This window comes from Kribbella sp. VKM Ac-2568 (genome assembly GCF_004345365.1).
In the GTDB taxonomy this organism is placed as follows: domain Bacteria; phylum Actinomycetota; class Actinomycetes; order Propionibacteriales; family Kribbellaceae; genus Kribbella; species Kribbella orskensis.
In genome coordinates this window covers 457,842-513,773 of record NZ_SLVF01000002.1, presented here as the reverse complement: position 1 = coordinate 513,773, position 55,932 = coordinate 457,842, and the positions used below count along the sequence as shown (strand labels likewise).

The 55,932-nt window shown below is 69.2% G+C and carries 55 protein-coding genes (2 of these 55 running past the window's edge); 28 read left to right on the top strand and 27 right to left on the bottom strand.

Annotated elements, in window-relative coordinates:
- Both EV648_RS06230 and EV648_RS06225 read left to right on the top strand, forming a co-directional pair.
- Positions 1-352, top strand: the 3' end of a protein-coding gene (locus tag EV648_RS06230) for a class II 3-deoxy-7-phosphoheptulonate synthase (protein ID WP_132285988.1). 1,022 nt of this gene lie to the left of the window's left edge; 352 of the gene's 1,374 nt are visible here — the last part of the coding sequence; the start codon falls outside the window, past its left edge; the stop codon is at positions 350-352.
- Positions 349-1,371 carry a low specificity L-threonine aldolase gene (locus EV648_RS06225; protein WP_132285985.1) on the top strand — a complete coding sequence of 341 codons (1,023 nt, stop codon included), beginning with the start codon at positions 349-351 and terminating at the stop codon, positions 1,369-1,371. Before EV648_RS06230 ends, EV648_RS06225 begins: the two co-directional genes overlap by 4 nt.
- A gap of 25 nt (positions 1,372-1,396) precedes the next feature.
- Here EV648_RS06225 and EV648_RS06220 read toward each other — a convergent pair whose 3' ends face one another.
- Positions 1,397-1,990, bottom strand: coding sequence for a class I SAM-dependent methyltransferase (locus tag EV648_RS06220; protein ID WP_132286720.1), 594 nt, complete (start codon positions 1,988-1,990; stop codon positions 1,397-1,399).
- A gap of 265 nt (positions 1,991-2,255) precedes the next feature.
- Positions 2,256-2,654: a nuclear transport factor 2 family protein gene (locus EV648_RS06215; RefSeq protein ID WP_132285982.1), complete on the bottom strand. Its 399-nt coding sequence runs from the start codon at positions 2,652-2,654 to the stop codon at positions 2,256-2,258.
- Positions 2,655-2,738: 84 nt separating this feature from the next.
- Between EV648_RS06215 and EV648_RS06210 the strand changes: the two genes are divergently transcribed.
- Positions 2,739-3,302 carry a TetR/AcrR family transcriptional regulator gene (locus EV648_RS06210; protein WP_132285979.1) on the top strand — a complete coding sequence of 188 codons (564 nt, stop codon included), beginning with the start codon at positions 2,739-2,741 and terminating at the stop codon, positions 3,300-3,302.
- A gap of 685 nt (positions 3,303-3,987) precedes the next feature.
- Complete coding sequence (locus EV648_RS06205; RefSeq protein WP_132285976.1) at positions 3,988-4,965, top strand: ribose-phosphate pyrophosphokinase; 978 nt, start codon at positions 3,988-3,990, stop codon at positions 4,963-4,965.
- Between the two features lie 11 nt (positions 4,966-4,976).
- On the opposite strand, the gene EV648_RS06200 is transcribed toward EV648_RS06205, so the two are convergent.
- On the bottom strand, positions 4,977-5,597 hold the full coding sequence (locus EV648_RS06200) for a GNAT family N-acetyltransferase (RefSeq protein WP_132285973.1): 621 nt from the start codon (positions 5,595-5,597) through the stop codon (positions 4,977-4,979).
- Positions 5,594-5,683, bottom strand: a complete 90-nt coding sequence (locus EV648_RS06195; protein ID WP_241994928.1) for a DUF664 domain-containing protein — start codon at positions 5,681-5,683, stop codon at positions 5,594-5,596. The genes EV648_RS06200 and EV648_RS06195 overlap by 4 nt, the downstream gene beginning before the upstream one ends.
- A 107-nt stretch (positions 5,684-5,790) precedes the next feature.
- On the opposite strand from EV648_RS06195, the gene EV648_RS06190 reads away from it, so the two are divergent.
- On the top strand, positions 5,791-6,753 hold the full coding sequence (locus EV648_RS06190) for a YafY family protein (RefSeq protein WP_132285967.1): 963 nt from the start codon (positions 5,791-5,793) through the stop codon (positions 6,751-6,753).
- Here the strand turns inward: EV648_RS06190 and EV648_RS06185 are convergent.
- Both EV648_RS06185 and EV648_RS06180 read right to left on the bottom strand, forming a co-directional pair.
- Positions 6,750-7,586, bottom strand: a complete 837-nt coding sequence (locus EV648_RS06185; protein ID WP_132285964.1) for a GNAT family N-acetyltransferase — start codon at positions 7,584-7,586, stop codon at positions 6,750-6,752. The two genes, EV648_RS06190 and EV648_RS06185, sit on opposite strands and share 4 nt — an antisense overlap.
- Before the next feature lie 17 nt (positions 7,587-7,603).
- Complete coding sequence (locus EV648_RS06180) at positions 7,604-10,762, bottom strand: amidohydrolase family protein (protein WP_132285961.1); 3,159 nt, start codon at positions 10,760-10,762, stop codon at positions 7,604-7,606.
- A gap of 137 nt (positions 10,763-10,899) precedes the next feature.
- Here EV648_RS06180 and EV648_RS06175 point away from each other — a divergent pair, with 137 nt between their 5' ends.
- Together EV648_RS06175 and EV648_RS06170 are read left to right on the top strand one after the other, a co-directional pair.
- Entirely contained in the window at positions 10,900-11,427 is a 528-nt protein-coding gene (locus EV648_RS06175; protein WP_132285958.1) for a hypothetical protein, read from the top strand.
- A 107-nt stretch (positions 11,428-11,534) separates the two neighbouring features.
- Positions 11,535-12,608 (top strand): glycoside hydrolase family 172 protein, encoded by a 1,074-nt coding sequence (locus EV648_RS06170; RefSeq protein WP_132285955.1) that lies wholly within the window; start codon positions 11,535-11,537, stop codon positions 12,606-12,608.
- 4 nt (positions 12,609-12,612) lie between these two features.
- On the opposite strand, the gene EV648_RS06165 is transcribed toward EV648_RS06170, so the two are convergent.
- The 8 genes from EV648_RS06165 to thiO all read right to left on the bottom strand — a co-directional run bounded on the left by EV648_RS06165 (position 12,613) and on the right by thiO (position 20,605).
- Entirely contained in the window at positions 12,613-13,815 is a 1,203-nt protein-coding gene (locus tag EV648_RS06165; RefSeq protein ID WP_132285952.1) for a glucoamylase, read from the bottom strand.
- A gap of 16 nt (positions 13,816-13,831) precedes the next feature.
- Positions 13,832-14,713, bottom strand: a complete 882-nt coding sequence (locus tag EV648_RS06160; protein WP_132285949.1) for a DMT family transporter — start codon at positions 14,711-14,713, stop codon at positions 13,832-13,834.
- Between the two features lie 29 nt (positions 14,714-14,742).
- Positions 14,743-14,931, bottom strand: coding sequence for a DUF1918 domain-containing protein (locus tag EV648_RS06155; RefSeq protein ID WP_132187969.1), 189 nt, complete (start codon positions 14,929-14,931; stop codon positions 14,743-14,745).
- A gap of 81 nt (positions 14,932-15,012) precedes the next feature.
- Positions 15,013-16,980: a Stk1 family PASTA domain-containing Ser/Thr kinase gene (gene pknB / locus EV648_RS06150; RefSeq protein WP_132285946.1), complete on the bottom strand. Its 1,968-nt coding sequence runs from the start codon at positions 16,978-16,980 to the stop codon at positions 15,013-15,015.
- Between the two features lie 111 nt (positions 16,981-17,091).
- Positions 17,092-18,150: a LysM peptidoglycan-binding domain-containing protein gene (locus EV648_RS06145; RefSeq protein WP_132285943.1), complete on the bottom strand. Its 1,059-nt coding sequence runs from the start codon at positions 18,148-18,150 to the stop codon at positions 17,092-17,094.
- A 254-nt stretch (positions 18,151-18,404) separates the two neighbouring features.
- Positions 18,405-19,181: a thiazole synthase gene (locus EV648_RS06140; protein WP_132285940.1), complete on the bottom strand. Its 777-nt coding sequence runs from the start codon at positions 19,179-19,181 to the stop codon at positions 18,405-18,407.
- Between the two features lie 9 nt (positions 19,182-19,190).
- A complete protein-coding gene (gene thiS / locus EV648_RS06135) occupies positions 19,191-19,409 on the bottom strand; it encodes a sulfur carrier protein ThiS (RefSeq protein WP_241994927.1) in 219 nt (72 codons plus the stop codon).
- Positions 19,406-20,605, bottom strand: coding sequence for a glycine oxidase ThiO (gene thiO / locus EV648_RS06130; protein WP_132285937.1), 1,200 nt, complete (start codon positions 20,603-20,605; stop codon positions 19,406-19,408). The genes thiS and thiO overlap by 4 nt, the downstream gene beginning before the upstream one ends.
- 42 nt (positions 20,606-20,647) lie before the next feature.
- Here thiO and thiE point away from each other — a divergent pair, with 42 nt between their 5' ends.
- The 3 genes from thiE to EV648_RS06115 are packed head-to-tail and all read left to right on the top strand — an operon-like array spanning position 20,648 to position 21,738.
- A complete protein-coding gene (gene thiE / locus EV648_RS06125) occupies positions 20,648-21,313 on the top strand; it encodes a thiamine phosphate synthase (protein ID WP_132285934.1) in 666 nt (221 codons plus the stop codon).
- Positions 21,313-21,495, top strand: a complete 183-nt coding sequence (locus EV648_RS06120) for a hypothetical protein (protein ID WP_199234442.1) — start codon at positions 21,313-21,315, stop codon at positions 21,493-21,495. Before thiE ends, EV648_RS06120 begins: the two co-directional genes overlap by 1 nt.
- Before the next feature lie 9 nt (positions 21,496-21,504).
- The gene (locus EV648_RS06115) at positions 21,505-21,738 is read left to right on the top strand and encodes a barstar family protein (protein ID WP_241994926.1); all 234 of its coding nucleotides are present in this window, start codon (positions 21,505-21,507) and stop codon (positions 21,736-21,738) included.
- On the opposite strand, the gene EV648_RS06110 is transcribed toward EV648_RS06115, so the two are convergent.
- Both EV648_RS06110 and EV648_RS06105 read right to left on the bottom strand, forming a co-directional pair.
- Complete coding sequence (locus EV648_RS06110; protein WP_132285931.1) at positions 21,716-22,471, bottom strand: YqjF family protein; 756 nt, start codon at positions 22,469-22,471, stop codon at positions 21,716-21,718. The genes EV648_RS06115 and EV648_RS06110 overlap by 23 nt on opposite strands.
- A complete protein-coding gene (locus tag EV648_RS06105) occupies positions 22,440-22,814 on the bottom strand; it encodes a DUF4180 domain-containing protein (RefSeq protein ID WP_132285928.1) in 375 nt (124 codons plus the stop codon). The genes EV648_RS06110 and EV648_RS06105 overlap by 32 nt, the downstream gene beginning before the upstream one ends.
- Positions 22,815-22,885: 71 nt before the next feature.
- Here EV648_RS06105 and EV648_RS06100 point away from each other — a divergent pair, with 71 nt between their 5' ends.
- Positions 22,886-23,308, top strand: coding sequence for a helix-turn-helix domain-containing protein (locus EV648_RS06100; protein ID WP_132285925.1), 423 nt, complete (start codon positions 22,886-22,888; stop codon positions 23,306-23,308).
- A gap of 10 nt (positions 23,309-23,318) precedes the next feature.
- Here the strand turns inward: EV648_RS06100 and EV648_RS06095 are convergent, their stop codons facing one another.
- The gene (locus EV648_RS06095) at positions 23,319-24,389 is read right to left on the bottom strand and encodes a polyprenyl synthetase family protein (protein WP_132285922.1); all 1,071 of its coding nucleotides are present in this window, start codon (positions 24,387-24,389) and stop codon (positions 23,319-23,321) included.
- Positions 24,390-24,445: 56 nt separating this feature from the next.
- Here EV648_RS06095 and metF point away from each other — a divergent pair, with 56 nt between their 5' ends.
- Together metF and EV648_RS06085 are read left to right on the top strand one after the other, a co-directional pair.
- Positions 24,446-25,360 (top strand): methylenetetrahydrofolate reductase [NAD(P)H], encoded by a 915-nt coding sequence (gene metF / locus EV648_RS06090; protein ID WP_132285920.1) that lies wholly within the window; start codon positions 24,446-24,448, stop codon positions 25,358-25,360.
- A 45-nt stretch (positions 25,361-25,405) separates the two neighbouring features.
- A complete protein-coding gene (locus tag EV648_RS06085; RefSeq protein ID WP_132285918.1) occupies positions 25,406-25,936 on the top strand; it encodes a histidine phosphatase family protein in 531 nt (176 codons plus the stop codon).
- Positions 25,937-25,942: 6 nt separating this feature from the next.
- Here EV648_RS06085 and EV648_RS06080 read toward each other — a convergent pair whose 3' ends face one another.
- The 3 genes from EV648_RS06080 to EV648_RS06070 all read right to left on the bottom strand — a co-directional run bounded on the left by EV648_RS06080 (position 25,943) and on the right by EV648_RS06070 (position 29,771).
- Positions 25,943-28,153 carry a UvrD-helicase domain-containing protein gene (locus EV648_RS06080; RefSeq protein WP_132285916.1) on the bottom strand — a complete coding sequence of 737 codons (2,211 nt, stop codon included), beginning with the start codon at positions 28,151-28,153 and terminating at the stop codon, positions 25,943-25,945.
- Positions 28,154-28,257: 104 nt separating this feature from the next.
- Entirely contained in the window at positions 28,258-29,565 is a 1,308-nt protein-coding gene (locus tag EV648_RS06075; protein WP_132285914.1) for an NAD(P)/FAD-dependent oxidoreductase, read from the bottom strand.
- A complete protein-coding gene (locus EV648_RS06070; RefSeq protein WP_241994925.1) occupies positions 29,565-29,771 on the bottom strand; it encodes a DUF4126 domain-containing protein in 207 nt (68 codons plus the stop codon). The genes EV648_RS06075 and EV648_RS06070 overlap by 1 nt, the downstream gene beginning before the upstream one ends.
- Before the next feature lie 174 nt (positions 29,772-29,945).
- Between EV648_RS06070 and EV648_RS06065 the strand changes: the two genes are divergently transcribed.
- Both EV648_RS06065 and EV648_RS06060 read left to right on the top strand, forming a co-directional pair.
- Positions 29,946-31,862, top strand: a complete 1,917-nt coding sequence (locus EV648_RS06065) for an N-acetylmuramoyl-L-alanine amidase (protein ID WP_132285912.1) — start codon at positions 29,946-29,948, stop codon at positions 31,860-31,862.
- A 10-nt stretch (positions 31,863-31,872) separates the two neighbouring features.
- Positions 31,873-32,781 (top strand): nucleotidyltransferase domain-containing protein, encoded by a 909-nt coding sequence (locus tag EV648_RS06060; protein ID WP_158293907.1) that lies wholly within the window; start codon positions 31,873-31,875, stop codon positions 32,779-32,781.
- Between the two features lie 472 nt (positions 32,782-33,253).
- Here the strand turns inward: EV648_RS06060 and EV648_RS06055 are convergent, their stop codons facing one another.
- From EV648_RS06055 to EV648_RS06040, 4 genes are all read right to left on the bottom strand, one after another.
- Complete coding sequence (locus tag EV648_RS06055; RefSeq protein WP_132285903.1) at positions 33,254-33,544, bottom strand: DUF1905 domain-containing protein; 291 nt, start codon at positions 33,542-33,544, stop codon at positions 33,254-33,256.
- Between the two features lie 102 nt (positions 33,545-33,646).
- Positions 33,647-34,117 carry a YbaK/EbsC family protein gene (locus tag EV648_RS06050; protein ID WP_132285900.1) on the bottom strand — a complete coding sequence of 157 codons (471 nt, stop codon included), beginning with the start codon at positions 34,115-34,117 and terminating at the stop codon, positions 33,647-33,649.
- 9 nt (positions 34,118-34,126) lie between these two features.
- The gene (locus EV648_RS06045) at positions 34,127-35,167 is read right to left on the bottom strand and encodes a DUF4037 domain-containing protein (RefSeq protein ID WP_132285897.1); all 1,041 of its coding nucleotides are present in this window, start codon (positions 35,165-35,167) and stop codon (positions 34,127-34,129) included.
- A gap of 68 nt (positions 35,168-35,235) precedes the next feature.
- Entirely contained in the window at positions 35,236-35,841 is a 606-nt protein-coding gene (locus tag EV648_RS06040; RefSeq protein WP_132285894.1) for a DM13 domain-containing protein, read from the bottom strand.
- Positions 35,842-36,178: 337 nt separating this feature from the next.
- Between EV648_RS06040 and EV648_RS43825 the strand changes: the two genes are divergently transcribed.
- The 4 genes from EV648_RS43825 to EV648_RS06020 all read left to right on the top strand — a co-directional run bounded on the left by EV648_RS43825 (position 36,179) and on the right by EV648_RS06020 (position 38,916).
- A complete protein-coding gene (locus tag EV648_RS43825) occupies positions 36,179-36,550 on the top strand; it encodes a DUF6504 family protein (RefSeq protein ID WP_132285891.1) in 372 nt (123 codons plus the stop codon).
- Positions 36,547-37,020 carry an SAV_6107 family HEPN domain-containing protein gene (locus tag EV648_RS06030; protein WP_132285888.1) on the top strand — a complete coding sequence of 158 codons (474 nt, stop codon included), beginning with the start codon at positions 36,547-36,549 and terminating at the stop codon, positions 37,018-37,020. The genes EV648_RS43825 and EV648_RS06030 overlap by 4 nt, the downstream gene beginning before the upstream one ends.
- Before the next feature lie 149 nt (positions 37,021-37,169).
- The gene (locus EV648_RS06025; protein WP_132285885.1) at positions 37,170-37,916 is read left to right on the top strand and encodes a methyltransferase domain-containing protein; all 747 of its coding nucleotides are present in this window, start codon (positions 37,170-37,172) and stop codon (positions 37,914-37,916) included.
- 535 nt (positions 37,917-38,451) lie between these two features.
- Positions 38,452-38,916, top strand: coding sequence for a DUF3040 domain-containing protein (locus EV648_RS06020; RefSeq protein WP_241994954.1), 465 nt, complete (start codon positions 38,452-38,454; stop codon positions 38,914-38,916).
- Positions 38,917-39,356: 440 nt separating this feature from the next.
- On the opposite strand, the gene EV648_RS06015 is transcribed toward EV648_RS06020, so the two are convergent.
- The 3 genes from EV648_RS06015 to EV648_RS06005 are packed head-to-tail and all read right to left on the bottom strand — an operon-like array spanning position 39,357 to position 43,945.
- The gene (locus EV648_RS06015; protein ID WP_132285879.1) at positions 39,357-41,705 is read right to left on the bottom strand and encodes a DUF3488 and transglutaminase-like domain-containing protein; all 2,349 of its coding nucleotides are present in this window, start codon (positions 41,703-41,705) and stop codon (positions 39,357-39,359) included.
- A complete protein-coding gene (locus EV648_RS06010; protein ID WP_132285876.1) occupies positions 41,702-42,988 on the bottom strand; it encodes a DUF58 domain-containing protein in 1,287 nt (428 codons plus the stop codon). The genes EV648_RS06015 and EV648_RS06010 overlap by 4 nt, the downstream gene beginning before the upstream one ends.
- Positions 42,989-42,991: 3 nt before the next feature.
- Positions 42,992-43,945 (bottom strand): MoxR family ATPase, encoded by a 954-nt coding sequence (locus EV648_RS06005; protein ID WP_132286717.1) that lies wholly within the window; start codon positions 43,943-43,945, stop codon positions 42,992-42,994.
- A gap of 304 nt (positions 43,946-44,249) precedes the next feature.
- Between EV648_RS06005 and mraZ the strand changes: the two genes are divergently transcribed.
- The 9 genes from mraZ to ftsW all read left to right on the top strand — a co-directional run.
- Positions 44,250-44,681 (top strand): division/cell wall cluster transcriptional repressor MraZ, encoded by a 432-nt coding sequence (mraZ, locus tag EV648_RS06000; protein ID WP_132188004.1) that lies wholly within the window; start codon positions 44,250-44,252, stop codon positions 44,679-44,681.
- Between the two features lie 381 nt (positions 44,682-45,062).
- Positions 45,063-46,037, top strand: coding sequence for a 16S rRNA (cytosine(1402)-N(4))-methyltransferase RsmH (gene rsmH / locus EV648_RS05995; protein ID WP_132285873.1), 975 nt, complete (start codon positions 45,063-45,065; stop codon positions 46,035-46,037).
- Complete coding sequence (locus tag EV648_RS05990) at positions 46,037-46,756, top strand: hypothetical protein (protein WP_132285870.1); 720 nt, start codon at positions 46,037-46,039, stop codon at positions 46,754-46,756. The genes rsmH and EV648_RS05990 overlap by 1 nt, the downstream gene beginning before the upstream one ends.
- A gap of 769 nt (positions 46,757-47,525) precedes the next feature.
- Entirely contained in the window at positions 47,526-49,256 is a 1,731-nt protein-coding gene (locus tag EV648_RS05985; protein ID WP_241994924.1) for a penicillin-binding protein 2, read from the top strand.
- A 50-nt stretch (positions 49,257-49,306) separates the two neighbouring features.
- Positions 49,307-50,848, top strand: coding sequence for a UDP-N-acetylmuramoyl-L-alanyl-D-glutamate--2,6-diaminopimelate ligase (locus EV648_RS05980; protein WP_241994923.1), 1,542 nt, complete (start codon positions 49,307-49,309; stop codon positions 50,846-50,848).
- Positions 50,845-52,239, top strand: a complete 1,395-nt coding sequence (gene murF, locus EV648_RS05975; protein WP_132285865.1) for a UDP-N-acetylmuramoyl-tripeptide--D-alanyl-D-alanine ligase — start codon at positions 50,845-50,847, stop codon at positions 52,237-52,239. The genes EV648_RS05980 and murF overlap by 4 nt, the downstream gene beginning before the upstream one ends.
- On the top strand, positions 52,236-53,312 hold the full coding sequence (gene mraY, locus EV648_RS05970) for a phospho-N-acetylmuramoyl-pentapeptide-transferase (protein WP_132285862.1): 1,077 nt from the start codon (positions 52,236-52,238) through the stop codon (positions 53,310-53,312). Before murF ends, mraY begins: the two co-directional genes overlap by 4 nt.
- On the top strand, positions 53,309-54,751 hold the full coding sequence (murD, locus tag EV648_RS05965; protein ID WP_132285859.1) for a UDP-N-acetylmuramoyl-L-alanine--D-glutamate ligase: 1,443 nt from the start codon (positions 53,309-53,311) through the stop codon (positions 54,749-54,751). Before mraY ends, murD begins: the two co-directional genes overlap by 4 nt.
- 15 nt (positions 54,752-54,766) lie before the next feature.
- Positions 54,767-55,932, top strand: partial view of a putative lipid II flippase FtsW gene (ftsW, locus tag EV648_RS05960; protein WP_132285856.1) — the 5' portion only. It continues 130 nt past the right edge of the window; the window shows 1,166 of its 1,296 coding nt (coding positions 1-1,166); it begins with the start codon at positions 54,767-54,769; the stop codon falls past the right edge of the window.

Here is a 55,932-nt window from a genome sequence, read left to right as displayed (position 1 = left end):
GCTGCTGGAGGCCGTCCGCGACCACGGCTCGCCGATCGCCTGGGTCTGCGACCCGATGCACGGCAACACCTACGAGACCCCGAACGGCTACAAGACCCGCAACTTCGACGACGTGATCAACGAGGTGGAGGGCTTCTTCGACGTGCACGGGCAGGTCGGCACCTGGCCGGGCGGCATGCACATCGAGCTCACCGGCGACGATGTCACCGAGTGCCTCGGCGGCGGCGAGGCACTGGTCGCGGAAGATCTGGTGAACCGGTACGAGACGGCCTGCGACCCACGGCTGAACCGGCACCAGTCGCTCGAGCTCGCCTTCCTGGTGGCCGAGCGCCTCCGGAGCGCCCGGGCATGATCGACCTCCGCTCGGACACCGTCACCAAGCCCTCGGCGGGGATGCTGGCCGCGATGACCAGCGCCCCGGTCGGCGACGACGTGTACGGCGAGGACCCCACCGTCACCGAGCTCGAGAACGAGATCGCCGCGCTGCTCGGGCACGAGGCCGGGCTGTTCACGGTGACCGGCTCGCTGGCCAACATCCTCGGCGTCCGCGCCCTGGCGGCTCCGGGCACCGAGGTGCTCTGCGAGGCAAGCGCGCACATCGCCCGCGCCGAGCTGGGCGCCCACGCCGCGATCAGCGGCATCACCACCCGCACCTGGAGCGCGCCGGGCGGCCAGATCGACCTGGACCAGATCCGCGGCCTGATCGCCCCCGACCTCGGCCCGTACTTCGTGACGACGTCCGCTGTGTCCGTCGAGAACACGCACAACTTCGGCGGTGGCACGATCCAGACCTCGTACGACGCATTGGCCGACGAGCTCGACACGATCGGGCTGCCGCTCCACCTGGACGGTGCTCGGCTGTGGAACGCGTCGGTGGCGTCCGGAGTACCGCTTTCTGCCTATGCGTCTCGCGCGGCGGCTGCGAGTGTTTGCTTGTCTAAGGGGCTGGGGGCTCCTGTCGGGTCGGTGCTGGTCGGCTCTGCGGAGCTGATCAAGGAGGCCCGGGTCTGGCGGAAGCGCCTCGGGGCAGGGTGGCGGCAGGCCGGCGTACTGGCGGCCGCGGGTCTCTACGCAGTACGGAACAACGTGGAGCGCCTCGCCGAGGACCACGCCCACGCCCAGCAGATCGCCGAGCTGCTGGCAGACGCCGCGCCGGGCTCGGTCAAGCCGGACCAGGTGGAGACGAATATCGTCGTCGCCGACATCGTAACCACCGGCAAGTCAGTCGCCGAGGTCATCGAAACCGCCAAAACCCAGGGAGTCCTGATCGGCGGAGTAGACGCCACCCAACTCCGCCTGGTCACCCACCTGGACGCCTCAGCGAGCGACTGCCGCAAGGCGGCGGAAACCATCGCCCGCCTTCTCCAGTAGTCCGCCCCGGCAAGTTCCGCTGTGTCTAGATCCGGTTGATTGTCGCGAGCCAGGCTGGTGCGCCGTTGTCGTCGTGGAATCTGGTCTGGACTCGGGCTGGTTCGATGGCGGCGACATTCCAGCCAGTGCTGGGGTTGAAGGCCGTTGTCAGGTCTTCCTGGGTGACGGGGTGCGGGCCGGTGTCGAGACCTTCGTCGCTGAAGCACAGCACGTACAGGCTTCCATCGTGCTCGGTCACTGACGCGAGACTCGTTACGTATGCAGGGCGCTCGTCGCTGTTGAAGGCGTGGAACAGGCCGCAGTCCAGCACCGTCTCGAACCGGCGTCCCAAACGCTCCAAGTGGAGCGCGTCGGCCGCGGCGAACTCAGTCTCGATCCCACGGTCGTGGGCCTTCGCTCGGGCCATCGTCAATGCCGTCTCAGCGACGTCAACGCCCAGAACCGAGAATCCCAGCGAGGCGACGTGAAGGGCGTTCTCGCCGGTCCCGCAGCCCGCATCGAGCACCGTTCCGGCGAATACGCCTTGGGCTGCCAACCGCACTATTGCGGGCTGCGGCCGGTCAACATCCCAAGGTGCAGGGCCGTCCTGGTACGACGCATCCCAGGGCAGTCCCGTCATGCGTTCGTGACTGGTCGGCTGCCGACCGCCGAACGGATCGTCAGCGAGGTTTCCTGATCGCTCGGACAACCTCGCCTCCTTCCTCCAGTTGACGTCGCCTCCCCATCGTGGCACGCAGGCCGCGAGCTGAGCAGAGACGGAAGCCGACGGAGAACCGGCGTCACGTCCTGTCGAGCAAGGACCGCACGTCGGCGATGTCGTACTCGGCCACCGAAGCCAAGACCATGGCGGCGCGTATTCGTTCCGGTGTGCTCAGACCGCGCCCTCACTCCGGGAGTGGGAGCCCGCCGGGCACTTTGGTGTAGCCGAGTTGCTCGATGACGCGTCCGCCGCTCACGCGGGTTACGTTTACGCCGAGCACTGATTCTGCGTCCGTGGGTCCGAAGCGGTAGCGCCACCGGACCGTTGCCCAGGCGCCGTCGGAGAACACGTGGTCGACCTCGAAGGTGCTGGTCTCGTCGGCCATCAGCTCCGCCCAGAAGTTCACGCACGCCTCCTTTCCGACATACGCGGTGCCGTCCGGTGCCGGTTGCGCAGACACCATCAGGCACTCGTCGTGGACCAGTGCGGCCACCGCCTCGGTGTCGCGGCGCCGGAAAGCGTCGTTGAACAGGCGGATGGTTTCGGCGGTCTCAGTGGTCGAAGGAGCGTCCGGTGCAGTCATTTCGAGGATCCTCCAGGAGTAGACTGATTGGTCTACCCGGTACCATATAGACCGATCGATCTACTGGCAAGGAGAGAGCCGAGTATGAATGCGAAGGCCGAGACCGCGGGGCCTCGGGAGCGACTGCTCCTCGCTGCCGAGAATCTCCTGTACTCGCGTGGCGGCTCGGTCGGCGTGAGCGCCCTGCTGGAGGAGGCGAACGTCGCCCGTAGGTCGCTCTACGAGCACTTCGGCGGCAAGGACGGCCTGGTGGCCGCTGTTCTACGTCGTACCGCCGATGAGGATCTGGCGTGGTACGAGAGCGCTCTGGGCGACGGTGATTCGCCCCGAGGCCGGCTCCTGGCACTGTTCGACCGGCTGGACGAGCTTGTGTCGAACGCGGACTTCCGCGGCTGCCGGTACCTTGCGATCGACCTTGCCTTCGCGGATCAGGACCATCCGGCTCATGCCGAGACGGATGCGTACCGGGGGCGGATCCGTGCCCTGCTGGTCCGGGAGCTCGAGGCCCTCGGTCATGCCCGGCCCGAGCACGCTGCGGAGCAACTGCACCTGCTGATCGAGGGAACACTGGTCATGGGCGCCACCCAGAATCATCAGCACCCCGCCCGGGTCGCACGAGAACTCGCCGCGGTCGTGCTGGACGGTTGAACGTCGCGCGGTTGATGTGGATGCTTCTGAGTCGGCGTGTTGGGTGGCAATGCGCCGATTTTCAGCGTGACCGGTCGCTTGCCGACTGAACTTGCCGAAGCGCCTCCAACCAGGTCGCGAGGCCTCTCAGCTCCTTGACCTGATGGCTTCCCACGAAGATCTGTCGTTTCCTGGGTTTCGCGATCGGGACAATCGTGAAGCCGCCAAACCAGTCGACGGACGCGTCTACCGGCCGACGTGGATCGGAGGGACGCCGACGCCGCACGCCCAGACCTCCGGTCGCTTCGATAGATTGGATCTCCTGCCAGCCGAGGTGCTTCCGGCCGAGTGACACACCGGCGCCGTCGACGACCAGGACCGGTCGACCGAACAAAGTGACCCAGGCAGTGGCGCAGACGAACGAAAGCAAGAGCGGAGCGGATACCGCAGTCTCGACCGCCACCCCCATACCCCCAACCGCCGTCTGAGGCTGGGTGTTCCAGGCTCGTGTGCGGGTCATGCTAACCCCCGCATTGGCCCCCTGAAACGCACCTTCCACGGATGGCCGTGTTGCCGGCGGCGCCCTGGACGCGGCGTTCTCGACACGTCCCCTCGCGGTGCGGAGACCCGGGCCCACCTGCCGATCAGCCCACCGACTGCCGCGAGATAGGCTGCGGTTGTCGGGTCGGAGCGTTCGGGGAGAGCCGTGCGAGAGATCGTCGTGTTCAGCGGAAGTGCCCATTCCAGTCTTGCCGAGCAGATCTGTCGCGATCTCGGCGTGCGGCTGTCACCGGTGGAGATCCATCGGTTCAGCAATGACTGCTTACAGGTTCAGTTGCAGGTGAATTGCCGCCAGCGTGACGTGTACATCGTCCAGCCGCTGGTTCCGCCGACGCAGGAGCACCTGATGGAGCTGCTCCTGATGATCGATGCGGCGCGCGGTGCGTCGGCCGCACAGATCACCGCGGTGATGCCGCATTACGCCTACGCGAGATCCGACAAGAAGGACGCCTCGCGGATCTCGATCGGCGGCCGGCTCGTCGCGGATCTGCTGGTCGCGGCCGGGGTCGACCGGGTGCTGACGATGACGTTGCACGCGCCGCAGGTGCATGGGTTCTTCTCGGTGCCGGTGGACCACCTGACGGCGATCGGCGTACTGGCTGAGCACTTCCGCGGTACGGACCTCACGAACACGGTCGTGGTCAGCCCTGACCTGGGCAACGCCAAGACCGCGACCCAGTTCGCGCGGCTGCTCGGGCTGCCGGTGGCGGCAGGTAGCAAGCAGCGGTTGTCCGACGACCGGGTCGTGATCGATGCGATCGTCGGCGACGTGGCCGGCAAGCGGGCGATCATCCTGGACGACGAGATCGCCACCGGTGGGTCGATCATCGAGCTGCTCGACCGGCTGAAGGATATCGGCTGCACGCAGGCGGCGGTGGCGACCACGCACGGCCTGTTCGCGGGCAAGGCGGTCGAGCGGCTGCGGTCGCACCCGTCGATCACCGAGGTGATCAGCACCGACACCGTGCCGCGGCCGGACGGTTTCCCCGAGCTGCAGGTCAGCTCGGTCTCGGGCCTGTTCGCCGAGGCGATCAAGCGCATTCACGAGGGCGAGTCCGTCAGCGGCCTCTTCGATGGCGTCGACCCGACCCACGCGCCGCCGCAACCCAAGCTGCCCTTCTAGCCAACGCCCTTCTAGAAGTCGATCCGCATCACATGCCGTCTGAGCGTCGGATGGCTGACCTCGGTAAAGCCGGCCTCCTCGAAGACGCTGTAGCTGCCGACGTGCAGCTCGCCCCAGGTCACGTCCTTGCCCGCCTGCGGCATCATCGGGTACGCCTCCAGCGCCTTGGCGCCGCGGTCACGGGCGAAGTCGATGGTGGCCCGGGCCAGGCCGTAGGTGACTCCGCGGCGGCGGTAGCCCACCCGGGTGACGAGACACGAGACGACCCATACGGTGTCGTCCTCCTTGTCCTCGTTCCGGCCGGCCCACGGAACGCGGGTCCGCCCGAAGTACTTCGGGTACGCCGTCCGTGGCTCGACCGCGCACCAGCCGACTGGTTCGTCGTCGAGATAGGCGAGGATGCCGCTCGTCGTCCGGGCGTCGGGGTTGTCGCAGTTGGTCTGTTCGCGCAGCGAGGCGGCGCGTTCCGCGTCGGTGGTCGTCTGCCACATCCAGCCGGGCGCCTTGAACCGCTGGCAGTGGCACTGCCCGGCATCACTGGTGCCGAAGACAGCCTGCAGTTCCTCCCAGGTCGCCTCGTTCGCCGGCCTGAACGTGAGCTTGTCGTCGATCAGCTCCTGGCTGGTGGTCATCGTGGCGGTTCCTCTCCGGTCAGCCCGTCCACCGCCTCGCGGATCAGATCGGCATGGCCCGCGTGGCGCCCGTACTCCTCGATCATGTCGATCAGGAATGCGACGCAGACTCGGCGACTCGCCGGTCCACAGCGTCCTGCCTAGTATCGAACGCGGACGATTGCCTTCCGGGAATGCGGGTTTACTAGTGATCGTGGACGAGACGAGCCCCACCGCCAAGGCGTTGCTGGCGCTCGAGTTGATCCAGAACAACCCGGGCGTCACCGGCGAGCGGTTGGGCCGGCGGCTCGGGGTCACCGACAGAGCGGCCCGCCGGTACGTCGGGATCCTGCGCGAGGCGGGTATCCCGATCGAGTCCACCCCCGGCCGGTACGGCGGGTATCGTGTCGGCCGGGGGTTCCGGCTGCCGCCGCTGATGTTCTCCACGGCCGAGGCGCTCGGGTTGATGATGGCGGCGCTCGAGGGACACCACCGGGCGTCGGATCCGGCCGATCCGGCGGGGAGCGCGCTCGACAAGATCATCCGGGTCCTGCCGACCGCCGTCGCCGAATCGGCCGAGGCGATCCGTCAGTTGATCGCGAGGCCCAGAGCCGACGAGACCCCTTATCCCGACCCGGAGACCACGGCTGCGCTCGTCCAGGCGTGCGTCAACCGGCACCGGCTGCGACTCGGCTACCGGCGCGGAGACGACGACCTGACGATGGAGGTCGACCCTTGGGCCGTGTCGATCCGCCACGGCCGCTGGTATCTCCTCTGCTGGTCCCACCCGAAGAACGCCCGTCGCGTCCTACGGGTCGACCGCGTCAGCACGATCGACGTCCTGCCGGACACGTTCACCCCACCGGCAGACCTCGACCCGTTCCGGGCGATCCTGGAGCACTTCTCAGAGGGCTGGAAGTACCAGGTCGACGTCCTCATCGACGCGCCGATCACCGACGTCGAGCGATGGGTGGGCCGCAACCTCGGCCGCCTGGAGGAGGTGGACGCCACCCACACCCGCCTCCTCGGCAGCACCGACGAGCCAGACTGGTACGCCTACCGAATTGCGGGAATCCCAGTCCGCTTCCAGGTGGTCAACCCACCCGAACTCCGCGACGCCATGCACACCCTCGCGCAGAATCTCCTCCGCGCAGCCGGAACAGCGGCCGGAGGCTAGCCAAGCTCGAACGTCGTGGTCCCGAAGATGCCGTCCTGGTCGACAACCGGAGCCGGTCCCGCGTACATCCGGGCGCACTCGAAGACCGGTTCGAACCTGAGCCCCTCGACCAGCTTGATCGCCTTCCGATTGACGTCAGGAACATCGATCGCCACCTCGACACCCGAGGCGAGACCGCTCACCAGCGCCAGCGCGACCTCATCCGAAGCCGCGTAGAGCGGGCCGATCCGCATCCCCGACTCAGCCGCCCGGAGCACCCCGAAGCCCACCACGTGGCCGTCGCGCAAAGCCGCGAGCGACGTATGACCGGGCAGGCCCACCCACAGCGACAGGAACGTGTCCCGCTCAGCAGGAAAGAACCGCCGATCGTAGGCGGCCAACTCCCGGAACGGCACCGACCGCCCGTCGACTAACTCGACGTCACTGGAGCCAGCCTCGGCTGCGGGCACCCCGGCATACCGGACATGCGTCAAGGCTCGCCGGAACCCCGACTTCCGGTAGTTGTCCTGCTGGTCGACGACGCCGTCGAGGCCGACGGTCCGCCCGGCGAGCAGTTCCATCACCGCCTGCCACAGGCGGAGGCCGAAGCCCAGCCCACGCCGGTCCGGCCGGACGAGGTAGAACCCGAGGAAGCCGTAGTCCGTGCCGTACCGAACGCCAGAGCATGAGGCAACCAATTCACCGTCCAACCGGCCGACGAGGTACCCGGCGGGATCGGCCGCCGCGAAGGCCAGGACGTCGGTCTGCCCTGGGTTCCATCCCTCGTCGGCGGCCCACTGCCGCAGGGTCAAGAGGTCGGCTGTGCTCGCCGTCGAAATCCGGAGATCGCCCACTCTCTCGACCCTAGCGGTCACCCCTCACAGCAGAGTCGGTGCAGCCACTCCGGCTCGTGCCACCAGTACTCCGAATCGTGTGCGTGTGCTTGGTCGCGAGTGAGTGGAACGGGTGCTTTCGCGGCCAGGACCGCGGGAGCGGACGTGGTCTTTCCGGCGAACGGGGCAAGGAGCTCTTCGACGGTGTGGAGTCTGCCGGCGACCATCACCTGCTGTACCGCGGCCGCGTTGCGGATGTCCGCCAGCGGGTTGCCCCGCACGAACGACAGATCCGCCTGCGCCCCGGGCCGGACGACGCCGAGTTGGTCCTCGACGTTCAGCCACTTCGCCGGATTGCGAGTAGCCGTGGTGAGCGCTTCGTACGGGGTGAAGCCGCCACCCACCATCGCGCGGAGGTTGGCGTGCAGCGAGACGGCGACGTTGTCCAAGGGGGCGTCCGTGCCGGCGATCACCAGCCCACCACCTCGGTGGATCCGCAGCACCATGTCGACGTTGCCCGCGAGTTGGGTTCGGGTGGTCGCGCCGGCCGGTCCCGCGGCCGTGTCCACCTCCGTCTTGAGGGCGGTGTACTCCCACGACGGGTAGAGCGTCGTGGTCCGCGGGTCGTTGAGCAGGGACGGGTCGTCCACGTGCACCATCGTCGAGGTGAACAGCGTGGGCGTGACGGACAGTCCGGCCTTCGTGAAGAGCGTGATCACGTCGGCATAGGCCCGGCCGAGTCTGCTGACGGTGTGCGAGTAGCCGAGGCGGTTGGTGGCGCCGGTGTGCTCCATGCCATCCATGCCGAGATGCTCGGCCGGGTAGAGGTAGTGCGACGACAACTGCAGGCCGAGGCGATGCACCGCCGCGATCGCCCGGCGCTGGTACTCGATCGGCAGCCGGACGTAGGTCTTCACCAGGTCGTAGGCGAGCCCTTCGACCCGGTCGAGCTCGAGCGCGAGTTGCTCGAGGGACAGCGTCGGCCGCATGAAGTTGTAGTAGACCCGCGACCCGTCGATCGCCTCGCCGGTGGCGAAGTACCGCGGGCCGAGCAGAGACCCGTGCGAGAGCGCTTCCCGCGTCTCCTGCATCTGGTAGACGGGATCGCCGGGAGAGCGCGTACTCGTGATCCCGTAGGACAGCCAGAGGTTGCCCTGTCGGGCACCCCACGCGCGGCCCCGCAGGTGCCAGTGGTTGTGCGCGTCGATCAGCCCGGGCATCACCGTCAGCCCGGACGCATCGATGTCCGCCTTGCCGCTGTGCGGCCGGACCGCCGCGATCCTGCCTCCATCGAGTACGACGTCGACGTCCTCGCGCAGGTCCTTCGCCCGTCCATCCCAGAGTGCTCCGGCGTGAATGGTCACGTGCTGGTTCACCGACGCCCGCTGCCACTGCAGGTCGACCTTCACGGTCTTCGGCCGTGCTCCGTGCAGGTCGATACGGCGCACCTGCCCGTTGTGCAGGTAGAGCAGCGTCCGTTCGTCTTGCCAGACCGGCGAGTCCGTCACCTCGGACGTGACCGCCCTGGGCTTCCCGGTGAACCGGCCGCGCCGATCCACCGGAGCGACGTACAGGAGGCTTTCGACGACGAAGGCGAGCCACTTGCCGTCGGGGGAGAACACAGGCCCGTCGTCGCCCCGGGTGGCCAGCGACCTGAACGGCATCGGCTCGACGTACTCGAAGGCGGTGCTCGCGACGTCGACATACAGCAGTTGGCTGGTGCCTTCGCGGAAGCGCTTCGAGAACGGCTTCACCGCGGCGAGCACGATCGTGCGGCCGTCGGCCGACCAGCTCACCCGGCCCGGCTGGAACAGCGTCGGGGTGAGTTGGCGGACCTCACCCGAGCCGAGGTCGAGCACCCAGGCGATGCCGTCCTGGTCCTGGTACGCGACCTGCCGGCCGTCCGGTGAGAACCGCGGCGCGGTCTGTGCCCCGGGCAACGAGGAGAGCTTGGTATCGGCGCCGGTGGCGCGGTCGTGCAGCCACAGGTCGGCGGTACCGTCCCTATCGCTTGCGTAGAGCAACTTCTTGCCGTCCGGCGAGAAGTCCGGATCCGAGTTGAAGTAGCCGTCGGCAACGAGCTTGCGTGGTTGCCCCCGTCCACTCGTTGCCGCGAGCCACAGCGCGTTGAGCGCGCGGAACGCGAGCCACCGGCCGTCCGGCGAGACCGTCGGACTCGCGATGCCGTACACCGGGCGGCGCTTCGTCGAGTCGAGATCCCGCGGCTTCGGCCGCGGTCGTCGCGAAGTCACTGGTACTACGGCGGTGAACGCGACGACGGTGTGTGCGCCGCCGACGTGATGTTTCAGCACCTTGCCGTCCGCGGTGTAGAAGATCTCCTCGGCCGAGGACCACGAAGGCGGCACGGCGAAGACATCCTTGCCGCTGGTCACCGCGGTGCCGCCGATCACCAGATCGACAGTCGGACCGCCGAGCCGGACGTAGGCCAGTTGACCGCTGGGGGAGTAGGCCGGTCCGAAGACGGTGGTCCCAGCCTTGGCCGCAACCGCGGTACGCCGCTGGCCGGTGGTCAGGTCGAGCTCGATGATCGCGGTGGTGTCGGTGGTGAACGCGATCTTCCTGCCGTCTGGGGACACTGCCGGCTCCGCCTCCTCGGTCGGGTCGTCAGTGAGTGCGACGATCGCGCCGGTGCCGAGGTCCAGCCGGTGGATCCCGTAGCTGCCGTTGCCGCCGCGATCCGAGGAGAAGACCAGGGATCGTCCGTCCGGCGTGAAGTGCGGCTCGCGGTGGTCGTAGCGCCCGGTGGTCAGCTGGCGCAGCCCGGTGCCGTCCGGGTGGATCGACCAGAGGTGGAAGTTGCCGTCGCGGTAGGACTGGAACACGAGCTGCTGTCCGTCCGGCGACCATCGCGGCCGGGTGGCGTCCTGCAGATCGTCGGTGAGGCGCTTGGACGAGCCGCCCGCGGCGGGCGTCACCCAGATCGCGGTCACCAGGTCGAAGGCGAGCCACTTGCCGTCCGGGGAGACGGCGACCATGAGGTTGGTCCCCTCGGTCAAGGTGGCCTGCGCGGCGTTCGCAGTACCGGCTTCAGTACTGGCTTCGGTACTGCGAGGGCCGGCGGTGGCTGAGGTGACGGGCAGGGTTCCGGCGGCGGCCAGGCCGCCGGTGAGTTGGAGGGCGCGGCGTCGGGAAACGCTCCACGAATTGGGGCGCTCGATGTCGTCGTGGTGGTTCACAGTGGATCCAATCCCTAGGGGCGGTGGGACGGAGCCGAATCTGCCAGTAGCGTCGAGGCCTGTTGAGACTGTCGCGTCGGTTGGTCGGCGAACGGCTGGTTCGCTGCGACGAACGGCCGCGCTCTAAGGTCAGCGCCATGAAATCTGTGTCGCCCGGCCTCCGCGCGGGCATCGCGGGCGTGGCCTGCGTGGTGATCGCGATCGCCGCCGCACTCGCAGTCGACAGCCGACTTGACCGGCACTGGGTCCTGCGAGGGATCACCTTGCTGCTGGCGTTGGGCTGCGTCGCGGTGCTAGCTGACCGAAGTGGGCGGAAGGCCCGGCCGATCATCGGGTTCGTCGGCGTGCTGATGTTCGGCCTGGTGTTCCCGGTGACGTCGACGACCTGGTCGAGCCCGCCGGAGATCGACTTCGCGCTGTTGGTCGCCGATGACGCGACCGCCGCGGCGACCAAGGACGCCCGGAGCGTGGTGTCGGTGGAGGATGTGCGGGCCGCGGCCGAGGCGCGGGGCGGCGCGGTCGGCTCGCTCAAGACCGAGCGGACGCCCGAGGTCCGTGGCGCCGCCGCCTATCCGCTGATCGTCCGCCCGAAGAAGGACCAGGGCCGCCCGTGGGCCTGCCTCTCCTTCAGCAACGGCACCCAGGCCAAGATCCGCTCCTGCTAGCCGCTTTACTCCTTGCGTCGGAATTGCAGCCTGCGAGTTTGACCACCAGGTGAGAAATCGATTTCCAATCCACCAATCCGGCCGTCGTGGAACCTAGGCTCTCCCGCATGACTCTTGGGAACCTGTCCGGAATCAGCGCGGTCGTCGACGTCCAGACCCGCTCCATCAGCGCCGAGAACCCGACCGGGGAGCCCGGTCAGGGCGGCCGACGGACCGAGGGGACCGGTGCCCGCGCGGCGCGTGATCTCGGCCTCGGCTGGAAAGTGTCGCCTTCCATCGAGATCGCCGCGGGCGACACCGTGACCCTGGCCGACATCGCCGGCCCGGGCTGCATCAGCCACATCTGGCTGACCACCCACACCGACCACTGGCGCCGCCTGGTGCTGCGCGGCCACTGGGACGGGGACGAGGCGCCCGCGATCGAGGCACCGGTGGGCGACTTCTTCTGCTCCGGCTGGGGCCGCTTCGCGCAGGTGAACGCGCTGCCGGTCGCCGTGAACCCGAACGGCGGCTTCAACTGCTACTGGGAGATGCCGTTCCGCTCGCAGGCCCAGTTGACGCTGGAGAACACCCACGACGAGGCGGTGATCGTCTACTTCCAGGTCGACTACTGGCTCGGCGAGGTGCCCGAGGGATCGGCGTACCTGCACACGCAGTGGCGGCGGAGCAACCCGCTGCCCGCCAAGACCGTGCACACGTTGCTCGACGGTGTGGAGGGTCCCGGGCACTACGTCGGGACGTACCTCGCGTGGGGAGTGAACAGCACCGGCTGGTGGGGCGAGGGCGAGGTGAAGTTCTACCTTGATGACGACGAGGAGTTCCCGACGATCTGCGGCACCGGCACCGAGGACTACTTCGGCGGCGCCTGGAACTTCGACCTCGGCCCGGACCGCGGCGGCTACACCGAGTTCAGTACGCCGTACCTCGGCCTGCCGCAGGTGATCCGCCCGGACGGGCTGTACCAGAGCCAGCAGCGGTTCGGGATGTACCGGTTCCACCTGCCCGACCCGATCCGCTTCCGGACCAAGCTGCGGGTGGACGTCCAGGCGCTCGGCTGGCGGTCGGGTGGTCGCTACCTGCCGTTGCAGGACGACATCGCCTCGACCGCGTTCTTCTACTCCACGGCGACGAGCACGACCAGGCCGGAAGCGCCGACCCACGACGTGATGGAGATCTGCTGATTCGCTAAGGGATGGGCAGCGGGTGGTTCAAAGCGGAGGCGGTGAGGATCACCAGCGAGGTGGTCCAAGCCAGCGGGGCCTCGCCGGCGGGTGAGAGGTCGCGGTTCACCTTCTCCGGCAGGGCTCCGATGGGAGTCCGGTGCTCGTCCAGCCAGGCAAGCAACGCTTGCGCGGTACTGCGGTCGCCCCGGGCCGCCGCGCTCAACGCGAACAGCGCAGTCTGGGGCGTCCAGGCCACGCCGTCCGTGCGCCACTGCTCGCCCGGGGTGACACCGCCGTTGGGCTGGGTCAGCACCCGATGAGCGTGCTCGATCGCCGCCGTCACCGATTCACGTGGCGGCGCGAACGGTGGGCCGAGGACGGTCACGATCGCGTCTGCTCCACCTTCGAGGCCGATCGGCTCGACGCCGGGCTCGACGAAGCTCACGGCCTCGGCCGGAGTCCGCGGGTAGTCCGGCCCGAAGCGCCGATCGGTCGCCGCTGACAACCTGTCCAGCGCGTTCTGCCAGATGCTGACCTCGTTCGGGTGGCCCAGCTTGCCGGCGATCGCCACGCCGGAGCGAAGGCCGGTCAGCAGGGGAGCGATGGTGCCCAAGGTCACCTTGGACTCGGGCCGCTCCCAGTAGTCCGGCGATGCCGCCGGCAGGTCGTCCGGACCGAGCTCGGCGACGATCTGGTCGCCGGACTCCTTCACCATCGGCCAGTACTTCGTCAGATCCAGCCCGTCGGCACAGAACCACGTTGCCCAGAGCACCCATCCGGATCCGTCGAGCTGGGGTTCCCGCCCGTCCTGGAGCTCGCCGCCCTCCGGTGCGGAGTACCGGGCGCCCCACCGGCCGGCGGTCGGCCTGATCCGGTCGAGGAATCCCAGCACCCGGCCGGCCTCGGAGTACTGCTTGACCGAGCAGCGGGCGGCGGCGACGAACGACGCGTCCCGCGGCCAGACGTACCGCCAGGGTCCGTCCCAGCCGGCCAGGGTCGCGCCGTCCGGCAGAGTCAGCGCGTCCAGATCAGCCAGCGCATGCCGCACCAGGTCGTACGGCACACCGGTGGCCGGCATCTGACGCCCGGGGACGCCTTCGGCGACGAGCTGCGGTTGCGGGTTGCGCTCGAGGTTCGAGAGCGTGCCGACCGCCAGGAAGGCGAGCAGGACGGCGATCACGGCGCGCGGGAACCACTTCACCCGCCGTGCGCTGTCGTCCCGCATGTCCGGCCCTCTCCTGCTACTGGACGAGGTGCTGGACCTCGGCCTCGATCTTGCGGCGTGGGGCCAGTTCGACCAGGTACATCGCCGACATCACCAGTGCGCCGCCGATCAGCATCCTCGCGGTCACACTCTCCGATCCGAACAGTACGGCGAACCCGGAGGCGAAGACGGGTTCCATCGTCATCGCGATCGCGGCCCGGGTCGGGGTCAGGTGCGCCTGGGCCCAGGTCTGCACGATCAGCGCGAGTGCTCCGGCGATCAGCGCCATGTAGATCACCCGGAGCCAGTCGCCACCACCGCTGGGCAGGGTGAAGCCGCCCGGGAGCGCGCCGATCGCACAGACGACCGTGATCACCACCATCTGCAGGGCGGACAGGCCGAAGGCGTTCGAGGGAGTCGACCAGGCACCGAGACCGATGATGTGCAGCGCGTAGAGACCCGCGGAGGCGAGGGTGAGGAGCTCACCCGTGCCCATGCTGAAGCCGTTCAAGGACAAGACGCCCAGGCCTACCGTCGCGAGGGCCACCGCCACCCAGGCCCAGCGTCCGATCCTGTGCCTCAGAATCACCGCTGCCAGGAGCGGGGTGAACACGACGTACATGCCGGTGACGAAGCCGGAGACGCTGGCCGAGGTGTGCCGCAGGCCCTCGGTCTGGACCAGTTGCGCGATGCCGTAGGTGACGCCGAGGGCGACGCCCCGGCCGCGATCCAACCGGCTCAGCCGGGAGATCGCGGGCGGATGGATGACGATCAGGGCGATCGACGCGATCGCGAACCGCAGCGCCAGGTAGTCGGCGACGTCCATCCGCGTGAGCAGATCCTTGGTCAGGAAGAACGTCGAACCCCAAGCCGCGGCCACCGCGAGCAGGGCCAGTACGGCGATGCGGGGGTGAGTCACCCGCAAAGCTTCTCAGACACCTGACAGGATCAGGTCGTCTGGTGCTCCACCACACAGTCGGGGCCCGGGAACACCAGCGATTCATGGCCGTCCTCGAACCGGATCAGGTAGGGCGGGGCGCCGTTCTCGCCGCGGACTTCGAGTACCTCGCCGAGCCGGTCGTGGTCGCCGACCTTCCGGCCCCGGACGTGCAAGCGGTCACCGATCTCGGCATGCATCTCCGATCACCTCCAGGTCGTTCAGCCTAGGCCCGAAGTCCTCCGGCCGGTAGACACCGGGAGCCCGATCAGGAGGTCGGATCAGACGATGGTGACGATCACCGTGCTGCCGGGCTTCGCCTTCTTGCCCGCGCCCGGGTTCTGACCGGCCACCAGGTTCAGCCCTAGATGGTACGGCGCCTGCTCGACCTTCACCTGGAACCCCGCCTCGGTGAGGATCTTCTGCGCCTCCGCGAGCCCCTTGCTCCGCACGTTCGGTACCTCGCGCTCCGCCGGGCCCTTCGAGACGACCAGCCGCACCTTGTCCCTGGCGAACAACGTGCCGCTGCTCGGGGTCTGGCTGATCACCTGGCCCTCGGGGATCTTCTCGTCGGTCTGATCCGTGCGGACCACCACGAACCCGGCCTTCCTCAGCGCCCGGCTGGCTTCCTTGGCCTGATTGCCGACCGTGTTCGGCACGTCGATCGGCCGCTTGCCCAGGCTGACCCAGAGGTTGACCGCGGCACCGGGCTTCACCACCGTGTCGAACTTCGGCGTGAAGGTGACCACCCGCCCGGCCGGCACGGTCTCGTTGTAGTTCTCGGTGATCTGCCCGGTGACGAGCTTGATCGACCCGAGCGCACGCTTGGCCGCCTCCTGGTCGAGCCCCGCGAGCTGCGGCACGCGGTACCGCTCGGGGCCCTTGGAGACGGTGAGCCCGATCTCGCCTTCCTTGCGGATCCTGGCTCCTGGCTCCGGGTCGGTGCCCATCACCTGGCCCCTCGGCACGTCCTCCGAGAAGTCCTGGTTCGACAGGGTCGTGGTCAGCCCGACCTCGGCCGCCTTGGCGTTCGCCTGCGTGGCGGTCAGCCTCAGCAGTTCAGGGGTAGACGTGTAGCGGTGGACGCCGTAGTACCAGGCGGCCGAGCCGACGCCGATTGCGAGCGCCAGCACGGCGATCAGCGCGATCAGCCCGCGGCCCTTCCGCCGTCGCTGCGGCTGCGGTCGCTGCGGCGGCCCCTGGTTCAGCCGCGTCGCCGGCTGTGGCTGCTGGGGCGGCTCGAACGGTACGACGATGGTGTCGTTGCGCGGTGGATCGAAGTACCCGTTGTCGCGGGAGTAGCCGTCGTCGTACCCGTTGTCCTGGCGCATCTGCTGGATCGGCACGGTCAGGTCGCCGGTGAGCTCCGGGTCGTCCGGCAGCCCTTCCTCGAGCGCGCTGCGGACCCGGTGCACCTGGCGGCTGAACACCCGGGCGTCCGCCGGCCGCAGATCCCGGTCCCGTGCGGTAGCCCGCTGCACCAGCGCGTCGACGTACGGCGGGATGCCCGGGCAGAGCTGCGAGGGCGGCGGCACATCGGCGTGGACGTGCGCGTACGCGACCTGGATCGGGGTGTCGCCGGTGTGCGGCTTGCTGCCGGTGAGGAGCTCGTAGAGCAGGATGCCGGCCGAGTACACGTCGGAGCGGGCGTCCGCGCTGCCGTCCGTGACGAGCTCGGGCGCCAGGTAGGACACCGTGCCCATCAGGAGTCCCTGGGTGGCCGTGTTGCCGGTCGTGGTGACGGCCCGGGCGAGCCCGAAGTCGGCGACCTTCACGGTGCCGTCGTTCGAGATCAGCACGTTCTCCGGCTTGATGTCGCGGTGCACGATGCCCGCGTCGTGCGCGGCCGACAGCGCCGACAACACCGGCGCGAGCAGGGCCAGCGCCCGGGCGGGCGACAGCGGAGCCTGCTGGCGGATGACGTCACGCAGGGTGCGACCGGGCACGTACTCCATCGCGAGGAACAGCGTCCCGTTGTCGTCACCCTGGTCGAACACGGCGACGACGTTCGGGTGCGACAGCCGCGCGGCCGCCCGGGCCTCGGCCACGAACCGGCGGCCGAACTCGGCGTCGTCACCGAGGCCGAGGTGCATCACCTTGAGCGCGACGAGGCGGTCCAGCCGCATGTCCAGCGCCTCGTAAACGGTCGCCATGCCGCCCTTGGCGACGCGCGCACCCACGCGGTAGCGTCCGTCGAGCACTCGCCCGACAAGGCGGTCGCCGACCTGGGTGTCTACGTCATCCGTCACGTGCGGTGAGCCGCCTCTCGAAGCCTGTCTGCTCTGAGAGTGTAAATAAGGGGTCAGGCGGTGGCTTCGTCGCCGCGCCGGGACCACCCTCGGTCACGGTGCATCACACGCTCAGGCGGCCGGATTCCAGCCCTTCTCGAGCTGCGCCTTGAGCCGCAGCACGTTCGTCACGTAGAGCTTCGTGTCCGGGTACATTCCGTTACGGCGGACCCCGCCGAGTCCCTGGTAGTAGCCGGCCACGGCGATGTCGAGCTTGGCCGCGGCGGTCAGCCGGCTGAGCAGCACGACCCCGGCGGTCACGTTGTCCTGCGGTTTCAGCAGGTCGAGGCTGCGCCCGACGATGCTGGACGCGAACTGGCCGGTGGACGGGATCACCTGCATCGCTCCGACGGCATTGGCGGGGGAGACCACCCGCTGCTTCCAGCCGGACTCCTGCCACGAGATGGCCAACGCGAGCTCCGGGTCGACGCCGTACCGCTTCGAGGTGGAGATGATCAGCGTCCGCATCTGCCCGCGGGTCGGCAGCTTCCGCTTCTTCAGCGTGGCCCGGTTCCGGTTCGCCGCGGCGACCACGTGGTCGGCGTACGTGCGGCCCGCGAAGGTGTTGTCCTTTGACTTCTTCTTGGCCACCGGCCTCTTCGTGACCGGCTTCGGCTTGAGCTTGACCGGCACCTGCAAGGGCTTGCCCGCATAGATGTGATCGGTCGCCTTCAGCCCGTTGGCCGCCAGTAGGTTGGCTTGGGAGCACTTGTACCGCTTGGCGACCTTGCTGATCGTGTCACCCGGCTTGACCACGTAGGTGACCCGGCCGAGCTGCGAGCGCTTGGCCGTCGTCGGCTTCGCCTTGCCCTTCGATGCCTTGCCCGGAAGCCTCAGCGTCTCACCGGCAAAGATGGCGTTGCCGTTGCCGGGCAGGCTGTTCAGCGCGACCAGCGCCTTGACGGTCGTGCCGTACCGCGCGGCGATGTGGCTGAGCGTGTCACCGTTCTTCACCTTGTAGTGGCCGAAGCCCGGCGAGCCGGCGGTGATCACTCCGGCGGCGATGACCGGGACCGCGATCCCGGTCAGCACCTGGACGACGGTGCGGCGCCTACTGCGAGGTCGGCTGGGCGGTTGGTGGTCCTGGACGTCGTGCTCGGGTTCGGGCGGTCGGGCGTCCGTGTAGCTCATCATCCATCTCCCCGTGTGAACGTCCCCTGACGGTAAGTGGTGGTACAGATGTGACAACAGGGGCGCGGGGGTCAGTTGTTACGGCTGTGATCCAATGTTTACAATTCAACGCTGAACTACACGGTTGTGGTTCACAATCTCAGCGCGCTGGACGTTCGGCTGCGCGCGGAAACCGTTGAGCTGCGAGCCTTCCGGCCCAGTCATTTGCTCCCGGCAACTGGTGCCCTGGGCAACTGAGGCCGGGATGGACCGGGTCAGAACGAGGCGCGGCCCTCCAGTGGGGACGAGGCCTGGGCGGTGTGGTGACGCCGGGGGATCCGGCCGGCCAGACGAGCGTTCCGGCCGGCGGTGACGGCGTCCCGCATCGCGGCGGCCATCAGCGCGGGGCGCTCGGCCCGGGTGACAGCGCTGGCGAGGAGGACGGCGTCACAGCCGAGCTCCATCGCCAGCGCGGCATCGCTGGCGGTCCCGATCCCGGCGTCGAGCACGATCGGCACCTTGGCGGCGTCGACGATCATGCTGATGTTGTGCGGGTTGCGTATGCCCAGGCCCGAACCGATCGGCGAGCCGAGCGGCATCACCGCGACACAGCCCGCCTGCTCCAGCCGGCGGGCGAGGATCGGGTCGTCGTTCGTGTAGGCGAGGACCGAGAAGCCGTCCGCGACCAGGGTCTCCGCCGCGTCCAGGAGTTCGACCGGGTCGGGCAGCAGGGTGTGGTCGTCGGCAACGACCTCCAGCTTGATCAGGTCCGTCTCCAGGGCTTCACGGGCCAGGCGAGCCGTCAGGACGGCCTCGCCGGCGGTGAAACACCCGGCGGTGTTCGGCAGCACCGCGATGCCGTGCTTGCGCAGTACGTCGAGGACGGAACCCTGCTGGCTCGGGTCGAGCCGTCGCAGCGCCACGGTGGTGAGCTGTGTCCCGGATGCGATCAGCGCTTCCTCCAGTACTTCGAGGCTCGGCGCGCCGCCAGTTCCCATCACCAGCCGGGAGGTCAGTTCGCGTCCCGCGATCACCAGGGTGTCGTCACTCATCGAATCTCCTCAACCGCCCTGGACCGCGGTGAGGATCTCCACCCGGTCGCCTTCGCCCAGCGTGGTCCCGGTCCAGTCGGCACGGGTCACCACCGCCTCGTTCACCGCGACAGCCACACCGATCGGGCTGCGGGCCCAGCGGTCGACCACCTCGGCAACAGTGGTACCTGCCGCGATCTGCTCGCTGTTGCCGTTCACGAGCACGTTCACACCGCTGTCCTCACTCACTTGGCTACCTTAGGCATCTCGTCGCCGGTGTCCGCACGCCGGGCATCCGCATGCTGGGCAGGACCGAATCTGGCGGCCAGGAACGGCTGTGCCAACTCTGGAAGTGCCCCGGTTCGAATGGTTTCGGCTATCAACTGGGCGGTGATCGGAGTCAGCAGTACTCCGTTGCGATAGTGCCCGGTGGCCCACAGAAGACCGTCGAGCCCGGAGTCGCCCAGGATCGGCGCGTTGTCCGGTGTGGCCGGGCGAAGGCCCGCCACCGCCTCCACGAGTTCCAGCTCGTCCGTGATGGGCAGGACCATCCGCGCATCACGCAGCAGGGCGAACACCCCGCCGGCCAGGACGCGGGTGTCGTAGCCGAGCTCGGACGTGGTGGCGCCGACCACGAGCTCGCCACCCGGCCGGGGTACCAGGTAGACGGAGAACCCTCGGGCGGTCGCCCGCACTGTGTGGTGCAGGGCAGGACGGTATGCCTCGGGTACTCGCAGGCGCAGGATCTCGCCCTTGAGCGGCCGGACCGGCACGCGGAGCTCTTGCGGGATCCCTTCCAGCTGCGACGACCAGGGACCAGCCGCTGCAACGATCTGGTCCGCCATCAGCGATTGGCCGTCTTCCAACTGCACCCCGACGGCCGCAGTACCGGAGGTGAGGACGCGGGCGACTCGCTGGCGGATGAAGTTGACGCCTACTAGCTCAGTCGCGCGCAGGAGGGTGGCCACGGCCTGGCGGTTGTCCACCGAGTGGTCGCCGGGCACCCAGACGCCACCGGAGACACCTGCGGCCAGTAGCGGTTCCCGCTTGCGCGCTTCGCGGCCGGAGAGCTCCTCGACGTCGAGTCCGAGCCGGCGCTGGTAGTCCGCGAGCCGATGGAGTGCCGCCGCGTCGTCGACGTCGTACGCGACTGAGAGGGTGCCGGTGCGGTTGAGCCCGGCGGACTGGCCGGTCAGGGCTTCGAGCTCCTCCGCGAAGGAGGGCCAAGCCGCGACGCCGGCCAGATTCAGCGCCAGCAGGGCGTCCTCGCCGTACTCGACCTCGGTGACGGGAGCGAGCATGCCGGCCGCGACCGAGGAGGTCTGACTGCCGGGTGTCGGGTCGCATACCGTCACCTGGATACCGTCTGCCGCGAGTCGCCAGGCGGTGGCCAGACCGATCAGTCCGGCGCCGATGATCACGACATCGGAGGATTTCTCAGCCATGCGCCAACAGTACGGCCGGTCTTCCATGGCAGGCTGGGCGGTGTGACTGAGCACACCGCCGACGCAGGATTGCGTGACCGACTGGCCGACGCCCGGCTCTACCTGTGCACTGACGCACGGGAGAAGCAGGCCGACCTCGAGCAGTTCCTCGATGCCGCTTTGAGCGGTGGCGTCGACATCGTGCAACTCCGCCAGAAGGACCTCGAGGCAGCGGACGAACTGGCCGCGCTCGAGGTGTTCGCCGACGCTTGCAAGCGCCACGGCAAGCTCCTGGCCGTCAACGACCGCGCCGACATCGCCTTCACCGTAGGAGCCGATGTGCTGCACCTCGGTCAGCGCGACCTCCCGGTCCAGGCCGCCCGTGCGATCACCGGGCACGAGCCGGTGATCGGCCGCTCGACCCACACCTTCAGCCAGGTGAACGCCGCTGTCGCCGAGCAGGGCTCGGACTACTTCTGTGTCGGCCCGACCTGGGAGACCCCGACCAAGCCCGGCCGGAGCGCCGCAGGCCTGGAACTCGTCTCGTACGCCGCCAGCCGGCAGCCGGTGAAGCCCTGGTTCGCCATCGGCGGGATCGACCTCGGCCGGCTCGACCAGGTGATCGAGGCCGGCGCGGAGCGGGTGGTTGTCGTACGGGCCATCACCGAGGCGGACGACCCGGCAGCGGCGGCCGGGGAGTTCAGCAGGCGGCTGCGAGGTGCCGGATGATGAACAACCCGAAGGTGGCGCGGATCATCGCCGCCGTGGTGATCGCGATGCTGGTGATCACCCTCGCCGCGGCACTGTTCGGCTGCAGTGCCAGTAAGCCGGCCACCAGCGCGCCAAGCACCGACCCGGACAGCGGCCTCGTCGTGGTGGCCGTGGCCGGTCTTCCCAACGAAGCGCAGTAGACGCTGAGCTTGATCGACCGGAACTGGGACGCTCTGGCCGACTCGCTGAGCGACAGGTCCACCGGCGAGCCAGAGGTGGTGCTGTGGGACGGCTTGCGCGAATTGCTCGGCCACGACCACGAGACGGTCGACGTGGCCTTCCAGATCTTCGCCGAGGACGCCAGCGAGTCAGGCCAGCTCCGAGTCTTCCTCCGCGAAGCCAACGACGTTCCGGACCTCGTCAGCGCAGTACCGGTGGTCTAGGCGTCGAGGCGAGGGTTGGGCGGCCGAAGCGGGCCGGTACGCCGTCGCTGAAGGCCAGGTGATCGGGTGGGCGCTTGCTGAGCTCGCCCAGTCCGACAGAGGCGAGCAGGCCGTTGTCCTCGAACCGCTCCAGCGCGGCCTCACGCAGTACCCAGGCGGGGTGTTCGTTCGGCAGGTACCAGGTGCGGCGTGCCCGGGCCACGTGCAGGCCCCAGCGGGCGGTCAGGAAGTGCTCGAGCGGCCCTGGTTCCAGCCTGCGGCCTATCCGCGTGACGACGGTGCTGCTGGCGGTCGTACCGGGCCAGCGCAGCGTCGACGTGTAGGTGTGAAGGTCGCCTCGCTGCTCGTGGCGCATCCGGGCCCAGCGGTAGGGGAGCCCGAAGGTACTGCGGGCTGCCGCCACCACCGCCGCGCGATCGGCGTCCAGGCTGAGGAACACCACGCCCCGGCGACCAGTGGTGTCGACCGAGTAGAGCCGGATGTTTGTCTCCAGGAACGTGCCGAGCCAGGGGACCGGCGGTCCTTGCAGGAGTCCACTGTCGACCATCCTGAACGGCACCAGACCGACGTAGGTCAGTCCGTCGAAAGTGTCCGGCCCTGTGCCGGGCGGGAAGAACCGGGCGATCTCCTGGGGATCGACAGCCCAGTGCAGGAAGGAAAGATCGCGCCAGTCCTGCCTGATGACGTGGGGCCGGGCCAGCTCAGGCGCCTGCGCCGACACTTCCTCCGCCATACCGAGAATCTAGCCGCTCGTCGAAGGTCGCCAGATCAGGCACGAACCAGAGGTTGCGGCCGTCGTTCGCCTCCCGGACCCAGTCGCGGAACGCCTCGCTGACGTCCTCGTGGGCCGACACGTCTCCGACGATCGCGAGGTGCATCCGGTAGTTGACGAACTTCTGCGCGATCGCGCCGGCCACACCGGTCTGGAGCCGGAAGAAGTCGGGTGGCAACAGGTCGACCGGCAGCAGCACCCATTCGGCCTGGTGCTCGTAGTGCGCCTCGGCGATCAGGTCGACGGCGGCCCGGTCGTCGCGCACGACTTTGCCGGCGGTGTAGGCGACAGGCAGCGTAGTCATGGCTGTAAAGTACCTTAAACATCCCTATCGAGTCATTTATAGGGAATTCTAAGGAAGGCGAGCGGGATCTAGTGGCACAGGAGTTGTACTCGGTCGAGCAGGTGGCGGAGCGGCTCGGTCTGCACGTGCGGACGATCCGGAACTACGTCCGCGCCGGGCGCCTGAAGGCGGTGCGGATCGGCAAGCAGTACCGGATCTCCCGCGAGGATCTGGAGGCCTTCACCGGCGTCAGCGCGGCGGTGTCCGGCGCCGACTCCCGGGAACGGCACGTCGAGGTGTCGAGCATCGTCCAGGTGGACGCGATCGACCGGGCAGGCGCGGACCGGATCACCACCCATGTGATGGCGTCCCTCAACCAGGGCGGCATCGGCCACCTGCGGGTCGAGGCGGCGTACGACGAGGACCGCGCCACGCTCAAGCTGATCGTGCTCGGCGAGCCGGAGGTGTCCGCGGATCTCCTCCGGCTGATCGCCCTGATGGCGAAGGCCTCCTAGCGACGGCCTCTTAGACGTGCCTGGAGGTCGCGGCGATGGCGAGGTCGGCCAGCGCCTTGCGCGAGGTCTCGTCGTCGATCGGTGACCGCTCGAGCGCGTCCAGGGCGTCCTCGGTGCGCTCGGTGATCAGGTTCTCGCAGGCCTGGACCGCGCGGCTGTCCTGCAGGATCTCGCGCAGCAACTGGATCTCGTCGTCGTCGAGGTCCGCCCGGCCGAAGAGCCGGTCGAACTCGGTCAACTGGACCTCGGAGGCGTGCTCGACGGCGTACGCGGTGAGCACGGTGCGCTTGCCTTCGCGTAGGTCGTCGCCGGCGGGCTTGCCCGTCACGGTGGGATCGCCGAAGACCCCGAGCAGGTCGTCGCGCAACTGGAACGCCTCTCCCAGCGGCAGCCCGTACGCCGACAGCGAGTCGACCAGGTGCTGCCCGCCACCACCGAGCGCGGCACCGATGTGCAGCGGGCGCTCGACCGTGTAGGTGGCCGACTTGTACCGGAGCACCCGCAGCGCCCGGTCCATGTCCGCCTCGCCGGATGCCTGGGCGACCAGGTCGAGGTACTGCCCGGCCGTCACCTCGACCCGCACCGCGTCGAAGAACTTGGAGGCACTCGCGAGCGCGGCCGCGTCGAACCCGGAGGTGTGCATCATCTCGTCGGCCCAGATCAGGCAGAGGTCACCCAGCAGGATGGCCGCGCCGATCCCGAACCCGACGGGATCCCCGCCCTTGCCGCTGGCCTCGGACCAGGCCCGCTGCAGCGCTTCGAACCGCCGGTGCGCCGCGGGCGCCCCGCGGCGTACGTCCGAGGAGTCCATCACGTCGTCGTGCACCAGGGCGCTGACGTGCAGCATCTCCAGGCTGGCGGCGGCCTTCAGGATCGGCAGGTCGGGATCGCCGCCGGCGGCCCGGAAACCCCAGTAGCAGAAGGACGGCCGCAGCCGCTTGCCGCCACTGGTCGCGTCGCGCGCGGCCTGGACCTGCTCGGTCAGCTCAGGCCCGATGGCCGCGAGCCGTTCCTGCTGGATGTCCAGGAAGCTGGTCAGGGCGCGCTGGATCTCGGTCGGGATGTCCGCGTCGGCATACACGTCTCGGAGGGTAGTCGGTCGGAGCGCGCAGGCCCACGCCCCGGTAGTCTTGGCGAATGGCAACCGGTCTCCCGTCCACGCGTCCCGGCAGCAGGCCGACGATCCGTGAGCTGCTCTCGACCGGGCAACCTTCCTTCTCCTTCGAGTTCTTCCCACCGAAGACGCCCGAGGCCGAGGAGGTGCTGTGGCGGTCGATCCGCGAGATCGAGCAGCTCCGGCCCACCTTCGTCTCGATCACGTACGGCGCGGGCGGGACCACGCGCGACGGCACCATCCGGGTCACCGAGCGGGTCGCGCAGGACACCTCGCTCACCCCGCTCGGGCATCTCACCTGCGTCTCGCACTCGCGCGACGAGCTGAGGTCCGTGATCGGCGCCTACGCCGGATCGGGCGTCCGCAACATCCTGGCGCTGCGCGGTGATCCCAAGGGCGGGCCTTCGCAGCCCTGGGTAGCGCATCCCGAAGGCCTGAACCACGCGGTGGAACTGGTCGAGCTGGTCCGGTCGCTCGGCGACTTCTGTGTCGGCGTGGCGGCGTTCCCCGACAAGCATCCCGAGGCGGCCGACCTCGAGGCCGACGCCCAGGTGCTCGCGGCCAAGGCCGCGGCCGGCGCGGACTACGCGATCACCCAGATGTTCTTCGGCGCGGACGACTACTTCCGGCTGATCGACCGGGCGGCCACGCTCGGCTGCGACATGCCGGTCCTGCCGGGTGTCATGCCGGTCACGAACATCAAGCAGATCGAGCGGATGGCCGAGCTGACCGGCATGGCGCTGCCGAAGCCGGTGACCGACCGGCTGAACGCGGTCGCCGAGGACCCCGCGGCGGTCCGTGCCGTCGGCATCGAGATCGCCACCGAGCTGTCCGACAAGCTGCTCGCCGGCGGCGCGCCGGGCATCCACTTCATCACGCTGAACCGGTCGACGGCGACGCGCCAGGTCTTCCGCAACCTCCAGTCCGCCGTGGTCTGACCTTCACCGCACCCATCGGGGCGTTCGACGCTCTATCCTGAGCCGATGGCTGACCCGTCGGACCTGCTGATCGACCGCACCCTGGTGCTGCTCCGGCACGCCAAGGCGGTGCCGCCCGAGACGATGCCCGACCTGGACCGGCCGCTCGCGGACCGCGGCCGCGCCGACGCCGCCGCGGCCGGCCGCTATCTCGTTGCCCAGGGCATCGAGCCGGACCTGGTGCTCTGCTCGCCGTCGACCCGCACCCGCGAGACCTGGGAATACGCCGCCGCGGCCGGCGTGACCGCGACGGACGTCTGGTACGACCGGCGCATCTACAGCGCGGACACCGACGAACTCCTCGACGTCCTCCACGACGTGCCGGCCGAGGTCCGCACCGTGATCCTGGTCGGCCACGGGCCGGGCGTCCCCTGGCTGGCCGACGAGCTCACGCTGGACGGCACGAGCCCCCAGCGGGTCGAGCTCACCCGGAAGTACCCGACCAGCGGCCTGGCCGTACTGCACCACACCACCCGCTGGTCGGACCTGGCCGCCGACGACGCCGACCTCGTCGACTACGTCATCCCGCGCGGCTAGCGCCCCTTACTGGGGAAGCCAGTGGGTGGTGCTGTTGACGGTGATCATCCGCTGGGTGGCGCGGGTCAGGACGACGTAGAGGGCGCGGACGCCACCGAGCGTGTCGCTGACGATCCGGTCGGGCTCGACCACCACGACAGCGTCGTACTCGAGGCCCTTGGACTCGAGGGGGCTCAGGGCAACCACCCGCGGGTCACCGAGGTCGGCGAGCGCCGGGTCGATCGCCGGCCGGAGTTTCGGCGGCACGATCACCCCGACGGTTCCCTCCACCAGTTGCAGCAGCTCGCCCGCCGCGTCGGCCGCGGCCTCGGCCACCTTGCCCGCGTCGAAGATCCGGTGCTCCGGCTCCACCCCGGTACGCCGTACCGCGTCCGGCAGGTCCGCGTCCGGGATCTGGCGGCGGATCACCTCACCGGCGAAGGAGTAGATCTCGGCCGAGTTCCGGTAGTTCGTCGACAGCCGGAACGTGTGCCGCTGCAGGTGCGACAGCATCGAGTCCATCGCCGCGCGGGCCTCGTCCGGGTCGGGCCAGGAGCTCTGCGCCGGGTCGCCCACGATCGTCCAGCTCGCCTGCGGCCCCCGCCGGGTCACCATTCGCCACTGCATGGGGGAGAGGTCCTGCGCCTCGTCGACGAGCACGTGCGCGTACTCGTCGGGCTCGTCGGCCTCCGCGGCTGCAGTCGCCCGCGCGCGGCGCTCCGAGGTGGTCAGCACCTCGTTCACGCCGTCCGACAGGCCCTCGAGCCAGTCGAACTCCTCGTCCTTGCCGGCTTCCTGGACGGGCGGCCGCCCGAGCACGTTGGCCAGCTCGTCCAGCAGTGCTACGTCCGCGATGGTGAACTCGTCCGTACCGCGAACAGCCGTCGCCAGCTGGTCGATCTCGGCCGGGGTGAAGTCGCCCCGGGACCACCGCTGCGCGCGCCTGGGGTCGCCCAGCCAGCGCAGTACGGCGCCGGGGGTGAGGACGGGCCACCAGGACGCGAAGAACGTCTTGAAGGCCGGCAGGTCCGTGACGATGTCCCCGAACGACTCGCGGTCGCCGTACACGCCGTTGCGCAGGTCGTCGGGGAAGCGGGTCCACAGTGCGGCGACGAGCGCCTTGCGAGCCTCCGAGCCGGCCTTGTTGCGCGGAGTACGGCGCAGCGCGTTGCGGCGGACGTTGTCGAGCTGGTTCGCGTCCAGCTCGATGGTGGAGCCGCCGACGAAGACTCGCAGGGTGGTCGGAGCGCTGGGCACCCGGTCGCGTGCGGCTCGGGAGAGGAGGCCGCGCATCCGCAGGGAGCCTTTGATCGCCGCGACCTCCGCCTCGTCCACAGCGGTGGCCCGGACGCCGTCGACGAGCTCGCCGACGGCCCGGAGGGAGACGGTGTTCTCGCCGAGGCTGGGGAGCACCCGCTCGATGTAGGCCATGAAGGCCGCCGACGGACCGACCACGAGCACGCCGCCGCGCTCGAACCGCCTGCGGTCGGAGTACAGCAGGTAGGCCGCGCGGTGCAGCGCGACCACGGTCTTGCCGGTGCCCGGGCCACCACCGATGACGGTGACGCCGCGGGCAGGTGCGCGGATCGCCTTGTCCTGCTCGGCCTGGATGGTGGCGACGATGTCGCGCATCGTGTGGCCACGCGCGCGGGACAGTGAGGCCATCAGCGCGCCCTCACCCATCACCGGCAGGTCCTCGGGAGCCCGCTCCGGCGCCAGCAAGTCGTCCTCGATGCCGACGATCCGGGGACCCTTGTTGCGCAGCACCCGGCGCCGTACGACGCCGAGCCGGTCGGTCGAGGTGGCCCGGTAGAACGGCTCGGCGGCCGGGGCACGCCAGTCGATCACCAGCGGCTCGTACTCCGCGTCGCGGACGCCGATCCGCCCCACGTACAGCTTCTCCAGGTCCTCGGCGGTCGCGGCGGGCTCGTTGTCGTCGCCCTGGTCGGAGTCGAGCCGGCCGAAGACCAGGCCCTCGTGCTCCGCATCCAGCTCGGCAATCCGGCGGGCGGCGGCGAACACCAGCACGTCCCGCTCGTAGAGGCCGGTCTGCTCCTCGTCACGGACCCGGCCGACGTTCTGCGCCTGACCGCGCTGATGCCCTTCGACCGCGATCCGGGAGGCGGATCGAGCGGCTTCGGCGACCCTTGTGTACACCCGGTCGACGTGCTGCTGCTCGGCTTCGAGCTCAGCCCGTTCGACGTTCTCGAGATGGGTCGACGTGGGGGATTGATCCACCGGGGTCCTCTCTACTGCCGGGCCTGCCCACCTTCGAGTTGGCCCCGACACGGAACACATGAACGATCAATCCTAGTGCGCCGGGTTCGCCGACCCCAGGCCGGTCAGGCTTTTCCGACCGCGTCCGCGACGATCGCCGCGCCCAGGGTGGTCGCCGGGACTCCTGTGCCCGGGTGAGCGCCCGCGCCCACGCAGTACAGGCCCTTGACCGGGGAAACGTTCGCCGCGCGTCGCCGGGCGGTCCTGTAGCCCTCCCAGGCCACCCCGGCCAGCCAGGAGGCTGAGGTCTGCCTGGAGACCACCTTGTCCCGGATGTGCAGGCCACGAGCGACCAGGAGGTCCAGTACGTCGTCAGTGGGGTAGCCGTGGACCAGAACCGACCAGGCCTGGTGTCCTGCCGGGGCCTGGCCGCCGGTGCGGACCACCACGGTCGGGCTGCCATGCAGCACCGTCTCGAACGGCAGGTCGGGTACGGGGTCTCTCAGGCCCAGGTGGACGACGTAAGCGGCCTGCGCCTGGTGGGTCGACAGAACCTTACGGCGGACCTTCTTGGCGGCCGGGTCGTCCACCAGTTGGCCGTAGAGGTCCCGCGGGTCGATATCGCTGACCATGATCTCGGCAGGCAGTTCGGTGCCGTCCGCGAGCCTCACACCGGTCACCCTGCCACTGTCGGTGGTCACGGCGACCACCTCGGCGCTCGTGTGGATGTCGATCTTGCGCTCGCTGGCCCGTTGCGCCAGGGCGTCGGCGAGGACGCCGAACCCGCCCTGGACGGTCCACCGGCCGAAGGTGCGCTCGAGGTACGACCACACGCCGATATACCCGGGCGTGAGCTTCGGGTCGGACCCGTGCTGCGTCGCGTAGTACCGCAGTACTGCGCGTGCCCGCTCGTCGTCGAGGCTCCGCTGGGCGACGCGCTGCAGTGACTGCCAGGGCTTGAGCGCGTGGATCGCCTTGAGTGGGAGGCGGTCCTGCAGGGGTGGTTCGAGCGAGGTCTTGCGGAGGATCTGCCAGGTCTCGCCGTATCCGTCGACGAGCGAGGTCCACCGCTGCGCGGCCTTCTCCCCGGCCAGATCGGTCCACGCCTCCGCCTGGGGGGCGCGGTCGCCGACCGGTAGGTCGAGGATCGACCCGTCGCCGAACAGGTGCCGCCGCGGTTCGGTGATGGGCTCCAGGTGCACCAGGCTCTCGATCGGCCGCCCGCTCTTGCGGAACAGGTCGCGGAGCGCGGCCGGCAGCGTAGTACTGGCTGCTCCGGCGTCCCAGCAGAAGCCGTCGGCCTCGACCCGGCCGAGCGCGCCGCCGAGCCGGTCACTCTCCTCGCAGATCGTGACCTGGTGCCCGAGCTTGGCCAGCCGTACGGCGGTGGCGAGACCGGCGAGGCCGGCCCCGATGACGATCACGCGAGCCATCAGACGGCACTGCTCCCGGTCTTGTCGGCGACGAACTCGAAGACGAACAAGGCGCCGGCCGCGATCAGCACGGCGTTGCCGGTCAGCCCCACCGGGACCTCGTCGACGCCGCCGAAGCGGCCGAGCAGGCCGAGGATCAGCACGCAGGCGTAGGCGTTGATGCCGCTCGCCCAGCCCGTCGTGAACGCCAACGGCAACGCTTCCATGGTCCTGCTCCGTAACCCTCTGTCGCTTCCCCGATAGAACGCCGCCTGTGGTCAGAATCGAACCGCTCGACCCCAGTTTTGGTTAACCGTTGACATCCAAGTCTCCACGACCCAAAGTGATCAGGTTGCCGGTCTGAGTGACCGGCCTTCCCATCAGGGTCAGGGAGAACCAACATGCGTCGTCGTTCGAAGATTCTCGCCGCACTGGCAGCGGTAGCGCTGCCCATGACCGTGACCGGCGTGTCGTCCGGCGGTCCGCCCGCGGCGGTCGCCTCCACTCCCGGACCTGCGTCCGCCGTCGCTGCCGGCGCCTTCAAGGCGGCCTCGCAGCAGTACGGCGTACCGGAGTCCGTACTGCTGGCTGTCTCTTATGCCGAGACCAGGTGGGACGACCACCAGGGCAAGGCGAGCACGTCGGGCGGTTACGGACCGATGCACCTCACCGCTGTCGACCCCGCCGAAGCGGTCGACCTGTCGGGCGGCGAGAAGGTCGCCAAGGGCGAGTCGCTGCGCACCCTCTACAAGGCTTCCGAGCTGACCGGACTCGACCCGGCCGCGCTGCGGAACGACACCGCCACCAACATCGCCGGTGGCGCCGCACTGCTCGCCGAGTACCAGCGCTCGCTCAAGCTGCCCGTCGGCGCGAGCACGTCCGCGGCCGACTGGTACGGCGCGATCAGCTCGTACGCCGGGGCTGCGGACAAGACGAGCGCCTCCGCCTTCGCCGACGACGTCTACGCGATCATGGCGCGCGGAGCGGCCCGGACCACCAACACCGGCCAGCAGATCGTGATGCCCGCGCTGCAGGTGACACCGGCCAAGTCACAACTCGCTCGTACCCCGCTGCCGGCCGGAACCAAGGCCGCCGGGGCGACGGAGTGCCCCACGACGATCACCTGCGAGTGGCTGCCGGCTCCCTACCATGTCACCACTCCTGGTGACTACGGCAACCACGACCTCGCGAACCGGCCGAAGACCGGCAAGATCGACTACATCGTCATCCACGACACCGAGGGTGGCTGGCAGGGCACGCTGAACCTGGTGCAGGACCCGACGTACGTGTCGTGGCAGTACACGATGCGGTCGTCCGACGGGCATGTCTGGCAGCACGTGAAGGCCAACGACGTCGCCTGGCACGCCGGCAACTGGTACGTGAACATGCACAGCATCGGGATCGAGCACGAGGGCTTCGCGGCCCAGGGCGCGACCTGGTTCACCGAGTCGCTCTACCGCAACTCGGCCAAGCTGGTCCGCTACCTGGCGGCCAAGAACGACATCCCGCTGGACCGAGCGCACATCATCGGCCACGACCAGGTGCCGGGCACGATCCCGTCCACCGTCGCGGGGATGCACTGGGATCCGGGACCGTACTGGGACTGGGAGCACTACTTCGACCTGCTGGGCGCGCCGATCTACGGCCACAACGTCTTCCCGGTCAAGGCCGGCTCGATCGTCACGATCAAGCCCGGCTTCGCCGACAACGTGCAGGTCGTGACCAACTGCAACGCCGACGGCACCTGCGCTCCGCAGGGCACGAACTTCGTCTACCTCCGGCAGGCGCCGGACGACGCTGCTCCGCTGGTGAAGGACCTCGGGCTGCGGCCTGGTTCGAGTGCCAGCACCACGCAGGTGTCGGACATCGGAGCACGCGCCGCCGCCGGTTCGCAGTACGTGGTGGCTGAGCGGTCGGGTGACTGGGTGGCCGTCTGGTACCTGGGCGCCAAGGGTTGGTTCAAGAGCCCTGCTGGTACGCCGGATGCGTTTGCCAAGCCTGGTCTTGTGGTGAAGCCGAAGGCGGGCAGGACGTCGGTGCCGGTCTACGGTCGGGCTTACCCGGAGCAGTCCGCTTACCCGGCTGGTATTCCTTATCAGACGGTCACGCCGCTGCAGTACACGATCGGTGAGGGTCAGGCCTACCCGGTGAGCGACGCGTCCATCGAGACGGACTACTACCGCGCGACGACCTTCGACGGGCAGCCGCCGACGGACCACGTGCAGGTGCTCGGCAAGGACCGGTACTACCAGATCTGGTTCGGCCACCGGATGGCTTACGTCCGCGCGGCCGATGTGGATCTGCGCCCGGCCGTCTAGCATCCACCGCATGACCTCAGACGAAGCCGTCCAGCTCCTGCTGGACGGCTTCGTCGCTTCTGTGTGCGGGCTTTTGCCGGTTCGTGCTGTGTGGGTGCACGGATCTCTTGCCCTCGGCGACTTCCAGGTCGGGCGGAGCGACTTCGATCTGGTCGCTGTACTGGACGGGCCGATCGTGGATCCCGAGGCGCTGTGCGAACTTCATCGGTCGCTCGAGAAGACGCATCCGCTGGCGGAGAAGCTGCACTGCAGCTACATGCAGGTCGACCAACTGGCCGATGCTTCGCTTCGCCATCCAACCTGGGCGCAGCAGCGGTACTTCGATCGCCCGGTGGGCGCGGTGACCCGCCGCGAGCTGGCACTCGGCGACCGGAGCCTCTTCGGCCCGCCACCATCTTCCTTGCTGCCGGCAACCACCGACGAGGAACTGGCCGCCTTCATCCGCGACGACCTCGAACACTTCTGGTATCCGGCCACCCGAAAGCTCACCCCCTGGTACACCGACATCTGGGTAGACCTAGGCCTGATCACAGTCGCCCGAGCCGGCGTAACCCTCACCACCGGCCACCTAATCACCAAACAAGCAGCCCTATCCCTACTCCCATCCCTAGGCGCCCCCGCCTCGGTAGTCACCGACATCCACCACCGCCGCTACGGCCCTCCCACCCGCGCCACCCCACCCACCAAGCGCCCCACACCCACGCAGCCCACCACCGCACCCACCCAGGGCGCCGCACCCACCCAGGGCGCCGCACCCACCCAGGGCGCCGCACCCGCCGAGGGCGCCTCGCTCACGGGGCATCCAGCTCTCGGCCGGTACGCCGCGCTGGCGCTACCCTCCCCACTCTGGCGCCTGCGACGCGGCCAACTGGCCCGCTCCTTCGTCCGCAGACAGATCGCCGAAGTCCTCGACCTCTAGCTCCAGCGCCGCCCAGCCCTCGGCGACGCCCCGGCCGAAGGGTGCCAGCGGTGGATGTGGGGGGTGGGGACACCCAACCGGCACCGCGGACGCCCAACCGGGACCGCGGACACCCAACTGGCACCGGGGACACGATATTTCTTGTCCGAGGTCCCCGGACGATGTTCGGACCCACCACGGGCGCCCGTCCGAGGAGGCACCGCGGGTGGGCGTGCTGGTCGGTCGGGCCGGGCATCCGGCACTCACAACCACGCCCGATCCTCAGGCACGCCGCCGGGCCGTGAGCTGCCGGGGCGAGGTTGCTGAGTGGTGGCCGTCCGCTCGATCAACTACTAACCCCACCTACGCCCCGACCCGATTCCCGAGTAGACCCACGGCCCGACTTTCAAGCCCTCGCACCAGCCGCAACTGTCGCCCGAGCCCGAGGTGCCACCAGCCTCCTGGCCGAGTACTTCTAGTGCCACTCAGGAGCTCAGGTGCGCCTTTGCTGGAGGTGCACCTTGACCTCTTCGCCGGCCTGGCTCTTGCCGATCAGCTTGCAGAGGGCGATCTTCAGCGGCAACCAGTGCGGCCCGTTCCCGGACGGCATCAAGGTAGCGGCGAACGGATGCCCATCGATCGTCCCGCTCACCTTGACGGCCCGACGGGTTCCGAGCAGCTCAGCCGAGTCCGGCACGGTCAGGAACGTCGCGAACGCCCCGTCCTTCTCCAGTGCCGCGGTGAACTCGGTGTCGAGCGGTTGAGAGGTCTGCTGCACAGCCATGCGGGTCTCCTGTCATCGGTTGCGATCGACAGGTAAGACTCCCGGCACACGCCCAACTCATCGCTCCCGACTCGATTGGCCAGTTGCTCCCGGCGGGATTCGTCAGTTGACGGTGACCGGCGTGCCGTTCGTGAGGTCCAGGAGTTCCTTGTAGGTCGTCGGGAAGACCGAGTGAGGGATCCCAGCCGCGGCCCAGACCTCGCCGTACTGCTCGAGCGCCGTGTCGACCAGCGTCCGCACCTGGTGCGGGTGCCCGACCGGCGCGACCCCGCCGATCGACTGGCCGGTGTGCTCCTTGACGAACTCCGGCGTCGCCCGGCGCAGCTTGGCGATGCCGAGCTCCGCCGCGAGCTTCGCGGTGTCCACCCGGTGCGCGCCTGAGGTGAGGATCAGCACGGGCGAACCATCGCCGTCGAAGATCAGGCTGTTCGCGATCGCGCCGACCTCGCAGCCGAGCTCCGCCGCCGCGGCCGCCGCGGTCGGGACTGCCTCGTCGAGGATCTTGATCTCGCCGGTGGCGCCGGCTGCCGCCAGGGCGTCGGCGACCCGCTGGACATTGGGATGCTTACTCACGCTGGAACCCTACTTCTCGTAGAACTTGATCAGTCTTCGGTACGCGGCCGGGTTGCTGACGACGTCCGTGTTGTCCGCGAACTGGTCGATCGACCCGACCAGCCCGAGCTCCTTCACCCGGGGATCCCGCACCTTCGCCAGACACGCCTCGACGAACCGGTCCGCGCCGATCACCTGCGCCGGGCGATCGAAGAACTGCCTGGGCAGTGGGTCCAGCGGCTCGGTGAGCCCGAGGTCGTTGTGCCTCCGCGCGACCTTCTCGTATGCCGAGACCAGCGCGCGTTCGCGATCCGCCAGGGTGTCGGCGGCAAGGGTCGCCTCCAGGTCGCGGTCCAGCCCATCGCTGTGGTCGAGCCCGGCGAACGCAGTACCGAGCCATTTCGTGTACGGCGCGTAGGTCCGCGCCATCAGCAGGGCGAGTCGCATCACGTCGCGAACCAGGCGTGCGGCGACGACCCGCGAGCCGAGGTGGTCGCCGACTTCCGCGGTGCGCTGGACGAACGCCTCTTCCTGCGCGATCCGGGACCACTGGCAAGCGAGCATCCAGGTCCAGACGTCGTCCGGGTACCACCTCAGGGCCTCGCGGATCGGCTGCAGGCGGCCGTCGTCGGCGTACACGGGGCCGGCGACGACGCCGAGCAGTTTCTGCTGTGGGGTGATCAGCCAGTCTTCCGTGGTCATGCCGCTGTCGACGCCGTTTTCGATGCCCAGGTCGTCCTTCAGCCAGGCCTCGACGGTGGTGATGGTGACGTGGTGGATCGGCTGCTGGGTGTCCCAGCCGAAGCGGACGGGATGACCGCGGTACTGCTCGGGGAGGCCGTCCTCGATCAGCTTGGCGACGCGGGGGATCTGCTCCTCGTCGACGAAGACGTGGAGGCGCGGACCCCAGGCGTGGTCCGTGGAACGCGCTGTGTCGTAACCGAGAACGTCGGAGCCCCAGCCCAGCAAGCCTGCAGCGTAAGGGATTCCGGCCAGCAACGGACGGACCACCTCGTCGTGGAACCCGGCGCTGAGGTCTCTCGCGGAGACGAAGTCGCTGTCTGTTGCCATGGGTCGACACTAATTCGCGCGGTCGGCCGATCACATCCGGTTTTCCGCACAGTCGGGGTGTGGTTTCCTCAAACCTGCAGGAGTTTCGCGGCGCCGAAGGAGACGTTGAAGCGGTTGCACCAGATCGAGACGCTGGTGAAATCGGCGAGCTCGACGGATGCGGGGATCGGGTAGTTCTGGTTGCCGCGATTGCCCTTGAGTTGGCCGAGACTGCGATACCGGCCGTCGTCGAACACGTGCCAGCCGGCCTTGCCCTCCAGTACGGGGGCGTCGCTGAGCCAGACCTCGAGGTCGGGGCCGTCGGAGGTGTCGAGGCCTTCCAGTCGCAGGACCCGGCTGCCGTCAGCCAGCCGGACGATCGACGCGGTGCCCTGGGTGTCGTGCTCATGGGTGATGAAGCGGCCGGTGGAGAGGCGTTCGGGTCCTCGGGACTGGGACTTGCCAGGTGCCTGTGTCGCTCCGCTGGAGGGGGTGCCGCTCCGGTCGCCGGAAATTGTCGGTGGCGCCGCAGAGGATGTGGTCATGGAGATCGGATCGGCGCCAGGCAGCGCTTCGTCGACCACCGTGTCGGTGAAGAGCCGCCACGGCTGGAAGAGCGGCAGCGCGACGGCTGCGACCACGGCGGCTACCGCCACCACTGTCACGGCGACGGCGCGTCGGCTCGGCGTCGGCATCGGTCTCCTCGCCTCGATTCGGTCGGTGCGACCAGTCTGGCGGCAGGACCGCCCGCGGTGGGTCGTCCCGGGCTTACGGCCCGTTGACGATTGTCGGCGGGCAAGGTTAGGCTTCAAGTGTTCGAACAGATGTTCGATTGCCGCCCAGTCGGAATCGTCGGGAGACCGGCTGCGGGCGATCAGAGCAGCTGGAGGACTCCGGTGCGGAGTTGCGGCCGCATCGGAAACCGGTGGTCCCGGTGGGCCGGGCGCCGAGGTGGACCTCGACCCCCACCTTGCGTCCACCCACCGGGCCGCTGACCAGGGGAAGAAGTTTGCACACAGGAGGCGATGGAGCATGTGGGAGTTCGACGAAGCCGTTGAGGTGCGTTCAGGCGTCGTGGACGGCATCCAGACTCCAGAGCAGTTCCTGTGGCGCGGGCGGTTGTGGCGGGTCTGTGCGGTTGAAGCCCATTGGGTGGAGACGGCGGCCTGGTGGGAGCGCGGCGTGATCGGTTCCGGTGTCGGTGTCGCTCCGGCAGTGGCGGGATCCTCGGCCGCCGCGGGATCATCCGCGGCCGTCGGTGTGTTGGATGCAGATTGGGGGCCGCAGCGGGCGGTCTACCGAGTGGAGGCGGGGTGCGGCCGGCACGGTCGGCGGGAGATGTTCGATCTCGCGCACGACCCCGACTCCGGACGCTGGCAATTGGAGAGGGTGACTGACCGATGACAGTTTCACCGGTTGCACCGGCGGCCGCTGGTTCGGCCAGCCGCGATCTTTCCCGGGCCCGGCTGGCGCTGGCCGAGGCGCGGGAGACCGACGACCACCTGATCCGCTATTCGAGCGCCCACGTCGCCGCCCTGCGAGTCGCCGCCGCGGTCCTCGCGGTCCGCGCACGCCCGGTCCGTTCCGGCCCGCGTCGCCGCGTCCAGCGCAACGCCTGGGTGCTGCTGGCCGAGGTGGCCCCCGAGTTCGGCGAATGGGCGACCTTCTTCGCCGCCGGCGCCACCCAACGCGCGGCCGCGGAAGCAGGCCTGGAGCGAGCAGTCACCATCCGCGAAGCCGATGACCTGGTCCGAGCCGTAGAAACCTTCTACGCCCTGGTCGAATCCAGCCTCCACCTGACCACCCAGTCCGTCCTCCCCGCCTCCTCCAACCCTCAATCAGTCCTTGCCCAGCCTTGGATGCAGGCCAGCTAGCCCACGGGCCCCGTCCGCCCTCCAACCTGCGTCCGTGTCAGTTGCTGGGGAAGCGACCTGGTGGGACGGGTTGGTGGGTGGGGGAGTTGGGGTTGGTGGGAAGTAGGGTGTTGCCCGCAGCGGATCCGTAGCCGAGGAGGGCATTCACGATGGTCGACCGACGTCGCCGCTCGGTGCGTACGGCGCTGGTCGCCGAGGCCCTGCGCGTGGCACTTGCCGGCAGGGGGCGTACCGATCCCGGAGCAGGTCTCGACATCGTCGACCTCGGCGGTGGAACCGGCGGATTCGCCGTACCGCTGGCAGTCGAGGGTCACCGCGTCACCGTCATTGATCCCAGTCCGGATGCACTGGCGTCGTTGGAGCGGCGCGCGAGTGACGAAGGCGTGAGCAAGCTCGTCCGTGGTGTCCAGGGTGATGCCAATGAACTCCCTGGGCTGGCGGGGGATTCGAGTGCCGATGCCGTCTTGTGCCATGGGGTTCTCGAGGTCGTCGACGATCCCGCCCAGGCGCTCCAGGCGATGGCCTCCGTACTGCGAGAAGGCGGCGTCCTCAGCCTGTTGGTTGCCCAGCGCAACGCTGTGGTCCTGGCTCGCGCCCTCGCAGGTCACCTCACCGAGGCACGCGTCGCACTCCAGGACGCCGACGGCCGCTGGGGCCCGAACGACCCCATGCCCCGCCGCTTCGACGAAGCCGGCATCGCCGCCCAGCTGGCAGAAGCCGGCTTCATGGTCCACACCGTGCACGGAGTCCGCACCTTCGCCGACCTCGTCCCCTCGGCCTTCGTCGACTCCGAACCAGGTGCCCCAGAAGCCCTCGCCGAACTGGAACGCGCCGCCAGCCAACACCCCGCCTTCCGAGCCCTAGCCCCCCAACTCCACATCCTCGCCACCCGCTAACCCGCCAAACCGCTCGCCAAGCGCACTCCAGGCGAGCTCACTCCAGCGGACTTCCCGGCCGCCTCCTGGCCCCCCACCGCCTGCACAATCAGCCATCGCGAGCACTCATCCGTCCGACGAGAGCTTCACCGCGGTCACGAAGTGCGGAGTACGACGCTGCCGCAGTCGCTGGCCGCCGGCGATACGCCCGATCTACTCGCCACCTCGGCGCGCCAAACTCAAGCTCGTCGCAGCCGTCTCGCCACCCGCGACCCCCACCTGCGCCCTGGCGTTGGTAGTGGTGGCTGGGTGGCGGCCGGCGGGTGCAGGGGCTGGGGGCTGTTGTGGGGAGGTGATGGTGGGTTGCAGTCGGGCTTGGTGGGCAGGTGGTTACTGGCTGTGGTTGGAGGGGGGTGGGGCGACACGCCGAGGTGGTGGGGTTCGGGGAGCGGGGAGCGGTGGGAATTGGGGGTTTGGGCGGTAGGGAGGGGTGGTTACGGGGTGGAGTTGTGCGACCGTGACGCGCGGGACAGGCGGTCAGGGTTTCGTGGACCGCATGGGCGGCCTAGACTGGACTCGGCCTATCGAGATCGCGCTCACCATGGAGGGATCGACGGTGCCCCTCTCGGAAGAAGAGCAGCGCCAGTTCGAGCAGCTCGAACGTGCCCTCGCTGCGGAAGACCCGAAGTTCGTCTCCGCCATGCGAGGAACAAATGTGCGCTTGTATTACAAGCGCCGGGCAGTGCTTGCCGGCGTTGGATTTGTGCTGGGCATCGGTATTTTGATGGCCGGCGCGATCATTCCCAACACCATCATCGGAGTCATCGGCTTCGTCGTGATGGTTGCCTGTCTGTACATCGCGGCGCTGAGCATGAAGCGCCTGAGCGGTACGAGTGACGGCGATGACATGCCGCCGCCTCCGCCACCGTCCAAGCGGCACAGAACCAGACACGAGTCGTCCGGCAGCTTCATGGAGCGGATGGAAGACCGTTGGCGGCGTCGCCGCGACGAGGACCTCTGAGCCGCCCCGCAGCCTGACCTGAGCATCACCCGAACCACATCCACGCCCCGGCGCAGGGTGTGGTTCTGTTTCCCCCAGTACTCCGCCACGCAGCGTGGGCGGACGTGGTTCTGATCCCCGCGGTACTCCGACACGCAGCGACGCCGCCGGGCTGAGCCTCCGAGGCGCCTGCCGGTGACTGCTGCGTCCCTGAGGCCGACGCGACCGGTCCCGTTGGATGCCGACACGAGTGGGTGAGCCGACCTGGCCTCGCACCCAGGCCGCACGTCACCTCCTCGCGCCCAGGCGGCGCGCCAACTCCTCGAGCCCGGCCACGGCCTCTGCCTCGCACCTGAGCGGCGGGTCCCGCCTCGCGCCTGAGCCGCGGGTCCCGCCTCGCGCCTTGCGGTCCGAGAAAGGAGCAGCCCCGCTCGGGTGGAGCGGGGCTGCTTTGCGGTTGGTTAGTGGGCTCGGCGGGGGAGTATCGCGGAGCGGATGCGGGCTAGGAGGAGGTCGAACTCGTCGAGGAGGTCGGAGGCCTCGGCGCTGCCTCGGTTGAGGTACCAGCGCCACGAGGGCGGCAGGATCCGGGCTCGCCAGCGGCGGGAGAGCTTGGCCTGGCTCCACAGTGCCTTGCGGACCGCGGCAGCCTCGGTGCGGAGGTCCACCTCCGCGTCGGCCTGGCCGGCGTACCGGATGGACTCGACGCCTCGGGCCAGTTTCAGCGCCTGGGCATGGTTCTCGGCGGGGAGCTTAGTGGTCAGCCAGGTGCCGAGTTGCCGCGGCGTGGCGATCTCGGACCAGTCGAGTCCCAGGTCGCGCGACGTGTCGCGAACCTCGGCCCACAGGCCCTCGACCCCGATGCGTCCCGGTGGGCGGGCGAACCGGCGGCGGCGGGTCAGACTACGGATCAGCCAGGGGATGCACAGCAGCGCGATCGCGCCGACGCCCAGGCCGATCGCCTTACCGCCGCCGTTGGTCCACCAGTTGCCGGTGTCGATCACGCCGATGCCGTTGTCCTCCGGCAGCTCGCGCGGGTTGACTGGCTTGCTGATGCCTGGGTCCTCGCTCTGGCCCGGGCTCACCGGTCCGGTGCTCGGCGAGATGCTCGGCGTGTTGGTGCCTGGCGGTACGGCGTTCGTCCAGGTCGGGGGAGTCGCCACCCGGGCCGACGGCGTCGGCTCGAAGCGGATCCAGCCGTAGCCCTGGAAGTACAGCTCGGGCCACGCGTGCATGTCGTGCATCTTCACGACGTTCTGGTTGTCCTTGGCGGGCTGGCCGGGCAGGAAGCCGATGCCGACCCGGGCAGGGATGCCGAGGATGCGGGCCATCAGCGCCATGCCGGTCGCGAACTGCTCGCAGTACCCGGTCTTGTTGTCCGTCAGGAAGGCTTCCAGCGCGCGCATCCCGCTCTCGCTGCTGGCCGCCGTGCTGTAGGTGAATCCGCCGCTGGTCCGGAACCACTCCTGCAGCATGGCCGCTTCCTGGAAGTGGTTGCCATTCGAGCCCTGCGTGACCCGGCTCGCCAGATTCCGGATGCTCTTGGGCGTCCGGCTCGGGACCGAGCTGGTGAACTGGTCCGGCGCGGTGCCGTTGACGGCGTCGTTCAGCTGCTGGGCGGTCGGCGCCAGCTCGTAGTAGCTGAGCTCGTACTTCTGCCCGCCGACGACCTGCCCGTTCGCGGAGACGACGTCCAGCGAGCTGGTGTCGAAGCGCCACCGGTTCTTCAGCGAGATCGTCCGCAGCGGATACGGCACCGGCGCGAACTGGGACCGGAAGTTCCGGGTCACCTCGATCTTCATCTTCGTCTGCCCCAGCTTGCCGAGGTCGCCGGCGAAACCGGGCGGGGGGCTCAGCGGCGAGTTGGTGATCTTCTGGCCCTCCTGGCGCGGGGAGAGCCGCCAGGTCCGGCCGTCGAAGAGGTCGAGCGAGGTGAGTCGCAGGTAGGTCGGCTTGCCCGTGTAGGTCAGCGCGGTCACGTTGTCGCCGCGCTTCAGGTTCTTGCCCATGTCGAGCATCGGGTCGGCCGTCGTGATGGAGGCGCCGATACCGCCGCCGGCTCCACCACCGGCCAGTCCGTTCCCGACCACACCTTCGGGCAGTGCGGGGAGCAGGGCCGGAAGCAGGGTGGCAAGGGCGACCACGGTCAGGCCGATCCGGCGGCCGGCCTGCCCGAGCGCCGAGGCCTCGATGGGCTCGGACGCGTCGAGGTGTGAGACCCCGGAGATCCGGCGACCCCAACGGCTGAGCCTGGTCCGGCCCTCGGCCGACAGGAGCACGATGTAGCCGACGGCCGGCGGGATGAACAGCAGCGCCGGCAGTCCGCCGTGCACGGTCGCGGCAGGCACCGTGTACATGGTCAGCAACAGCAGGCCCGCCCAAGCCGCCTGCTTGAGCTGTACGGCGACCAGGTGGATCAGCAGCCCGGCGGCCGCGATCACGGAGGCGGCGAACAATGTCAGGTGGGAGTCCGGAGGCAGCGGCGCGCTGAAGCGGTTGATCGAGTCCATCGCGTTGACCATCTGGTCGTTGAACTCGAGCACCGTCTCCTTCCACGGGAACAGCCCGAACTTCAGCGTGTCCCGCAGGAAGAAGAAGGAGATCAGCTCGACCAGGACGGCCAGTTGCACGACCGGTACGACGAACCGGGGGGCACGCCAGTTCTGCAGCAGGATCCCAGTGCCGGTGACGGCGCCACAGAGGAACGCGCTGATGAACAGGAACGGTCCGGAGAAGACCGGCGTGAGCACCAGGGCGCCCAGCACGGTCGCTACCCAGGCGGCGAGGGAGATCCTGACGTGGCCGGTCATGCGATCCTTCCGCTCCGCAGTCCCAGGGTGGACCACACGGTCGGGAGATGGTCACCGCGCTGCACTCTGGCGACCCGCCAGCCGTTGCGGCGCAGCTCGTTCTCGGTGGCGTCGGTCTGAGCGGTCAGCCGGGCCGACTTCTCGGTTCCCTCCGCACCTACTGCCCAGCTTGCCGCATCGAGCAAGAGCGCGACCCCGGTCGCCTGGCTGGTCCGCCAGCGGTTCAGCGAGGTGATGTCCTCGGAGCCGCAGGCGCCGACGATCGCGACCACCAGACTCGGCTCCTGGTAGTGCCGGTCGACGGTCAGCAGCGGACCGATCTCGGCGTACTTGTGCTCCTCCACCGTCGCGCACTCGGTCAGCAACTGCTGGGTGGTGAGCGGCTGGTGCACCGCGGTCGAGCTGCGGTGGCTGATCGCGGAGAGCGTGGTCGGCCCCCCGAGCAGGGTGGTCGCGTAGCCGCGGCGGATCCGGTCCGCGCCGACCGAGGCGGCCGCGCTGACGGCCCACTCGAGGCTGGACGACGGCCCGTGCCCGTGGTGGGAGATGGTCCGCGCGTCCAGGAAGATCAAGCACCGGCTCTGCCAGGGCTGCTCCTCCCGGCGGACCATCAACGAGCCACGCCGCGCCGTCGACCGCCAGTGCACCCGGCGCAGGTCGTCGCCGTCGCGGTACTCGCGAACAGTGGCGTCCTCCTCACCCGCGGAGGCGATCGCCCGCGGCCGGTTCTCACCGGACCCCGCGCGGTCGGCGCCGAGCCGTACTTCGGGCAGCTTGAACACCCGCGGCGTGACCAGCAGGTGCTGGCTGCGGGTGAACGTCCTGCTGGTCTCCACGAGCCCGAAGGGGTCCGCGACCGTCAGCATCAACGGCCCGACCTGGAACAGCCCGCGGACGTCGGACTTCACCGGGTAGGAGACCGTACGCCGCCAGTTGGGGCTGACGCGGTCGACCACGAACCGCGGCCGGTGTCCCAGTACATAAGGAATGCGGTCCTCCAGCAGCAACAGCCCGGCGGGCATCCGGCCCTGGTTGCTGAGGGCCAGCTCGACGGTCGCCTGGCTGCCCACCGAGACCTGGTCCGGCGTGAGGCTGCGCCGGACCTGCAGCCGCAGCCGGGTCCGGCCGACGACCAGTGCCGCGATGATCGGCAGGGCCACCAGCAGGATGCCGACCCGCAGCAGGTCCTTCTGGCCGAGCAGGAGCGCACACAACGAAGCGGTGATCCCGGCTGCGACGAATGCCCGTCCCCGGGTGGTCAGTCCGCGCAGTGCCTGCCGCATGTCTCAGTCCCGACGAGTGCGGGGCAGCGGCACCGAGGCCACCAGCCCGGAGATGATGTCGGCGGCGCTCCGCCCACCGAGGTGGGCCTCTGCGGCCGGCAGGACGCGGTGAGCCAGCACCGGTACGGCGAGCTCCTGGATGTCGTCCGGGAGCACGAACTCGCGCGAGTCCAGCGCCGCCGCGGCCCGGGCGGCCCGGATCAGGTGCAGCGTGGCTCGTGGGCTCGCGCCCAGCCGCAACTCCTGCGACCGTCTGGTGGCGCCGACCAGCGCCACGGCGTACTCCTTGACCGACTCGGACACGTGCACCGAGTGCACGGTCTTCACCAGGCGCAGGATCTCCTGCCCGTCGGTCACCGGCTGGAGATTATCGAGGGGCTCGTTGGCGGCGTGCCCGTCGAGCATCCGCAGCTCGGCGGCCGGCTCGGGGTACCCCATCGAGAGCCGGGCCATGAAGCGGTCGCGCTGGGCCTCGGGGAGGGGATAGGTGCCCTCCATCTCGATCGGGTTCTGCGTCGCGATCACCATGAACGGCGCCTCGAGCTGGTACGTCGTGGTGTCGACGGTGACCTGGCGCTCCTCCATCGACTCCAGCAGCGCGGCCTGCGTCTTCGGCGAGGCACGGTTGATCTCGTCACCGACGACGATGTTCGCGAACACCGCGCCCGGCTTGAACTCGAAGTCGCGGACCTCCTGGTTGAAGACCGACACGCCGGTGATGTCCGACGGCAGCAGGTCCGGCGTGAACTGGATCCGCCGGACAGTGCAGTCGATCGACCGGGCCAGCGCCTTCGCGAGCATCGTCTTACCGACGCCCGGCACGTCCTCGATCAGTAGATGTCCTTCGGCCAGCAGCACGGTCACGGCTACTTCGACCACGTCGGGTTTGCCCTCGATCACTGTCTCGATGGCTCGGCGGACCCGTCCCGCCACCTCTGTCAGCTCGTCGAAATCCATGGCCGAGCTGGTCGCGGTGGTGCTCACCCTTGGTCCTCCCCATTGGTTGATGGCCGACTCATTCTCACCTGGGTCCGGGGTCCGGCCTAGATCTCCGCGCGTTTCGTTACCAGTCGTTTCGGCGTTCATCGAAATGGCCCTCACCCGTTGTTGCTGATCTGTGACCTCCAGCGTACGGCGGAGCGAAACGGGGCGGATTTGGTTGACGGTGGGGCAAAGTGGAGTAAGGTGGAGCGCAGTGGTACTGAAATGGTAGACGACAAGCTCGACCTGAGTCGGAGGGTCCGCAACGGGGAGGTGGAGCGTGTTCCTCGGAACTCACTTCCCCAAGCTCGACGACAAGGGCCGGCTGTTCCTGCCGGCGAAGTTCCGCGACGAACTTGCGGAGGGTCTGGTGATCACGCGCGGACAGGAGCGGTCGCTGTTCGTGTGGCCTGAAGTGGAGTTCGTCCAACTGACAGAGCAGTTGAAGCAGGCCCCGATCACCAACAAGGGTGCGCGGGACTACCTGCGGATGTTGTTCGCCGGCGCCTCGAACGAGGTGCCGGACAAGCAGGGCCGGGTCACCATCCCGCCGATGCTGCGCGATTACGCCGGACTGGATCGCGATTGCGTCGTGATCGGGGCGATGAACAGGGTGGAGATCTGGAACACGGAGAACTGGAACAGGTACTCCGCGGAGCAGGAGCAGGCATTCGCCGACCTGTCCGAGGAGGTACTGCCCGGCATCTTCTAGAAGCTGCCCGCGAGCAGAGCCGGAGAGCGTCCGGTGAGATCACGGGTCCGACTTCCGACCTCCGGCCTTGGCGTCACTTCCCCGGCGCCAAGACGACAGGTACTTCCCCGGAAGGCGTACCCGCGATCTGACCGGACGACGCACCGCTCCACCGCGACGGACGCTCAGCCCGCCCAGCACCACCCGGCACCACCCGGCACCACCCGGCACCACCCGGCACCACCCAGCCGGATCCAGGCCCGCCGCACACCGGGCCCGGAACCGGTCACCAGCAGGACGCAGTGCAAGAGAACCCGCGGGGGCAGGGTCGCTCCCGCGGCGATAGAAGGGTCGAGATGGACGGTGCTGAGCGCGGTGCGAAGGGTTCGGTGGGCTGACGCCATGCCGACTCCCGAGCCCTCCTCGCGCCACGTCCCGGTGATGCTCGACCGCGTCGTTGCCCTCCTCGCTCCCGCCCTCGCGCACCCCGGTGCCGTCCTCGTCGACGCCACCCTGGGGCTCGGCGGTCACTCCGAGGCCTTCCTGCGGACCTGCCCGGAGGCCCACCTGGTCGGGCTCGACCGCGACCCCGAAGCACTCCGCCTGGCCGGCGAGCGCCTAGCGCCGTACGCCGAGCGCACCACATTCGTGCACGCCGTGTACGACGAGCTGCCGCAGGTGCTCGAGCGCCTGGACATCCCCGCGATCGACGGGATCCTCTTCGACCTCGGTGTTTCCTCCATGCAGCTGGACGAGGCGGACCGCGGCTTCGCCTACGCGCAGGACGCGCCGCTCGACATGCGGATGGACAGCACCGCCCCGACCACGGCCGCGGACATCCTGAACACCTACAGCGCGGCCGACCTGGCCCGGATCCTGTTCCAGTACGGCGAGGAGAAGTTCTCCCGGCGGATCGCGGACCGGATCGTCAAGGCGCGCGAGACCGAGCCGTTCACCAACAGCGCCCGGCTGTCCGAGCTGGTCCGCGACGCGATCCCGCAGGCGGCCCGCCGGACCGGGGGGCACCCGGCCAAGCGGACCTTCCAAGCGCTGCGGATCGAGGTCAACGGCGAGCTCGAGGTACTGCGGCGCGCGCTGCCCTCGGCCGTCGCGGCGCTCGCGCTGCACGGCCGGATCGTGGTGATGAGCTACCACTCGCTGGAGGACCGGATCGCCAAGCAGACGTTGGCGGCCGGCACCAAGTCCGACGTGCCCGATGACCTGCCGGTGATTCCGGCCGGTCACGAGCCCTACCTCAAGCTGCTGACCCGTGGAGCCGAGCGGCCCACCGAGGAAGAGCTCGCGGAGAACCCGCGCTCCGCCTCGGTCCGGGTGCGGGCGGCCGAACGCGTTCGCGAGAAGGGCTTGGTGGCCTGATGAGCACAGTGTTCAGCCCGTCCAAGGCGCGGGTCACGCCGGCGCCGGCCGCGAAGGCGGAGCCGAAGCTCAGGGTGGTCTACGGCGCGCCGTTCCGGCCGCCGCGGATGCCGTTCGTCATCTTCGTGCTGTCGCTGCTCGCGGCCGGCCTGGTCGGCCTGCTGCTGCTCAACACCGAGCTGCAGCGCGGCACGTTCCAGGTGACCAGCCTGAACCAGCAGGCGGACCAGTTGCGCGACCAGCAGGAGCAGCTGGAGCGCCAGGTCCGCACGCTCGAGTCGCCGCAGAACCTGGCCGATCGCGCCCTGAAGATGGGCATGGTGCCGAACCCGAACCCGGTCTTCCTGCGGCTGTCCGACGGGCAGGTGCTCGGTGTTCCCGCCGAGGGCAAGGCCGGCACCGGTACGGCGATGTTCGGCCCGGGGACGCCGACCGGCGCGACTCCGTCCACACCGGTGGTCCCGAAGCCGCCGGCCGTCACGCCCAAGCCGCCCGCCACCGGCACCACGAAACCGCCCGCGGGCAACACCACCACGCCCAACACTGGGACCGCCAACCGCGCGAACAAGCCACCGGCCAGTACCACCACCAAGCCGCCGGCCAACACCACGACGAAGCCGCCGGCGACCAAGCCGCCCGCGACACCAGGCGCACCATCGGGAACGACGACATCAGGCACCACGACAGGGGCACGCGCCAACACAGCGACCGGGGGCTGATCGGATGACGGAGCGACGGGGCAACGAGCCGCCACGCAGACGTGGCGGTGATCCGGAGCGGGGCGACCCGCTGCGGCGGGCCTCCCCTCGCCGTCCGGCCGCTACGGAGAGCGGGCGCTCCAATGCGCAGCGTCCCGGTCGCACCGGCGAACCTGCAAAGGGGGAGCCGCGGAGGCGCACCGGGGAGCCGCGCGGGGAAGCACCCCGCGTCCCCCGGAAGGCGGCCGATGGTACGGCAGCCCCCAGGAAGACAGCACCGCGTGCTGACGGACCGCGCAAGGCCACGGGAGAGCCTCGCAAGTCCGCAAGCCGCGCAGGTGAGCCCCGCAGGAACCCGAACGGCCCTCGCAAGACGGCCGCCTCACGCGACGCAGCCGACCCGCGCAAGACAGCCGCACGCCGGCCGTCCGCTGCCGACCCACGGAAGATCGCCGCCCCGCGAAAGACCGCCGACCCGCGGAAGTCTGCCGACTCGAGGAAGGCTGCTGACCCACGGAAGACTGCGGCCCCGAGGAAGGCCGCGGATCCGAGGAAGGCCGCCGCCCCGAGGAAGGCCGCGGCGAAGAAGGCCGCTCCGGGACGCCCACGGAAGGTCGCGGCTGTTGCGGCAGGCAACGGCCGCGCCGCGCCGCGCCGTACCGGGGGGCAGCCGCCCAGGAAGCGTCCGCCGCAGAACAGGCGGCCCCCGCGCGAGCCGAGGCCGAAGCGTCCGCCGCGGACGCTGAAGCTCGGTCGTCCCGCGCTGCGGCTGCGGGTGACCTTCGGCGTGATGGCGTTCGTGCTGTCGCTGTTCGCGGGCCGGCTGATCCTGCTGCAGGGTGTCGACCCCGACTCGTACGCGCTGGCGGCGACGAAGGAGAACACCAAGCCCTTCGTGCTGCACGCGTCCCGTGGCGCGATCCTGGACCGCAACGGCGTACCGCTGTCGGTGTCGGAGGACGCGGTGGCGATCACCGCCGACCCGACCCAGACGACCGCGGCCGCTCCTCAGTTGGCGTCGCTGCTGGCGGGCAAGATCGCCGGTACGTCGTACCCCAAGCTGCTGGCCGACCTGACCCGCAAGGGCCGCTACGTGCTGCTCGCGCACCAGGTCAGCCCGCAGACGTGGAACCAGATCGAGGCCGAGCTCAAGGCCCGCAACGTCAAGATCAACGAGGCGAACCAGGGTCTGCCGAAGGAGCAGAAGGCGCCGCTGCTGGCCGGCCTCTACACCGAGTCCGACCCGATCCGCAGCCACCCGAACGGCACCATCGCCGCGAACGTGGTCGGCATCGTCGGTGCCGAGGGCAAGGGTCTGGCCGGGCTCGAGTACGGCCTGAACGACAAGCTGTCCGGACAGGACGGCAAGGCGATGTACGAGGTGGATGCCAAGGGCAACAAAATCCCGAACGCCGACCACACCGTCGAGGAGCCGAAGCCGGGCGTCACCGCGCAGCTCACCCTGGACGCCGACCTGCAGTGGTTCGCGGAGAAGCGGATCGAGCAGGCGGTCAAGCAGTACAAGGCGGCGTCCGGCACGGTGGTCACCATGGACGTCAAGTCCGGTGAGGTGCTCGCGATGGCCAACTACCCGACCTACGACCCGAACAAGCCGGTCAAGGCAGGGGCGCTGAAGAACCCCGCGCTCGAGCAGGTCTACGAGCCGGGCAGCGTGCAGAAGGTGGTCACGATGGCCGCGCTGGCCGACGCCGGCAAGATCTCGCTGGACACCAAGCTCAAGGTGCCCGGCAGCATCTCCGTGCAGCGGCGGACGATCCGGGACCACTTCGACCACGGCACGCTGAACCTCACCATCGCCGGCGTGATCGCCAAGTCGTCGAACGTCGGCACCATCATCGCGTCGCAGCAGATGCGGATCCCGGAGTTCGTGCACTACCTGAAGGATTTCGGCTTCGGCGAGCCGACCGGGCTGAACTTCCCCGGCGAGAGCCGCGGCCTGATGCCCCCGGGTGACGAGTGGACCGAACTGACCCGGTCGAACGTGGCGTTCGGCCAGGGCCTGTCCGCGAACGCGGTACAGATGACGGCCGCCGTTAACGCGGTCGCCAACGGTGGGGTCTACATGCCGCCCAAGCTGGTGAAGAACTACGTCGACGGCAACGGCACCACGATCCCGAACCCGGCCGCGCCGCCGCGCCGGGTGGTCAGCGACTCCGCGGCCAAGCAGGTCTCGATGATGATGGAGGCCGTCACCGCCAAGGGCGGTACGGCGACCAAGGCCGCGATCGACGGCTACCGCGTGGCCGGCAAGACCGGTACTGCGCAGGAAGTGGACTCGGCCTGCGGCTGCTACCGCAAGTGGGCGACTTCTTTCGCCGGATTCGCTCCGGCCGACAACCCGCGCTTCGTTACGTACGTCGTACTGCAGAACCCGACGAACGGGCGCAGCGGTGGTGGTCAAGGAGGCCCGGTGTTCCGCGATGTGATGAGTTACGCCTTGCAGAAGTACGTCGTCCCGCCGACCGGTGCGAAGCAGCCCGTCGTGCCGCTGACCTGGTGACGCTGGGTCAGGTAGGTATGACAAGGCCCGGAGCGGTAGCCTCTGGGCCCGTGTCCACCCCAACCGCCGCAGGCGGAGCCGTTGCGGCGATCAGGCCTCAGCGGACCGTACCTGTCGGCCTTGCCGAGCTAGCCCGAACCGCCGGAGCCCACGCCCCGACGGGCATCTCTGACGTCTCAGTGACCGGCGTGTCGCTCGACTCCCGCTCGATCCTGCCGGGAGACCTGTACGCCGCGCTGCCGGGCGCGATCACGCACGGAGCGGGCTTCTCCGCCAACGCGCACGCCGCGGGAGCGGTCGCCATCCTCACCGACCCGACCGGCGAGGAGCGGGCACGAGCCACCGGCCTGCCCGTGCTGGTCGTGGCCAAGCCACGCGAGGTGCTCGGCGCGGTCGCCTCGAAGATCTACGGCGAGCCGACGAAGGAACTGCGCCTGCTGGGCGTCACCGGCACCAACGGCAAGACCACCACCAGTTACCTGCTCGACTCGGTACTGCGGAACGTCGGCCGGACCGCGCTGATCGGCACGATCGAGACGCGGATCGGCGACGAGGTGGTGAAGAGTGTCCGGACCACGCCGGAAGCCACCGATCTGCAGGCGTTGTTCGCGGTGATGCGGGAGAAGGCCGTCGCCTCCTGCGCGATGGAGGTGTCCAGCCACGCGCTGGCGATGGGCCGGGTGGACGGCGCGCGCTTCGCGGTGGCCGGGTTCACCAACCTGACCCAGGACCACCTGGACTTCCACAAGACCTTCGAGGAGTACTTCGCCGCCAAGGCGTCGCTGTTCACTCCCGAGCGGTGCGACCTGGCCGTCGTGAACATCGACGACGAGTACGGCCGCCGTCTCGCCAACCAGACGGTGGTTCCGCTCGTCACGGTGTCGACCATCGGTGACGCCGACTGGACCGTCAGCGGGACACACCAGTCGGAGCACGGCAGCGCCGTCCTCGACATCCAGGGGCCGTCGGGGTCACTGACCGTCGAGATCGGGCTGCCCGGCGACTTCAACGTGGCGAACGCGCTGCTGGCGGTGGCGATGCTGCGGCAGCTCGACGTACCGGCCGACGCGATCGCCGCGGGGCTGCAGCACGCGGCGGTGCCGGGGCGGATGGAGACCTTCTCCCGCGCCGACGGCCTGTCCGTGATCGTCGACTACGCCCACACGCCGGACGCCGTCGAGTTGGCGCTCGTCGCCGCACGGACGGCGACCAAGGGCCGGTTGTTCGCGGTGGTGGGCTGCGGCGGAGACCGTGATCCGGGCAAGCGGCCCGCGATGGGTGCCGCGGCGGCCCGGGCGGCGGATGTGGTGATCGTGACCGACGACAACCCGCGTAGCGAGGACCCGGCGGCGATCCGCGCCGCGGCGATCGACGGCGCGCGGGCGGCGGTGCCGGACGTGGATCTGCGCGAAGTGGGCGACCGCCGGCAGGCGATCGCCGCCGCGATCGAGCTGGCCGGCCCGGGAGACACCGTGGTGGTGCTCGGCAAGGGCCACGAGACAGGACAGGACGTCGGCGGCGTGATCCACCCGTTCGACGACCGCGAGACCGTGCGCCAGTTGATGGCGGCGACCCAGGAGACAGCACTGTGATCCCACTCAGTTGCGGCCAGCTCGCCGAAGCGGTGGGCGGTGAGCTCGCCGGCGTCGATCCGGCGGCAGTCGTCGACGCCGCTGTGGTGATCGACTCCCGCAAGATCGAGCCGGGCGGCCTGTTCGTCGCGCTTCCGGGCGAGCATGTCGACGGGCACGACTACGTGGCCGCCGTGGCCGAGGCCGGTGCGACCGCTTCGATCACCGCGCGGCCGATCGATGGCAGCCCGTGCATCGTGGTGGGCGACGTGCAAACCGCGCTCGGCGACCTGGCGAAGTACGTGATCGGCCGCCTGCCGGACCTGACCGTGATCGGGCTGACCGGATCGCAGGGCAAGACCAGCACCAAGGATCTGATCGCTCAGCTGCTCCAGCCGTACGGCCAGACGGTCGCGCCGGTCGGATCGTTCAACAACGAGCTCGGCCACCCGCTGACCGCGCTGCAGGCGGACGAGAACACCCGGTACCTGGTCGCGGAGATGGGCGCCCGGCACGTCGGCGACATCACCTACCTGTGCCGGATCACTCCGCCGAAGGTCGGCCTGGTGCTCAATGTGGGCCACTCGCACATCGGCGAGTTCGGCAGCCAGGACGCGATCGCCGTCGCCAAGGGCGAGCTGATCGAGGCGGTCGTGCCCGGTGGGACCGCGGTACTGAACGCCGATGACCCCCGGGTCGCCGCGATGGCGAGCCGGACCGAGCAGACGGTGATGACCTTCGGCGAGGCGCCCGCGGCCGACGTACGAGCGGGTGAGCCGAAGCTGGACGGCGACGGGCGAGCGGCCTTCACGCTGCAGCTCGACGGGGAGCAGCACCTCGTTCAGCTGCAGCTGGTCGGCGAGCACCACGTGGCGAACGCGCTCGCCGCCGCGACCGTGGCGCGGGCGCTGGGCCTCACCCCGCAGCAGATCGCCGACGGCCTCAACGCCGCCACCCTGGTGTCCAGCGCGCGGATGGAGGTCACCCGGCGGTCCGACGACGTGACTGTGATCAACGACGCCTACAACGCGAATCCGGACTCGGTTCGGGCCGCGCTCAAGTCGCTGGTCGCCATCGGCCGGAGCCGGGGCGCCCGGACCTGGGCCGTTCTCGGCGAGATGCTCGAACTCGGCGAGACCAGCAGGGAGGAGCACGACGCGGTGGGCCGACTGGCCGTCCGGCTGGATGTGAACCGCCTGGTCGCGGTCGGCGAGGGAGCCCGGCCGATCCACCTGGGCGCGTCGCTGGAAGGATCCTGGGGCAACGAGTCAGCCTTCGTGGAGACCATCGACGACGCGCTGCGACTGCTCCGCGCGGAACTGCGGCCCGGAGACCTGGTCCTGGTGAAGTCGTCGAAGGCGGCCGGCCTGAGACGGCTGGCTGACGCCCTGCTCGAGGAGGACTCGCAGTGATCTCCATCCTGCTCGCGGGCGCGGTGTCGATGGCGCTCACGCTGCTCGGCACGCGCTTGGCGATCAACCTGCTGGCCAGGCGCGGCTACGGCCAGCTGATCCGCGACGACGGACCGACCTCGCACCACACCAAGCGCGGCACGCCCACGATGGGCGGCGCGGTGTTCATCATCGCGGCCATCGTCGGGTACTTCGCGGCGAAGCTGTTCACGATGACCCCGCCGAGCGCCTCGGCGCTGCTGGTGTTGTTCCTGTTCGCGGGGATGGGAGCGGTCGGCTTCCTGGACGACTTCATCAAGATCGTCCGGCAGCGCAGCCTCGGCCTGCGCAGCAAGGCGAAGCTGGCCGGCCAGACGGTGGTCGCGGTCGCGTTCGCTGTTCTGGCGCTGCAGTTCCCGGACGACCGCGGTCAGAGCCCGGCCTCGCCGTTCATCTCGTTCATCCGCGACATCCCGTGGCTGCACCTGGCGCCGGTGCTCGTGGTGATCTGGATCCTGCTGCTGATCGCCGGTATGTCGAACGGCGTCAACCTGGCCGACGGTCTGGACGGCCTGGCCACGGGTGCCTCGATGATGGTGTTCGGCGCCTACACGCTGATCTGCATCTGGCAGTTCAACCAGAGCTGCGCGACGGCACCGGGCTCCAAGTGTTACGAAGTACGAGATCCGCACGACCTCGCCGTCGTGGCGGCGGCGCTGACCGGCGCGCTGTTCGGCTTCCTGTGGTGGAACGCGTCGCCGGCCAAGATCTTCATGGGCGACACGGGTTCGCTGTCGCTCGGCGGCGCGGTGGCCGGCTTCGGCGTGATGACCCGGACCGAGCTGCTGGTCCTGCTGCTCGGCGGCCTGTTCGTCATCATCACCGCCTCGGTGATCCTGCAGGTCGGGTGGTTCAAGATCACCAAGCACACCTCCGGCGTGGGCAAACGGCTGTTCCGGATGGCGCCCCTGCAGCACCACTTCGAGATGCTCGGCTGGGAACAGGTCAACGTGGTGATCCGGTTCTGGATCATCTCCGGCCTGTGCGTCGCCACCGGGCTCGGCTTGTTCTACGCGGAATGGGTGGCCGGATGACAGACCTGCAGGACCGGAACGGCAAGGGCTGGGCGACCACCCGGTTCGTCGTCCTCGGCTTCGGTACGGCGGGCTACGCGTGCGCGGACTCGCTGCTGCAAGTGGGCGCGGAGTACGTCACGGTCCTCGACGACCGGGACAACGAGGCGCTGCGCGAGAAGGCGCAGATCCTCGAGACCCTCGGCGCGACCATCACGCTGGGCCCGGGCAGCACCGCCGAGCTGCCGGCCGACGTGGACGTGGTGGTCACCTCGCCGGGCATCCCGCCGCACGCCCCGCTGCTGGCAGCCGCGGCTGAGCGGGACCTCCCGATCTGGAGCGAGATCGAGTTGGCCTGGCGGCTCCGTGATCCCGCCAACGCCGCCCCTTGGCTGTGCGTCACCGGGACCAACGGCAAGACCACCACGGTCCAGATGCTTACGTCGATCCTGACCGCGGCCGGCAAGCGGGCGGTTGCCGCCGGCAACGTCGGGCTGCCGCTGCTCGAGGTGGTGATGGACCCCCAGCCGTACGACGTGATCGCGGTCGAGCTGTCCAGCTACCAGCTGCACTTCACGCACTCGATGTCCGCGCACTCCGCGGCCGTGCTGAACCTCGCGCCGGATCACGTCGACTGGCACGGTTCGATGGATGCCTATGCCAAGGACAAGGGCCGGATCTACCAGAACTGCCAGGTGGCCTGCGTCTACAACGTGGCCGACCCGGCGACCGAGCAACTGGTGATGGACGCCGACGTGATCGAGGGCTGCCGGGCGATCGGCTTCACCCTCGGCACGCCCGCCATCTCGATGGTCGGCCTGGTGGACGAGCTCCTCGTCGATCGCGCGTTCGTCGAGCAGCGGGCCTCCTCCGCCCTCGAGCTGGCCACCATCGAGGACATCACCCCGCCTGCCCCGCACAACGTGGCGAACGCGCTCGCGGCAGCCGCCCTGGCCCGGGCGTACGGCGTACCGGCGTCGGCGGTGCGGGAAGGGCTGCGGGCGTTCCGGCCCGACGCGCACCGGATCGCGCACGTGGCCGAAGTTGCCGGGGTCAACTATGTCGACGACTCGAAGGCGACCAATCCGCATGCGGCGCAGGCTTCGCTGCTCGCCTACGAGCACGTCGTCTGGATCGCCGGCGGGCAGGCGAAGGGTGCCACCTTCGACGAACTGGTGACCGCGGCGAAGGACCGGTTGCGGGGTGTCGTGCTGCTCGGCCAGGACAAGCAGGTGATCGCCGAAGCACTTGCCCGACACGCGCCGGATGTGCCGGTGATCATCGTGGCGGCAACCGACACTGGAGCCATGGAGATCGTGGTGGGGGAGGCGACGAAGCTGGCTCGGGTGGGTGACACCGTGCTGCTCGCGCCCGGCTGCGCATCCTGGGACATGTTCGCCAACTATGGAGCCCGCGGAGACGCCTTCGCGCAAGCCGTACACCGGCTGGGCGACCACTGATCCGGAGGTGATCGCATGACGACGATCACGGATCAGCCGAACACCGGTCAGTCGAAGGACCGGCCGGGCTCGAGCACCGAGCGCCCCTGGCTGGCAGCGATCCGGGACGTGCTGGACCGCCCGCTGACGTCGTACCACATCCTGCTCGGCGCGACCGGTCTGCTGCTGGTGCTCGGGCTGCTGATGGTGCTGTCCGCGTCGAGCGTGCTGTCGCTGCGCGCCAACGGCAACAGCTACACGATCTTCTACCGCCAGCTGATCTGGGTCGGCGTCGGCCTGCCGATGGCCTACGTCGCCTCCAGGATGACGCCGCGGCACTTCCGGATGCTCGCATACGTCGCGCTGCTGGGGTCGGTGTTCCTGCTCGTCCTCACCTACGTGCCGGGACTCGGCGTCGGCGTGAAGGGCAACACGAACTGGCTGAACCTCGGCGGTCCGCTGCAGATCCAGCCGAGCGAGTTCGCCAAGCTGGCGCTGGTGATGTGGTGCGCGGACCTCTACGCCCGCAAGCAGAAGCTGCTGACCCAGTGGAAGCACCTGCTGGTGCCGATGGTGCCGGTCTGCGGCCTGGTGATCGCGCTGATCGTCGGCCAGCACGACCTCGGCACCGCGCTGGTGCTGATGGCCGTGATGATCGGGATGATCTGGGTGGTCGGCGCGCCGACCCGGCTGTTCGTCGCCACCATCGTGGTGGTCGGCACGATCGCCGCGTACTTCGTCAGCACGGCGCAGCACCGGATGGACCGGCTGATGAACTTCACCAACCCGCTGTCCGACCCGGCCGGCGTGGGCTGGCAGGCGTACCACTCGTTCTACGCGCTCTCCACCGGTGGCTGGTGGGGCGTGGGGATCGGCAACAGCCGGCAGAAGTGGGGCAACCTGCCCGAGGCGCACACCGACTTCATCTTCTCGGTGATCGGTGAGGAGCTCGGCCTGATCGGCTCGCTCACCGTGCTCGCGCTGTTCCTCACCCTGGCCTACGTCGGGGTCCGGATCGCGACCCGGAACACGGACCCGTTCGTCCGCTACGCGAGTGCCGGAATCACCGTCTGGCTGATGGCCCAGACGCTGGTCAACCTCGGCGCCGTGATCGGACTGCTACCCATCGTGGGTATCCCGCTGCCGCTCTTGTCGTACGGTGGGTCCGCACTGCTGCCGACGCTGATCGCGATCGGCATGCT

Bases quoted from the DNA above. Each gene is read 5' to 3' on its own strand.
- EV648_RS06225 (WP_132285985.1), top strand. From the start codon at position 349: ATGATCGACCTCCGCTCGGACACCGTCACCAAGCCCTCGGCGGGGATG.
- EV648_RS06220 (WP_132286720.1), bottom strand. From the start codon at position 1,990: ATGACGGGACTGCCCTGGGATGCGTCGTACCAGGACGGCCCTGCACCT.
- EV648_RS06215 (WP_132285982.1), bottom strand. From the start codon at position 2,654: ATGACTGCACCGGACGCTCCTTCGACCACTGAGACCGCCGAAACCATC.
- EV648_RS06210 (WP_132285979.1), top strand. From the start codon at position 2,739: ATGAATGCGAAGGCCGAGACCGCGGGGCCTCGGGAGCGACTGCTCCTC.
- EV648_RS06200 (WP_132285973.1), bottom strand. From the start codon at position 5,597: ATGACCACCAGCCAGGAGCTGATCGACGACAAGCTCACGTTCAGGCCG.
- EV648_RS06195 (WP_241994928.1), bottom strand. From the start codon at position 5,683: ATGATCGAGGAGTACGGGCGCCACGCGGGCCATGCCGATCTGATCCGC.
- EV648_RS06175 (WP_132285958.1), top strand. From the start codon at position 10,900: ATGAAATCTGTGTCGCCCGGCCTCCGCGCGGGCATCGCGGGCGTGGCC.
- EV648_RS06170 (WP_132285955.1), top strand. From the start codon at position 11,535: ATGACTCTTGGGAACCTGTCCGGAATCAGCGCGGTCGTCGACGTCCAG.
- EV648_RS06165 (WP_132285952.1), bottom strand. From the start codon at position 13,815: ATGCGGGACGACAGCGCACGGCGGGTGAAGTGGTTCCCGCGCGCCGTG.
- EV648_RS06155 (WP_132187969.1), bottom strand. From the start codon at position 14,931: ATGCATGCCGAGATCGGTGACCGCTTGCACGTCCGGGGCCGGAAGGTC.
- EV648_RS06145 (WP_132285943.1), bottom strand. From the start codon at position 18,150: ATGAGCTACACGGACGCCCGACCGCCCGAACCCGAGCACGACGTCCAG.
- EV648_RS06140 (WP_132285940.1), bottom strand. From the start codon at position 19,181: ATGAGTGACGACACCCTGGTGATCGCGGGACGCGAACTGACCTCCCGG.
- thiO (WP_132285937.1), bottom strand. From the start codon at position 20,605: ATGGCTGAGAAATCCTCCGATGTCGTGATCATCGGCGCCGGACTGATC.
- EV648_RS06120 (WP_199234442.1), top strand. From the start codon at position 21,313: ATGAACAACCCGAAGGTGGCGCGGATCATCGCCGCCGTGGTGATCGCG.
- EV648_RS06110 (WP_132285931.1), bottom strand. From the start codon at position 22,471: ATGGCGGAGGAAGTGTCGGCGCAGGCGCCTGAGCTGGCCCGGCCCCAC.
- EV648_RS06105 (WP_132285928.1), bottom strand. From the start codon at position 22,814: ATGACTACGCTGCCTGTCGCCTACACCGCCGGCAAAGTCGTGCGCGAC.
- metF (WP_132285920.1), top strand. From the start codon at position 24,446: ATGGCAACCGGTCTCCCGTCCACGCGTCCCGGCAGCAGGCCGACGATC.
- EV648_RS06085 (WP_132285918.1), top strand. From the start codon at position 25,406: ATGGCTGACCCGTCGGACCTGCTGATCGACCGCACCCTGGTGCTGCTC.
- EV648_RS06075 (WP_132285914.1), bottom strand. From the start codon at position 29,565: ATGGCTCGCGTGATCGTCATCGGGGCCGGCCTCGCCGGTCTCGCCACC.
- EV648_RS06070 (WP_241994925.1), bottom strand. From the start codon at position 29,771: ATGGAAGCGTTGCCGTTGGCGTTCACGACGGGCTGGGCGAGCGGCATC.
- EV648_RS06065 (WP_132285912.1), top strand. From the start codon at position 29,946: ATGCGTCGTCGTTCGAAGATTCTCGCCGCACTGGCAGCGGTAGCGCTG.
- EV648_RS06060 (WP_158293907.1), top strand. From the start codon at position 31,873: ATGACCTCAGACGAAGCCGTCCAGCTCCTGCTGGACGGCTTCGTCGCT.
- EV648_RS06055 (WP_132285903.1), bottom strand. From the start codon at position 33,544: ATGGCTGTGCAGCAGACCTCTCAACCGCTCGACACCGAGTTCACCGCG.
- EV648_RS06045 (WP_132285897.1), bottom strand. From the start codon at position 35,167: ATGGCAACAGACAGCGACTTCGTCTCCGCGAGAGACCTCAGCGCCGGG.
- EV648_RS06040 (WP_132285894.1), bottom strand. From the start codon at position 35,841: ATGCCGACGCCGAGCCGACGCGCCGTCGCCGTGACAGTGGTGGCGGTA.
- EV648_RS43825 (WP_132285891.1), top strand. From the start codon at position 36,179: ATGTGGGAGTTCGACGAAGCCGTTGAGGTGCGTTCAGGCGTCGTGGAC.
- EV648_RS06030 (WP_132285888.1), top strand. From the start codon at position 36,547: ATGACAGTTTCACCGGTTGCACCGGCGGCCGCTGGTTCGGCCAGCCGC.
- EV648_RS06025 (WP_132285885.1), top strand. From the start codon at position 37,170: ATGGTCGACCGACGTCGCCGCTCGGTGCGTACGGCGCTGGTCGCCGAG.
- EV648_RS06020 (WP_241994954.1), top strand. From the start codon at position 38,452: ATGGGCGGCCTAGACTGGACTCGGCCTATCGAGATCGCGCTCACCATG.
- EV648_RS06015 (WP_132285879.1), bottom strand. From the start codon at position 41,705: ATGACCGGCCACGTCAGGATCTCCCTCGCCGCCTGGGTAGCGACCGTG.
- EV648_RS06010 (WP_132285876.1), bottom strand. From the start codon at position 42,988: ATGCGGCAGGCACTGCGCGGACTGACCACCCGGGGACGGGCATTCGTC.
- EV648_RS06005 (WP_132286717.1), bottom strand. From the start codon at position 43,945: ATGGATTTCGACGAGCTGACAGAGGTGGCGGGACGGGTCCGCCGAGCC.
- rsmH (WP_132285873.1), top strand. From the start codon at position 45,063: ATGCCGACTCCCGAGCCCTCCTCGCGCCACGTCCCGGTGATGCTCGAC.
- EV648_RS05990 (WP_132285870.1), top strand. From the start codon at position 46,037: ATGAGCACAGTGTTCAGCCCGTCCAAGGCGCGGGTCACGCCGGCGCCG.
- EV648_RS05985 (WP_241994924.1), top strand. From the start codon at position 47,526: ATGGCGTTCGTGCTGTCGCTGTTCGCGGGCCGGCTGATCCTGCTGCAG.
- murD (WP_132285859.1), top strand. From the start codon at position 53,309: ATGACAGACCTGCAGGACCGGAACGGCAAGGGCTGGGCGACCACCCGG.